The 56988-nt window shown below is 68.9% G+C and carries 53 protein-coding genes, 2 pseudogenes and 1 riboswitch (2 of these 56 running past the window's edge); of the genes and pseudogenes, 25 read left to right on the plus strand and 30 right to left on the minus strand.

Features of this window, described 5'->3' with window-relative positions:
* From ACFXHE_RS04090 to ACFXHE_RS04105, 4 genes and pseudogenes are all read left to right on the plus strand, one after another.
* Positions 1–639, plus strand: the end of a protein-coding gene (locus ACFXHE_RS04090; protein ID WP_379379566.1) for a fatty acid desaturase family protein. Its footprint begins 816 nt before the window's first position; the window shows 639 of its 1455 coding nt (coding positions 817–1455); its start codon lies off the left edge, out of view; the stop codon is at positions 637–639.
* Between the two features lie 95 nt (positions 640–734).
* Positions 735–1985: a fatty acid desaturase family protein gene (locus ACFXHE_RS04095; protein ID WP_379379568.1), complete on the plus strand. Its 1251-nt coding sequence runs from the start codon at positions 735–737 to the stop codon at positions 1983–1985.
* Positions 1986–2092: 107 nt separating this feature from the next.
* Positions 2093–2761 (plus strand): 5,6-dimethylbenzimidazole synthase, encoded by a 669-nt coding sequence (bluB, locus tag ACFXHE_RS04100; protein ID WP_364607495.1) that lies wholly within the window; start codon positions 2093–2095, stop codon positions 2759–2761.
* Between the two features lie 69 nt (positions 2762–2830).
* Positions 2831–3151, plus strand: a pseudogene (locus ACFXHE_RS04105) (YceI family protein); the annotation flags it as partial.
* A 222-nt stretch (positions 3152–3373) separates the two neighbouring features.
* Here ACFXHE_RS04105 and ACFXHE_RS04110 read toward each other — a convergent pair.
* The 11 genes and pseudogenes from ACFXHE_RS04110 to ACFXHE_RS04160 form a co-directional block, all read right to left on the minus strand.
* Complete coding sequence (locus tag ACFXHE_RS04110; RefSeq protein ID WP_379379570.1) at positions 3374–4138, minus strand: type 1 glutamine amidotransferase domain-containing protein; 765 nt, start codon at positions 4136–4138, stop codon at positions 3374–3376.
* 63 nt (positions 4139–4201) lie between these two features.
* A complete protein-coding gene (locus ACFXHE_RS04115) occupies positions 4202–4519 on the minus strand; it encodes a YciI family protein (RefSeq protein WP_379379572.1) in 318 nt (105 codons plus the stop codon).
* On the minus strand, positions 4498–5220 hold the full coding sequence (locus ACFXHE_RS04120) for a hypothetical protein (protein WP_379379574.1): 723 nt from the start codon (positions 5218–5220) through the stop codon (positions 4498–4500). Before ACFXHE_RS04120 ends, ACFXHE_RS04115 begins: the two co-directional genes overlap by 22 nt.
* A gap of 287 nt (positions 5221–5507) precedes the next feature.
* Positions 5508–5960 carry a hypothetical protein gene (locus ACFXHE_RS04125; protein WP_379379576.1) on the minus strand — a complete coding sequence of 151 codons (453 nt, stop codon included), beginning with the start codon at positions 5958–5960 and terminating at the stop codon, positions 5508–5510.
* 380 nt (positions 5961–6340) lie between these two features.
* Complete coding sequence (locus tag ACFXHE_RS04130) at positions 6341–7633, minus strand: acetyl-CoA C-acyltransferase (RefSeq protein ID WP_379379578.1); 1293 nt, start codon at positions 7631–7633, stop codon at positions 6341–6343.
* Between the two features lie 112 nt (positions 7634–7745).
* Complete coding sequence (gene hpf, locus ACFXHE_RS04135) at positions 7746–8462, minus strand: ribosome hibernation-promoting factor, HPF/YfiA family (RefSeq protein WP_379379580.1); 717 nt, start codon at positions 8460–8462, stop codon at positions 7746–7748.
* Between the two features lie 183 nt (positions 8463–8645).
* On the minus strand, positions 8646–9290 hold the full coding sequence (locus tag ACFXHE_RS04140; RefSeq protein ID WP_379379581.1) for a ComF family protein: 645 nt from the start codon (positions 9288–9290) through the stop codon (positions 8646–8648).
* Positions 9291–9306: 16 nt separating this feature from the next.
* Positions 9307–11106, minus strand: coding sequence for an MtrAB system accessory lipoprotein LpqB (lpqB, locus tag ACFXHE_RS04145; protein WP_379379583.1), 1800 nt, complete (start codon positions 11104–11106; stop codon positions 9307–9309).
* A 410-nt stretch (positions 11107–11516) separates the two neighbouring features.
* Positions 11517–13175: pseudogene (gene mtrB, locus ACFXHE_RS04150) on the minus strand (MtrAB system histidine kinase MtrB); the annotation flags it as partial.
* Positions 13172–13849, minus strand: coding sequence for an MtrAB system response regulator MtrA (gene mtrA, locus ACFXHE_RS04155; protein WP_033090495.1), 678 nt, complete (start codon positions 13847–13849; stop codon positions 13172–13174). The gene mtrA and the pseudogene mtrB, both read right to left, overlap by 4 nt.
* Before the next feature lie 78 nt (positions 13850–13927).
* Entirely contained in the window at positions 13928–14575 is a 648-nt protein-coding gene (locus ACFXHE_RS04160) for a dTMP kinase (RefSeq protein WP_379379585.1), read from the minus strand.
* Between the two features lie 99 nt (positions 14576–14674).
* Here ACFXHE_RS04160 and ACFXHE_RS04165 point away from each other — a divergent pair, with 99 nt between their 5' ends.
* Both ACFXHE_RS04165 and ACFXHE_RS04170 read left to right on the plus strand, forming a co-directional pair.
* Positions 14675–15763, plus strand: coding sequence for a glycerophosphodiester phosphodiesterase (locus ACFXHE_RS04165; RefSeq protein WP_379379587.1), 1089 nt, complete (start codon positions 14675–14677; stop codon positions 15761–15763).
* Positions 15764–15843: 80 nt separating this feature from the next.
* Complete coding sequence (locus ACFXHE_RS04170) at positions 15844–16140, plus strand: hypothetical protein (RefSeq protein ID WP_379379589.1); 297 nt, start codon at positions 15844–15846, stop codon at positions 16138–16140.
* Positions 16141–16223: 83 nt separating this feature from the next.
* On the opposite strand, the gene ahcY is transcribed toward ACFXHE_RS04170, so the two are convergent.
* The 4 genes from ahcY to ACFXHE_RS04190 all read right to left on the minus strand — a co-directional run bounded on the left by ahcY (position 16224) and on the right by ACFXHE_RS04190 (position 21253).
* Positions 16224–17699 carry an adenosylhomocysteinase gene (gene ahcY, locus ACFXHE_RS04175; RefSeq protein ID WP_379379591.1) on the minus strand — a complete coding sequence of 492 codons (1476 nt, stop codon included), beginning with the start codon at positions 17697–17699 and terminating at the stop codon, positions 16224–16226.
* Between the two features lie 33 nt (positions 17700–17732).
* Complete coding sequence (locus ACFXHE_RS04180; protein WP_379379593.1) at positions 17733–18890, minus strand: alkane 1-monooxygenase; 1158 nt, start codon at positions 18888–18890, stop codon at positions 17733–17735.
* Between the two features lie 192 nt (positions 18891–19082).
* Positions 19083–19796 (minus strand): response regulator, encoded by a 714-nt coding sequence (locus tag ACFXHE_RS04185; protein ID WP_379379595.1) that lies wholly within the window; start codon positions 19794–19796, stop codon positions 19083–19085.
* Positions 19793–21253, minus strand: coding sequence for an ATP-binding protein (locus ACFXHE_RS04190; RefSeq protein ID WP_379380391.1), 1461 nt, complete (start codon positions 21251–21253; stop codon positions 19793–19795). Before ACFXHE_RS04190 ends, ACFXHE_RS04185 begins: the two co-directional genes overlap by 4 nt.
* A 226-nt stretch (positions 21254–21479) precedes the next feature.
* Between ACFXHE_RS04190 and ACFXHE_RS04195 the strand changes: the two genes are divergently transcribed.
* Entirely contained in the window at positions 21480–22844 is a 1365-nt protein-coding gene (locus ACFXHE_RS04195) for a cation:dicarboxylate symporter family transporter (RefSeq protein WP_379379597.1), read from the plus strand.
* Between the two features lie 143 nt (positions 22845–22987).
* Here ACFXHE_RS04195 and ACFXHE_RS04200 read toward each other — a convergent pair whose 3' ends face one another.
* The 4 genes from ACFXHE_RS04200 to cofD form a co-directional block, all read right to left on the minus strand.
* Positions 22988–23434, minus strand: coding sequence for a 6,7-dimethyl-8-ribityllumazine synthase (locus tag ACFXHE_RS04200; RefSeq protein WP_379379599.1), 447 nt, complete (start codon positions 23432–23434; stop codon positions 22988–22990).
* Between the two features lie 76 nt (positions 23435–23510).
* Positions 23511–23681: riboswitch (FMN riboswitch) on the minus strand.
* Between the two features lie 76 nt (positions 23682–23757).
* Entirely contained in the window at positions 23758–24276 is a 519-nt protein-coding gene (locus ACFXHE_RS04205) for an NUDIX hydrolase (RefSeq protein WP_379379601.1), read from the minus strand.
* The gene (locus ACFXHE_RS04210) at positions 24273–25637 is read right to left on the minus strand and encodes a coenzyme F420-0:L-glutamate ligase (RefSeq protein WP_379379603.1); all 1365 of its coding nucleotides are present in this window, start codon (positions 25635–25637) and stop codon (positions 24273–24275) included. The genes ACFXHE_RS04205 and ACFXHE_RS04210 overlap by 4 nt, the downstream gene beginning before the upstream one ends.
* A complete protein-coding gene (cofD, locus tag ACFXHE_RS04215; RefSeq protein WP_379380393.1) occupies positions 25634–26593 on the minus strand; it encodes a 2-phospho-L-lactate transferase in 960 nt (319 codons plus the stop codon). Before cofD ends, ACFXHE_RS04210 begins: the two co-directional genes overlap by 4 nt.
* A gap of 599 nt (positions 26594–27192) precedes the next feature.
* On the opposite strand from cofD, the gene ACFXHE_RS04220 reads away from it, so the two are divergent.
* Complete coding sequence (locus tag ACFXHE_RS04220) at positions 27193–27453, plus strand: WhiB family transcriptional regulator (protein ID WP_354834123.1); 261 nt, start codon at positions 27193–27195, stop codon at positions 27451–27453.
* Positions 27454–27519: 66 nt separating this feature from the next.
* Here the strand turns inward: ACFXHE_RS04220 and ACFXHE_RS04225 are convergent, their stop codons facing one another.
* On the minus strand, positions 27520–27999 hold the full coding sequence (locus tag ACFXHE_RS04225; protein ID WP_354833925.1) for a metallopeptidase family protein: 480 nt from the start codon (positions 27997–27999) through the stop codon (positions 27520–27522).
* A gap of 251 nt (positions 28000–28250) precedes the next feature.
* Here ACFXHE_RS04225 and ACFXHE_RS04230 point away from each other — a divergent pair, with 251 nt between their 5' ends.
* From ACFXHE_RS04230 to ACFXHE_RS04250, 5 genes are all read left to right on the plus strand, one after another.
* Complete coding sequence (locus ACFXHE_RS04230; RefSeq protein ID WP_379380395.1) at positions 28251–28655, plus strand: DUF3499 domain-containing protein; 405 nt, start codon at positions 28251–28253, stop codon at positions 28653–28655.
* 170 nt (positions 28656–28825) lie between these two features.
* Complete coding sequence (locus ACFXHE_RS04235) at positions 28826–30202, plus strand: phosphomannomutase/phosphoglucomutase (RefSeq protein WP_379379605.1); 1377 nt, start codon at positions 28826–28828, stop codon at positions 30200–30202.
* A 73-nt stretch (positions 30203–30275) separates the two neighbouring features.
* Positions 30276–31451 (plus strand): tobH protein, encoded by a 1176-nt coding sequence (locus ACFXHE_RS04240; protein WP_379379607.1) that lies wholly within the window; start codon positions 30276–30278, stop codon positions 31449–31451.
* Positions 31451–32710, plus strand: coding sequence for a mannose-6-phosphate isomerase, class I (gene manA / locus ACFXHE_RS04245; protein ID WP_379379609.1), 1260 nt, complete (start codon positions 31451–31453; stop codon positions 32708–32710). The genes ACFXHE_RS04240 and manA overlap by 1 nt, the downstream gene beginning before the upstream one ends.
* Positions 32711–32788: 78 nt before the next feature.
* On the plus strand, positions 32789–33724 hold the full coding sequence (locus ACFXHE_RS04250) for a cation diffusion facilitator family transporter (protein ID WP_379379611.1): 936 nt from the start codon (positions 32789–32791) through the stop codon (positions 33722–33724).
* Positions 33725–33836: 112 nt separating this feature from the next.
* Here ACFXHE_RS04250 and ACFXHE_RS04255 read toward each other — a convergent pair whose 3' ends face one another.
* Genes ACFXHE_RS04255 through ACFXHE_RS04265 form a run of 3 tightly spaced genes read right to left on the minus strand, consistent with a single transcriptional unit; the run spans position 33837 to position 36363 of the window.
* The gene (locus ACFXHE_RS04255) at positions 33837–34238 is read right to left on the minus strand and encodes a DUF3052 domain-containing protein (RefSeq protein ID WP_379379613.1); all 402 of its coding nucleotides are present in this window, start codon (positions 34236–34238) and stop codon (positions 33837–33839) included.
* A 17-nt stretch (positions 34239–34255) separates the two neighbouring features.
* On the minus strand, positions 34256–35737 hold the full coding sequence (locus ACFXHE_RS04260) for a phytoene desaturase family protein (RefSeq protein ID WP_379379615.1): 1482 nt from the start codon (positions 35735–35737) through the stop codon (positions 34256–34258).
* 47 nt (positions 35738–35784) lie between these two features.
* The gene (locus ACFXHE_RS04265; RefSeq protein ID WP_379379617.1) at positions 35785–36363 is read right to left on the minus strand and encodes a TetR/AcrR family transcriptional regulator; all 579 of its coding nucleotides are present in this window, start codon (positions 36361–36363) and stop codon (positions 35785–35787) included.
* 89 nt (positions 36364–36452) lie between these two features.
* Here ACFXHE_RS04265 and ACFXHE_RS04270 point away from each other — a divergent pair, with 89 nt between their 5' ends.
* Both ACFXHE_RS04270 and ACFXHE_RS04275 read left to right on the plus strand, forming a co-directional pair.
* Positions 36453–36875 carry a DUF4267 domain-containing protein gene (locus ACFXHE_RS04270; RefSeq protein WP_379379619.1) on the plus strand — a complete coding sequence of 141 codons (423 nt, stop codon included), beginning with the start codon at positions 36453–36455 and terminating at the stop codon, positions 36873–36875.
* Between the two features lie 75 nt (positions 36876–36950).
* A complete protein-coding gene (locus tag ACFXHE_RS04275; RefSeq protein WP_379379621.1) occupies positions 36951–37169 on the plus strand; it encodes a DUF4287 domain-containing protein in 219 nt (72 codons plus the stop codon).
* A gap of 7 nt (positions 37170–37176) precedes the next feature.
* On the opposite strand, the gene ACFXHE_RS04280 is transcribed toward ACFXHE_RS04275, so the two are convergent.
* On the minus strand, positions 37177–38379 hold the full coding sequence (locus tag ACFXHE_RS04280; RefSeq protein ID WP_379379623.1) for an MFS transporter: 1203 nt from the start codon (positions 38377–38379) through the stop codon (positions 37177–37179).
* Positions 38380–38437: 58 nt separating this feature from the next.
* On the opposite strand from ACFXHE_RS04280, the gene ACFXHE_RS04285 reads away from it, so the two are divergent.
* Positions 38438–39418, plus strand: coding sequence for an ArsR/SmtB family transcription factor (locus tag ACFXHE_RS04285; protein ID WP_379379625.1), 981 nt, complete (start codon positions 38438–38440; stop codon positions 39416–39418).
* A gap of 32 nt (positions 39419–39450) precedes the next feature.
* Here ACFXHE_RS04285 and ACFXHE_RS04290 read toward each other — a convergent pair whose 3' ends face one another.
* From ACFXHE_RS04290 to rfbD, 4 genes are all read right to left on the minus strand, one after another.
* A complete protein-coding gene (locus tag ACFXHE_RS04290; protein ID WP_379379627.1) occupies positions 39451–40068 on the minus strand; it encodes a Uma2 family endonuclease in 618 nt (205 codons plus the stop codon).
* A 478-nt stretch (positions 40069–40546) separates the two neighbouring features.
* On the minus strand, positions 40547–41638 hold the full coding sequence (locus tag ACFXHE_RS04295; RefSeq protein ID WP_379379629.1) for a sugar phosphate nucleotidyltransferase: 1092 nt from the start codon (positions 41636–41638) through the stop codon (positions 40547–40549).
* 44 nt (positions 41639–41682) lie between these two features.
* Positions 41683–42603 carry a glycosyltransferase family 2 protein gene (locus ACFXHE_RS04300; protein ID WP_379379631.1) on the minus strand — a complete coding sequence of 307 codons (921 nt, stop codon included), beginning with the start codon at positions 42601–42603 and terminating at the stop codon, positions 41683–41685.
* Entirely contained in the window at positions 42600–43517 is a 918-nt protein-coding gene (gene rfbD, locus ACFXHE_RS04305; protein WP_379380397.1) for a dTDP-4-dehydrorhamnose reductase, read from the minus strand. The genes ACFXHE_RS04300 and rfbD overlap by 4 nt, the downstream gene beginning before the upstream one ends.
* A 234-nt stretch (positions 43518–43751) precedes the next feature.
* Here rfbD and ACFXHE_RS04310 point away from each other — a divergent pair, with 234 nt between their 5' ends.
* The 3 genes from ACFXHE_RS04310 (at position 43752) to ACFXHE_RS04320 (ending at position 47294) form a co-directional block, all read left to right on the plus strand.
* Positions 43752–45170 carry an LCP family protein gene (locus ACFXHE_RS04310; RefSeq protein WP_379380399.1) on the plus strand — a complete coding sequence of 473 codons (1419 nt, stop codon included), beginning with the start codon at positions 43752–43754 and terminating at the stop codon, positions 45168–45170.
* The gene (locus tag ACFXHE_RS04315) at positions 45158–45874 is read left to right on the plus strand and encodes a TIGR03089 family protein (protein WP_354833896.1); all 717 of its coding nucleotides are present in this window, start codon (positions 45158–45160) and stop codon (positions 45872–45874) included. Before ACFXHE_RS04310 ends, ACFXHE_RS04315 begins: the two co-directional genes overlap by 13 nt.
* Positions 45875–45998: 124 nt before the next feature.
* Positions 45999–47294, plus strand: coding sequence for a cytochrome P450 (locus ACFXHE_RS04320; RefSeq protein WP_379380401.1), 1296 nt, complete (start codon positions 45999–46001; stop codon positions 47292–47294).
* Positions 47295–47327: 33 nt separating this feature from the next.
* Here the strand turns inward: ACFXHE_RS04320 and ACFXHE_RS04325 are convergent, their stop codons facing one another.
* Positions 47328–48887 carry a carboxylesterase/lipase family protein gene (locus ACFXHE_RS04325; protein WP_379379633.1) on the minus strand — a complete coding sequence of 520 codons (1560 nt, stop codon included), beginning with the start codon at positions 48885–48887 and terminating at the stop codon, positions 47328–47330.
* Positions 48888–48996: 109 nt separating this feature from the next.
* Here ACFXHE_RS04325 and ACFXHE_RS04330 point away from each other — a divergent pair, with 109 nt between their 5' ends.
* The 3 genes from ACFXHE_RS04330 (at position 48997) to ACFXHE_RS04340 (ending at position 51048) form a co-directional block, all read left to right on the plus strand.
* Positions 48997–49218 (plus strand): zinc ribbon domain-containing protein, encoded by a 222-nt coding sequence (locus tag ACFXHE_RS04330; protein WP_379379635.1) that lies wholly within the window; start codon positions 48997–48999, stop codon positions 49216–49218.
* 153 nt (positions 49219–49371) lie between these two features.
* Complete coding sequence (locus ACFXHE_RS04335) at positions 49372–49728, plus strand: hypothetical protein (protein WP_379379637.1); 357 nt, start codon at positions 49372–49374, stop codon at positions 49726–49728.
* A 30-nt stretch (positions 49729–49758) separates the two neighbouring features.
* Positions 49759–51048 (plus strand): FAD-dependent monooxygenase, encoded by a 1290-nt coding sequence (locus ACFXHE_RS04340; protein WP_379379639.1) that lies wholly within the window; start codon positions 49759–49761, stop codon positions 51046–51048.
* Here ACFXHE_RS04340 and ACFXHE_RS04345 read toward each other — a convergent pair.
* Positions 51045–51335, minus strand: coding sequence for a SelT/SelW/SelH family protein (locus ACFXHE_RS04345; protein WP_354833890.1), 291 nt, complete (start codon positions 51333–51335; stop codon positions 51045–51047). The genes ACFXHE_RS04340 and ACFXHE_RS04345 overlap by 4 nt on opposite strands.
* 185 nt (positions 51336–51520) lie before the next feature.
* Here ACFXHE_RS04345 and ACFXHE_RS04350 point away from each other — a divergent pair, with 185 nt between their 5' ends.
* The 3 genes in view from ACFXHE_RS04350 to ACFXHE_RS04360 are tightly spaced (at most 2 nt apart) and all read left to right on the plus strand, a layout consistent with a single transcriptional unit that may run on beyond the window.
* Positions 51521–54577 carry a DUF5691 domain-containing protein gene (locus ACFXHE_RS04350; protein WP_379379641.1) on the plus strand — a complete coding sequence of 1019 codons (3057 nt, stop codon included), beginning with the start codon at positions 51521–51523 and terminating at the stop codon, positions 54575–54577.
* A 2-nt stretch (positions 54578–54579) separates the two neighbouring features.
* Entirely contained in the window at positions 54580–55674 is a 1095-nt protein-coding gene (locus ACFXHE_RS04355; protein ID WP_379380403.1) for an AAA family ATPase, read from the plus strand.
* Positions 55671–56988 carry the 5' portion of a DUF5682 family protein gene (locus ACFXHE_RS04360; protein WP_379379643.1) on the plus strand. It continues 1025 nt past the right edge of the window, so only the first 1318 of its 2343 coding nucleotides appear in the window; its start codon is at positions 55671–55673; its stop codon lies beyond the right edge, outside the window. Before ACFXHE_RS04355 ends, ACFXHE_RS04360 begins: the two co-directional genes overlap by 4 nt.

The raw sequence follows: 56988 nt of genomic DNA on the forward strand, positions 1-56988 counted from the left end.
GAGAACGAGACGCAGGGCGAGTGGTACCTGCGTCAGATGCTGGGCAGCGCCAATTTCGATGCCGGCCCGGTGATGGCGTTCATGAGCGGCAATCTGAGCTACCAGATCGAGCACCACCTGTTCCCGGATATTCCGAGCAATCGGTATCCCGAGGTCTCGGTGAAGGTGCAGGAGCTGTGCGACAAGTACGACCTGCCGTACACCACCGGCTCGCTGGGCAAGCAATACCTGTTGGCATTCCGCACGATTCACAAGCTGGCGCTGCCGGACCAGTGGCTCAAGCGGACCTCCGACGACGCGCCGGAGACCTCCTCGGAGCGCAAGTTCGCGGGCATCTCGCTGCCGTCCATGCCGACGTGGAACGGCAGTGAATGGCTGGCCGAGCACAGCGCGAGCGAGTGGCTGGCCGAGCACCAGCCGCGCTGGGGCCTGGACCCCGAGACCGGTGAGCGTCGCGGGCTGCGGTCGGCCATGCAGGAGGCCAAGGTGGCGCTCAAGGAGAAGGCCGCGCACGAGAAGCAGGTGTTGCGCGAGGCCAAGGCCGCACTGCAGGAAAAGGCGCGGACGGAAAAGGCCGCGCTGGCCGATAAAGCACAACGCGGAGGCTGGTTCTCGCGTAAACTCCGGCGCAATCGTTAGCAGAGTCGCGTCACGAAAACAATGCGGTATTCGACACGTTAGAGATTCGATCTTCGCCAACCTACGGGACCGTAACCTACGGTAGTGTAACCGCCATGGCGATCTCGGATGTCAAGGAATACGCGCACCTCACCCCGGAGGACGTCGAAGCGATCGGGGCGGAGCTAGACGCCATCCGCCGTGAGGTCGAATCGTCCCTGGGCGAGAAGGATGCCCGTTACATCCGCAATGTGATCCGTCTCCAGCGCGGCCTCGAAATCAGTGGCCGCGCAGTGCTTTTCGCGAGTCTCTTCCCGCCTGCGTGGCTGGCCGGCGTGGCCCTGCTGGGTACCGCCAAGATCATCGAGAACATGGAGATCGGCCACAATGTGATGCACGGGCAGTGGGACTGGATGAACGATCCGGAAATCCACTCCACCAAATGGGAATGGGACAACGCGGGCCCGTCCGAACACTGGAAGATCACCCACAACTTCCTGCACCACAAGTACACCAATGTGCTGGGCATGGATGACGACATCGGCTACGGCCTGCTGCGCGTCACCCGCGATCAGCGCTGGTCGCCGTTCTATCTCGGACAGCCGGTCTACAACCTGCTGCTGCAGATGTTCTTCGAATACGGTGTCGCCATCCAGCATTTGGAGCTGGGCAAGGTCGCCAAGAAGAAGTGGGCCCCGGGTTCGCCCGAGCGCGTCCAGTTCGAGGAGGACCGCAGGACCGTTCTCGAGAAGATCGGCAAGCAGGCCGCCAAGGACTACCTGATCTTCCCGCTGCTCACCGGCCCCGCCTTCCTGGGCACGCTGACCGCCAATCTGGCCGCGAACATCGTCCGCAATGTGTGGACCAATGCGGTCATCTTCTGCGGCCACTTCCCCGACGGCGCCGAGAAGTTCACCAGGTTCGACTGCGACAACGAGACGCAGGGCGAGTGGTACCTGCGCCAGATGCTGGGTTCGGCCAACATCTCCGGTGGCCCGCTCATGCACTTCATGACCGGCAACCTCTCGCACCAGATCGAGCACCACCTGTACCCGGACATTCCGTCCAACCACCTGTCGACCATCGCGGTGCGGGTGCGGGCGCTGTGCGAGAAGTACGACCTGCCCTACACCACCGGTTCGCTGCCGGTGCAGTACGCCAAGTCGTGGCGCACCATCATGAAGCTGTCGCTGCCCAACAAGTACCTGCGCCGCTCCACCGACGACGCTCCGGAAACCAAGTCGGAGAAGATCTTCGGCGGCGAGTCCAGCATCGACCCGATGACCGGACGCCGCCGCGGCCTGCGCACCGCGCTGCGGGAGGGCCGGCGCAAGCTGTCCCGGCGCGAACCGGCCCTGGTCGGCTGAGCCACCCGGCATCCCGAAACGCCCCCCGCCGAGTTTCCGGCGGGGGGCGTTTTCGCGGGAATGGGCCGATGACCCCCGTCCGCCTCCGGCCTGGTTCACTGGACGCCGTGTGTTCCGAAGGTCCTGTCAGCGCCACCGAATGTCTGAGCGTCTACGACGCCATCAAACTGCGTCGCGATGTCCGCGCAGAATTCACCGGCGAGGTGGTCGACGACACCACGCTGCTCCGGATTCTCGAGGCGGCGCATCGGGCGCCCAGCGTCGGCAATTCGATGCCGTGGGATTTCGTGGTACTGCGAGATCCGGCCACACTGACGAAGTTCGCCGACCATGTGGCCGAGAAGCGGCAGCAGTTCCACGACTCGCTGCCGTCCGATCGCGCCGAGACCTTCAATCCGATCAAGATCGAAGGAATTGTGGAGAGCGGCACCGGCATCGTGGTGACCCACAATCAGGCGCGCGGCGGCACACACGTGCTTGGTCGCGCGACCGTGCCGGAGACCGGCATCTACTCCACCATCCTGGCCATCCAGAACCTGTGGCTGGCCGCCACCGCCGAGGGCGTGGGCGTGGGCTGGGTGAGCTTCTACGACGAGCCGTTCCTCACCGATCTGCTCTCGCTGCCGCCGGGCGTGAAACCGGTCGCTTGGCTCTGTGTCGGCCCGGTCGACGAGTTCCAGCAGGTCCCGGACCTCGAGCGCTTCGGCTGGCGCCATCGGCGGCCCCTCGAATCGGCCGTGCACTGGGAACGATTCACGCCACGCACGGACGATTAGCCACGGACCGGCAGTCCCTGGACCAAACCGGTCTGGTTACGCCCCCGCGACCGGACGACAGTCGTGGCCATGACGACTTCGACCGGCATCGCCCTCACCCCCGGCCTCTGGACCCTGTACGCCGCGAACTCCACCGTCGGCTTCTCGCTGCGCAGCTTCGGACTGCTGCGCGTGCGCGGTGAATTCCGGCGCTTCGACACCGGATTCGTGGTGGACGACGCCGGGACGGCGGCCATCGAGGCCACCATCCACCTGGATTCCTTCCACACCGGCAATGCCAAACGCGACGACCACGTCCGCCACGCCGACTTCCTGGATGTGGAGCGCCGGCCGACCATGACCTTCCGGACGCCCCGCCCGATCCGGATCGGCGAATCCTTCGACGTGAACGGCGAGGTCACCTTCGGCGAGCTGACGCGGCCGCTGCCCCTGACCGTGTCCTGGAACGGACTGCGGCCGCATCCCGTGACCCGGCCGCCCGTCCATCGGCTTCACCGCCACCGGCAGCCTGGACCGCGGCGACTTCGGTGTCGGCCCGTCCTTCGGCGGCATGATCGGCCGCATCCTCACCGTCGACCTCGGCATCCAGTTGAACGCACCGGCCTGATCCGTTCAGATCCCCAGCGACTCGATCACCATCTGAGCGACTTTCGCGCCGGAGTACTGCTGTTGGCCGGTGATGAGGTTGCCGTCACGGACGGCGAAGGCGCGAAACAGGCCACCGGTGACGTAGTTGGCGCCCAGCGCAACGGCCTCGTCCTGGATTCGGAACGGCATCACGGTACGACCCAGGGCTTGATCCGAGAAGTCCTCCTCGACATTGGCGAAGCCGGTCATGGTCTTGCCCGTGATGAGCGGCGTGCCGTCGTCGGCGACAACGTCCAGCAGCGCGCAGGTACCGTGACACAGCACCGCAGTAGGTTTCTCGGCGGCGTGGAATGCCCCGATCGTGGTTGCCAGATCCTTGCGGCCCCGGAAGGTGAACATCGGCGACTGACCGCCACAAACCACGATGGCGTCGAAGTCGTCGTGGTCCAGATCAGCCAACATGGCGGTATCGTCCAGCAGGGCAGCCAATTCGGGGGTGTTGACGAAGCCCATGGTGATCAGATCGTCTGCCGACCACTTGCTCTCGTCGCGCGGGTCGGACATGGCGTCCATCTCGACTCGCCCGCCGTCGGGGCTGGCTATGGTGATCTCATAACGGGCTCTGGTGAATTCGTAATAGGGATGTGTGAGCTCGGCGGCCCAGAAGCCCACCGGAATGTTCAGCGTCGTCGAGGTCGCCGGGCTGGCGACCACCATCAGCACTCGTGGGCGCTGGGCGCGGGTGACATCGATGATCTCGTGATGCTCGGTCGTCTGTGCGATGGCCATTGTCGGTCCTCAGGTGGTAGGGAAGGACTTCCGACTGCGCACGCCATCCTGCTGGCGCGACGATCAGGTGACGGGTTCGCTCTCGGTGCGGGGGTTGAGGTAGCCGAGCTGGATCGGCCGCAGATCGCCGCGCATGAAGCCTCCGCTGGTGACAGGCTCATCGGCGATGATGCGGCGCGCGGCGGACTCGTCGTCGGCGGTGAAGATCCCGACGCCCGTATTGACTGTGCCAAGGGTAGGCCCGGCCACCAGCAGCACACCGGCGGTGTCCAGGCGCGCCAGCCATTCCCTATGCGCCGCGAATGCCGATCTTTCGTCTGCGGTCATGGTGGCGATGAAATTGTCGCGGGGCGGATGCATCAAAAAGATCCACTCGGCCATTTGCCGAGTATACGTTCGCGGTGATAGTTGCCAGGTCGTTGCTTGCGCCGCAGATCCGACAACCCCAGACCCGCCCCGGCCAGCAGCACGAGCGTGTCCAACGGCAGCCGCAGCTGCCAGAACGTGTCCGCGAACCCATCCGGGTCGGCGGCCGCCGCACCGCGCAGCCCCGCGAGCCCGATCCAGGCCAGAGCCGAAGCGGCGAACCAGAATTGGCCGCGGGTGACCGGGCGCGCCAGCGCCACCGTGATCAGCGGAGCGACGTTCACCGCGATCAGCAGGACCGACAGCACGATCCCGTAGACCGTTGCGGGACCGCTCAATCGACCGGTGTATCCGCGGCGCGCGCCCGCGTGCTCGGCGATCGCGTGGACGACGACGAGCGCGAGACCCCCGGCGACCGCGATCACCAGCGCCGCCCGGTGCAACCACTCGTTGTCCCACACCCGCGCGACGTGCGCGCACAGCAGGCAGACCGCCACCAGCAGCACCACATCCGAGACGAGGCCCGCCAGACCACGGGTGACGAAGACGGAATCGACGCCGTCACGCCACTGCGGTTCTATGAAGATCGCGCCGATCGCCAGCAGCGACAGCACCACGGTGATGGGGCGGGTCCGCGGCGCGTCACACCACAGGGCGAGCCGGGCCAGCGCCACGGCGGCGGTGATCGCGAGGGCGATCGCGAAGACACTCTCCATCCGCTCCTCCAGCGGCCGCGCGCGATTCGTCCAGCCACGCCCGAGCCGTTCGCATCGTGTTGCCTTGGATTGGTATTCGTATCGCTGCTCGGCGCAGGGACCGGCCGCCGGGCCGCCTTCGGCACGGCGGGCTACACATCCGGCGGGTCGGAAATCGGGCCGCGATCAAACCGTCGATCGGACTCACACCATAGGTGCGGCTGACGGCGATGACCCGTTTCCGCGATCGGCGAGTCGCTGCTCGGATGACGGGATACCCGCGCACACCGCCACGGTCCGTCCAGGTGTCAGCGCAGCGCCTCGGCCGGGCGATGGCCGATGACCGCGACGTCGTCGAGGGTCACCACCGGATCCCCGGAGTCGCGCTTGCCGGTGATCGTGATGGTCCCGGTGAACACATCGCCCTGCACCACAGTGCGGCCCGCCGGTGCGGCGAGGTCCACCCGGGCGCCGTCGATGGTGTAGTAGTCGGTCGGCCCGCCGCTCACGAACGCCAGAGTCCACACCGCCGCATCCGAATACACCAGCCCGTACACGGGATACCGCTCCCCCGCGTGCTGTTCGGCATTGCGCAGCCGCAGATACAGATCGTGGTCCGCCACCGGTTGCCCGCCCTCGGACCCGGTCACCGGAAGTGGCAGCGCCCCAGCGCTTCCTGTGCCGACCGCAGCGCTGCCCACGCCACAGCCGCCCGCGGCGACCACGAGTGCCGCGGCGCCGACCATCGTCCTCGCGACCATGACCTACCTCCGCTCATCTCGGTCACCCCGGGAATACCCAATCGACATCACCTCACCACCGACCATTTCCGCGCAGCACGCGAAAGACCCCGGCCCGCATCCGCGAGCCGGGGTCTCACCTGCACGAAGTCGTGTTCGCGCCGATCGTCACCGCTGCGGCGCATTCGGGTAACCGCCGCCGGCACCGATGGCCCCGCCCACACCCGCGCCGACCAGCGCACTGCCCCGGAAATCTCCACCCGCGCGGTTCAGGGCGTCGATCGGAATGCCGGTCAACCGGTCGCGGGGCCGCGTCCCTGCCGATGCCGATCGAGCCGGTTCGAATCCTCCTGCCCGTCGGGAGCCGGCCTCCGAAAACCGTTGGCACAGAGGCGTGCCGGCTAGACCCGCTCCAGCACCGCCGAGGCCCCGATGCCGCCGGCGGCGCAGATGCCGAGCAGGGCGGTGGACTTGCCGGTCACAGCGAGTTCATTGGCCATGGTGGTGACCATGCGCGCGCCGGTCGCGCCGAAGGGGTGGCCGAGGGAGACCGAGCCGCCGTGCACATTGAGCTTGGCCGGATCGATCGCGCCCACCGCGGCGTCGCGGTCGAGGCGGGTCTTGGCCCATTCGTGGCTGGCCAGCGCCGAGACCACGGACAGGGTCTGGGCGGCGAAGGCCTCGTGGATATCGACGAAATCGATGTCCGCGAGCGACATTCCGGCCCGGTCGAGGGCTCGCGGCATGGAGACGGCCGGGCCGATCAGCACCTGGTCGCGCGGGTCGACGCTGACGAAGCTCCAGGAGCGGAAGGCGGCGAGGGGCTCGTAGCCGAGCGCGCGCGCCTTCTCCTCGCTCATCAGCAGCACCGCCGAGGCACCGTCGGTGAGCGGGCTGGAATTGCCGGCGGTGACGGTGCCGTTCTCGGCGAAAACCGGTGCCAGCTTGGAGAGTTTGGCCAGGCTGGTGTCCGGCCGCACCAGTCCGTCCCGCGACACCGCGGTCCCGTCGGGCGTGTGGACCCGCACCACCTCGCGGTCGAAGCGGCCGGAGGCGATGGCCGCGGCGGCCCGGTGATGCGAGGTGGCGGCGAAGTGGTCCTGTGCGCCGCGCGAAATGCCGTGGATGCGCGCCATTTTCTCGGCCGACTCGCCCATGACCTCACCGGTGGTGCGCTCGGCGATCTGGGGCCGGCGCGGCATCAGGTCGAAGAACGGGGCCAATTGGATTGCGGCGGTGAGATAGTCCTTGGCCTTCGGCTTGCCCAGCGCCAGCGGTGCGGCGGCGTGCACCAGCTTCTGCGGCAGCTTGATCTCGGCATTGCTGGTGGAGTCGCTGCCGCCGGCGACCATGATGTCGTACTCACCGCGTTCGATGGCGGCCGCCGCGGACACCACCGCCTGCAGCCCGGACGCGCAGGCGCGCGTCACGGTGTAGCCCTCGCAGCCCGCGTCCAGTTCCAGATCGAGCGCGATCTCCCGCGCGATGTTCGGTGCGCCGCTGGGCAGGATCACCCCACCCCACACGATGGCCTGGACGTCCTGCTTGGCCAGCCCGGTCCGTTCCAGCAGCCCGCGCACAGCGGTATCGGCGAGGTCGATGGAGTCCATTCGCGTGAATTCGCTGAATGACCGCACGAACGGGGTCCGAGCCCCGGCGACGATGACAGCACGGCGAGCGCCCTTGGTAGCCATGGCACAGTTTTAACTGATACACGCCGTAACAGCAAGAGGCCCCCCGAGACAACAGGCGACCGGGGTCCTGTTCGTGACCCCGGTCGAAAGGTGGATGTTCCTCAGCCGCTGGTTACGCGAGCCTGATGAGCCCGTAGTCGAAGGCGTGGCGGCGGTAGACGACCGACGGTCGGTCGGTCTCCTTGTCCTGGAACAGGAAGAAATCGTGGCCTACCAGCTCCATCTGGTAGAGGGCGTCGTCAACCGTCATGGGGATCGCGGAGTGCTGCTTGGTGCGCACCACATGGCCGGGGCCGGCGGCTTCGTCCATCTCGTCGGCCGCGTGATCGTGCGCGATGGATCCATTGGCGGAGAACAGGGATTCGTCGATGAGATCGGCGGTCGCCTCCGACACCGAGATCGGTGTCTTGTCCCCGTGGTGGACGCGACGGCGGTCCTTGAGCCGGCGCAGTCGGCTCTCCAGCTTCTCGACCGCGAACTCGAGGGCCGCGTAGAAGCTGTCCGCGCGCGCTTCGGCGCGGACGACCGGGCCCTTGCCGCGGGCGGTGATCTCTATTCGCTGGCAGTTCTTGCGTTGACGACGGTTGCGTTCGTGGGTGAGTTCCACGTCGAAGAGGTAGATGGTGGGGTCGAACCGCTCGAGCCGAGAGAGCTTGTCCGCCACGTGAATTCGGAAATGGTCGGGCACTCCGCCCTCACCGAGGGTCCTGCCCTTGACCACGACATCCGCGATGGTGGCCCGAGTGGATGAATCGTCTGAGATGACCTCGTCATCGAGCAGCACCGTGGTGTCTGCGTTCTTCGCTGAGAGTCGTGAAGTAGTCGTCACGCGTACCTCCCGGATCTGGCCGCACAAGCCGCTCGTGCGGCGGGATTGAAACGTGTGCCGATCGATGAACTCGCTCGGCACATATGTCCGAGGCGCCACCTCCAAACTTGCGGTTCGGGTGTCTGATCGCCAACCTAGTGCGCCAGCGACCCGTCCGCCAGTGTTCACGCAAATTTCGGAGAATCAAGCCGCGCAAGTAACCAGCACGGCACGAACCGTCACTCTCGCAGCAGCCAGCGCACGCACCGATTCCCGCACCGTGACGCCCGTGGTCAACACGTCATCGATCACTACTACCTCGGCATTTGCCGGAAACAGCGCACCCGGCGGGCGGGTGGTGGCTACTATGATCCGCCCGTGCAGATTGTGCTGGCGATCGCGGTGTCCCAGGCCCACCGAGTCGCGCACACCTGGCCGCATGCGCAACGGACGGACCAGTCGGCAACCGGGTAGCAAACTCGCCGCGACGTTCGCGGCACGCACCACCGGATCTCCCCCGCGCCGCCGGGCGGCGGACCCGCGACTGGGCGCCGGTATCAGCACCAGCGGGCGGGCGGTGTCCCGCAAATGATCCAGCCCCCTGGCCAATCCGGCGCCGAGCGGCCGCGCCAGGTCCCGGCGGCACTGCTCCTTGATCGCCAGCACGGCTCGCCGCGGCGCGCCCGCGTAGCCGGCCAGCGCCCAGCACGGCACCCCGGGATCGGCGCGCGGGCGGATCCGGATGGGCGGACCCGACAGCGCGGCGACGCAGTCCGCGCACCACCCCGTCCCGGCCCGCCCGCAACCGCCGCAGGCGCGCGGCAGGATCAGATCCAGCAGTTCCCCCATGCCCCTCAGTGTGCGCCTAGCCGGGCAGCACCGGAACCGCGTTGGCCCCCAGACCCGGAACTTCGCGCCAGTAGTCCTCGCGCCCTTCGGGATTGCGGGTCAGCTCCAGCACCGCGCGGGAGTCGGCCACGTACTCCTGGTCCGGCGAGGCGCTCAGCACGCGCACCGGCGGGGTGAGGTTCTGGGAGGTCTGGGCGCGGAACTCGGAGCCGTCCACCAGCACCCCGGCCACCGGGTCCACATTGCCGTCGCGACCCACCACGACCTTCTCGTCGCTGAGCCAGTCGATGGATACCGCGGGCGTGCTCAGTCCGATGGCCAGCGGCAACGGCGAGGACAGCGAGAACTTCCCGTTCGGCTGCGGCACCACCACCGCCACGTAAACCTTGCCGTTGGCGATGAGGGCCGCCCGCGCCCCGGACGGCGAGATGCGCAGCTCGGTGATGGGCGCGCGCGGCGAGGTCGAATTGGCCGCCGCCGCGGTCAGTTCCGCGATGTCGACGTCCTGCACCGAGACATTGCCGGTGGTGCGGTCGTGCACGGCCCGGATCACCCGGTCGCCGTCCACCACCGACCAGGCCGAGCTGCCGTCGGCGGGCCAGGTGGGCCGGGTGAAGGTGCCGCCGGTGGCGACCGGGAAGCCCTGGCCGTCATAGGTTCCGATGATCAGCGTGCGCTCGGGCTCGGGGTCCGGGCGGCCGGACTTGGCGACGGCGGCGACCAGCTGCCCGTCCGGCGACAGTCCCACCGACTGCAGGGTGTGGGTGGCGCCGAAGAAGCCCGGGGCAGCGGTGATTCCGCTGTCGGTGATCGCCACCAGCGACCCATCGCGCACGGCGTGCATGCCGGCCCGGTTGCGGGCGATGGTGTCGGGGCTGCGGGCATCCACGTCGCCGCGTTGCCAGCCGCCGGCGTACCTGTCGTCGAGCGGCTTGCCGTCGGCGTTGAGCAGGTAGGGGCCGAGCACGTCGGCGCCGGAGAGGGTGAGCACGATCTGGGCGGCCATCACGTCGCGGGTGGGCGGGTCGAGGGCGGTGGCGCCGGAGAAGTCGACGCTCAGCCCGCCGCCGCCGACGCCGACATTGTCGACATCGCCATTGGCCCTGGTGATCGGCCCGCGCAGGGTGACCGGCGCGCCCATGGGGTTGCGCACGGCGGGCGCGAGCGCGGACTGGGGTCCCTGGGCGAGCAGGCCGAGCAGCCGCTGCGCCAGCTGGTCCTTGCGGGCGGAGATCCAGCGCAGGTCGGGCACCATGGCCTGCCCGGGCAGGTTCGGGAAGAACAGCGAATACCGGTGGTAGGACTTGGCGAAGGCGGCCTGTTCGACGATCACGCCGGGCGGCAGATCCTTGATCCGCCACTCGCCGTCGATCTTCTCCATGTCGACCTTGGTCTCCAGGGTCCCGTCACCGGGCCGGTAGGAGCCGTCGGACGCCAGCTCGCCGATCTTGCGCGCCCGGATCACGTAGGTGGCGGAGTCGCCGTTGCGGGACTCCCGCAGCGTATTGGGCTGCGAGTCCACGATGCTGGTGGACGCCGCGTCGTCCCACTGCGCATTCGCCGCGGGCGAGAGGAACTGCCGGGCCGCCTGATGCCGGTCGGACGGATCGGCCGTGGCGGCCATGAAGTCCAGCAGCAGCTGTTCGGGTTCCCGCCCGGCGACGGGCGGCAGCGGCGAGGCGCTGGTGGGCTGGTGGTCCAGGCTGCCCAGCGCCTGCGGTGCCGAGGAGTCCGGCAGGCTCGCGCACGCGCTGACACTGAGCAGGCAGCCGAGCACCACCAGGGCCCGGCGCAGGCCCGCGGACGGCCTCCTCATGTTTGGCCGTCCCCCTGGGCGGCCGGCACCGAGCCGCCGGAGTTGTCACGGCCGGAACCGGTTCCGCCGGAACCGGTGGAATCATTGTCGGCGGCATGGTTTTCCCCGTTGGCGGAGGCCTCGTCGGCGGCGCCGTTCTCGGACCCAGCGGCGGTGCCGTTCTCGGACCCAGCGGCGGTGCCGTTCTCGGACCCAGCGGCAGTGCCGTTCTCGGGCCCGGCGGTGGTTCCGTCACCAGTCCCGGTGGTGGAGGGGAATTCCGGGGCGATGGCCTCGAATCCCGGTTCCTCGTCCCCGGTTTCCCCGGTCGGCGCTTCGGGGCCGGGTTCTGCCCCGACGTCGTCCGGGCCCGTGGTGCCCGGTTCCACTGCGCCGGGCGCGGATTCGAGCACCTCCGCGACGGAGGTGATGGCCGCCGGGCCGGCGTCCGAGCCCGCGATGTCCAGGGCCAGCTGCTCGGGCGAGACCGCGCCGCGAATCTTGGGCGGCTCCAACGAGAGTGGGCTGGTGCCGAGCTTGCGGCCGCGGACCAGTGGCAGGGTGAGCCGGAAGCTCGCGCCCACACCGATCTCGCCCCACGCCTCGAGCTTGCCCTCGTGCAGGTTGGCATCCTCGACGCTGATGGAGAGGCCGAGGCCGGTGCCGCCGGAGCGGCGCATGCGTGAGGGGTCCGAGCGCCAGAAGCGATTGAACACCAGCTTCTCCTCGCCCGGCCGCAGGCCCACGCCCTGGTCGCGCACCACGATGGCGACGGCATTGGCGTCCACGTCGCCGCGCATGCGCATGAGCACTGGCTTGCCCTCGCTGTGGTCGATGGCATTGGCGAGCAGGTTGCGCAGCACGCGTTCGACGCGGCGCGGATCCACCTCGGCCACCAGCGGTTCCTCGGGCATGTCCACCACGAGTTCGACGCCGGACTCCTTGGCCAGGTGCCGCACCGTGGAGACCGCGGCCCGCGCGCACATGCGCACGTCCAGCGATTCCACCTGCAGCTCGGCCACACCCGCGTCGTGGCGGCTGATCTCGAGCAGGTCGTTGAGCAGTCCCTCGAAGCGGTCGAGTTCGTTGACGAGCAGTTCGGCCGAGCGCGCCAGCGCCGGGTCCAGGTCGTCGCTGGATCCGTGGATGAGGTCGGCCGCCATGCGCACCGTGGTCAATGGCGTGCGCAGTTCGTGGCTGACGTCGGAGGTGAAGCGGCGCTGCAGATTTCCGAACTCCTCGAGTTGGGTGATCTGGTTGGACAGGCTCTCGGCCATCTCGTTGAACGACATGGCGAGCCGCGCCATGTCGTCCTCACCGCGCACCAGCATGCGCTCCTTGAGCCGTCCGTCGGCGAACCGACTCGCGATCCGCGCCGCGGATCTGATGGGCAGCACCACCTGTCGCGTCACCAGCGCCGTGATGGCGGCCAGCAGCACGATGCCACCGATGAGCATGGTGCCGCGCATGAGCGACAGACTTCGTTGCTCATTGGTGAGCGGGAAGATCAGATAGATCTCCAGCGAGTCGATATCGGCCGAGGGGCTGCCGATGATCAGCGCCGAGCCCTTGTACCCGTCCGGGCTGGAGACCGTGGCGAACTGATAGGAGACCTGCCGCTGCTTGACGAATTGGCGTAGCTCGGCGGGGATCTCCTGGATGGCGCCCGAGGTGATCTCCTGCCCGCTGTCGCCCGTCATGGCCAGGGCCGCCTCGTAACTGCCTGCGGCGCCGCCGGTCTGGGTCCCGCCGGCGCTGCTGAACAGCGCGCGGCGGGCGTCGTCCAGGCGACTCTGCTGAGTACCCGAATCGTGCACACCGGTCAGTTGATTCTGAACGGTGTTGCGGGCGCGACCCATTTCCTCGACGGCCGCGTTGATCTTCGCGTCCAACAACCGGTCGGTGATCTGACTCGTGAGCACGACGCCCAGAATCGTGATGACGATCAGCGACAGGGTGAGCGTGGACACGACAACACGCAACTGCAGCGAACGCCGCCAGACATGGCCCAGTTGCTCGCCCAGATTGCGGAACCAGGCCACCGCTACCGCCAGCCACCGCTGAACGCGGTTTCTGGAGCCAGCGATCACGGCGGTCCGGCCTTGTAGCCCACACCTCGGACGGTCAGCACGATCTCGGGGTTCTCCGGATCCTTCTCCACCTTGGCGCGCAACCGCTGGACGTGCACGTTGACCAGGCGGGTGTCGGCGGCGTGCCGATAGCCCCAGACCTGTTCCAGCAGCACCTCACGGGTGAACACCTGGCGCGGCTTGCGGGCCAGCGCCACCAGCAGATCGAACTCCAGTGGAGTCAGCGAGATCTGCGCCCCGCCGCGAGTCACCTTGTGCGCGGGCACATCGATGACGATGTCGGCGATGGACAGCAGCTCCTGCGGCTCCTCCTCGGTGCGGCGCAGGCGGGCCCGCACCCGGGCCACGAGTTCCTTCGGCTTGAACGGCTTGACGATGTAGTCGTCCGCGCCACTTTCCAAACCCAGGACGACGTCGACCGTGTCGGTCTTCGCCGTCAGCATCACGATGGGCACTCCCGAATCGGCTCGCAGCACCCGGCACACGTCGATGCCGTTCATGCCGGGCAGCATGAGATCCAGCAACACGAGATCCGGACGCAGCTCCCGGACCGCGGTCAGCGCCTGCGTGCCGTCTCCGACGACGTGGGGGTCGAAACCCTCACCCCGCAAGACGATCGTGAGCATCTCCGCGAGAGCCATATCGTCGTCGACGACCAGAATCTTCGGCTTCATAACGTCTAGTTTGTCACCTCTCCGGCTCTGATTCGGCCGCCACGCCAACACTCGTGACCTGTCGGCGCACATCCAACCCTATCCAGCAATAATTTCCGCGAGGCGCGCAGCCAGTGTTGCCGGATCGTCACCGGTCCGATGCACCCACCACGGTCCGTGCCAGTTGATTTCGGCCAGCTCACGGTAGACAGTACCGGTGCGGCGCTGCAGTCCCCCGTCTTTCTCGTAAGCGTCCAAAGCCCGTGCGGCATCGGCTTCGCCGCGCAGGCGCGCGCGTTCCTCGGCCACATCGACCGGAACATCCAGCAGAATCTGGACATCCGGAGCGGGCAATCCGAAGCGCTCGAACTCCAATTGCTCGATCCAGGCCACGATTTCGCCGTGCGCGTCCTGTTCCAGGCGGGCCGCGGAGTACGCGGCATTGGAGGCGACATAGCGGTCCAGTAGCACGATGTCGTTGTCCGCCAGCAGTTTCGAGAGCTCGTCGCGCGCGTCGGCGCGGTCGAGCGCGAACAGCAGCGCCATGGCATTCACAGACCGAGCGGTATCTCCATGACCGCCGCGCAGCGCCTCGGCGGCGAGGTCGGCATGCACGGAGACGCCGTAGCGCGGGAAGGCCAGGGTGGCGACCCGCAGCCCGCGGGCGCGCAGGACGGTGACAACGACGTCGGTGAGCGTGCGTTTGCCCGCGCCGTCGAGCCCTTCCACCGGAACCAGTGCACCCATGCCGCGAGAGTACCGAATCGGCCGCGGTCCGCCCCGGCGGGATCCCGTTTGTTCGAAAGACCCAGATTTTTGTAGCCATTCGATTGCTATAGTCCGGCAATGGCTGCTGGGCACGTGAGGTCAACGCAGTTCAAGAGAGCTTTTGCGATCCTCGTGGTAGCGATTGCTGCTATCGGGCCGACGGCCTGCGGCAGCAACTCCAGCGGCACGAACCCGGCCGCCGTGGCCGATCCACTCCGCCCCTTCGATCTGCAGGCCCACCGCGGCGGCCGCGGCATGACCATCGAGGAGTCGCTGCCCGGCTTCGCCAAGGCCATCGAACTGGGCGTCACCACCCTGGAACTCGACATCGTGCTCACCGCCGACAGGAAGCCGCTCATCTGGCACGACCCGGTCATCCAGGCCGAGAAGTGCGCCGACACCGCCCCGGCCTTCGCCGGCGATCCGCGGTTCCCCTACGTCGGCAAGCTGGTCCACGACCTGACCTACGACCAGGTCCACACCCTCGACTGCGGCAGGAAGCTCGCGGAATTCCCAGCGGCACAGGAGCTTCCGGGCAACAGGATCGCGACGCTGCCGGAACTGTTCGATCTGGTGAAGAGCCACCCGGGCGCGTTCGGCACCGTGCGCTACAACGTGGAGACCAAAATCGAGGCCGCCCACCCCGAACAGTCCGCCACCCCCAGGGAATTCGTCGACGTCATTCTGGGCGCCGTCGAACAGGCCGGGGCCATCGGCAAGGTCGAGATCCAGAGCTTCGACTGGAGCAGTCTGCCGCTGGTGAAGGCCCAGAACGCGAACATCCCCACGGTCGCGCTGTACGACGAGACCACCTTCGCGCCGAACAGCCCGTGGCTGGGCCCGATTCGGTACGAGGAGCACGCCGGGGACCCGCTGGACGCGATCAAGGCCCTGGGCGCGGACATCTCATCCCCCGCCTACGTCGACCCCTGGAACATCGACGCGAAGGTCGGCGACAAGTACTTCAAGCTCACCACGACCGCCGAGTACGTCCGCGAAGCGCACGGTTTCGGCATCCGGGTGATCCCCTGGACCGTGAACGACAAGGCCACCATCGGACTGGCGCTAGACCACGGCGTGGACGGCCTGATCACCGACTATCCGAACCGCGCGCGCGACGTCATGCAGGAGAAGGGCTACCCCCTCCCGAGGTCCTTCCGCAAATAAGCCACGCAAATCCGAAACGCGCGCCCTTCAACTCTTGTAGGGTCCCGGGCAACACTCCCCCTGCAAGGAGCGCAACTCTGATGAAGTCCCATCTCGCACACCACGGTCCGCGTGTCGCCCTGGCCGCCGTAGCGATCACCGCCGCCGCTCTTTCCACGGCCGGTACCGCCACCGCCGCCCCCGTCACCCTCGAACCCGCCACCGCCGACCAGGCCGCCCCCGTGGCCGACTCCGGCTCGGCGTCCTCCCTGTCGAGCAACTCCGGCTCCAGCAATGTCGCCGGCACCGGCTCCAGCGCCAGTGAACTCCTCAGCGCCGCCATCTGCACCATCCAGGGCGGCAAGTGGGTCCCCCTGATCGACGTCTGCCTCAAGTAGCGGACGCACGGCACCAACGAGATCCGGCCGGTCACCCTCTCGGGTGACCGGCCGAATCTTCATGCGCTACAGGCGGTTTCCGCTCAGTAGCGGTAGTGGTCCGGCTTGTACGGGCCCTCCACGTCCACGCCGATGTATTCGGCCTGGTCCTTGGTGAGCTTGGTCAGCGTGCCGCCGAGCGCCTCCACGTGGATGCGGGCGACCTTCTCGTCGAGGTGCTTGGGCAGGCGGTAGACCTCGTTGTCGTACTCGTCGGGCTTGGTCCACAGCTCGATCTGCGCGATGACCTGGTTGGAGAAGCTGTTCGACATCACGAACGACGGGTGCCCGGTGGCGTTGCCCAGGTTCAGCAGGCGGCCCTCGGAGAGCACGATGATCGACTTGCCCGACTCCTTGAACGTCCACAGGTCGACCTGGGGCTTGATGTTGAGCCGGTCCGCGCCCGAGCGTTCCAGGGCGGCCATATCGATCTCGTTGTCGAAGTGGCCGATGTTGCCCAGGATGGCCTGGTCCTTCATCGCCTTCATGTGGTCGAGCAGGATGATGTCCTTGTTGCCCGTGGAGGTGATGACGATGTCGGCCTCACCGATGGCCTGTTCCACGGTGACGACGTCGAAGCCGTCCATCAGCGCCTGCAGCGCGTTGATCGGGTCGATCTCGGTGACCTGCACGCGCGCGCCCTGCCCGGCCATCGACTCCGCACAGCCCTTGCCGACATCGCCGTAGCCGCAGATCAGGACCTTCTTGCCACCGATCAGCACGTCGGTGCCGCGGTTGATGCCGTCGATGAGGGAGTGACGGGTGCCGTACTTGTTGTCGAACTTCGACTTGGTGACCGAGTCGTTCACGTTGATCGCCGGGAACACCAGCTCACCCGCGGCCGCGAACTGGTACAGCCGCAGCACACCGGTGGTGGTCTCCTCGGTGACACCCTGCACGCTCTCGGCGATCCTGCCCCACTTGCCCTTGTCGGTCTCGATGCTGGCGCGCAGCAGGTTCAGGAAGACCTTGTATTCGGAGGAGTGGGTGTCGTCCTCGGGCGGGACCACGCCGGCCTTCTCGAACTGCGCGCCGCGCAGCACGAGCATGGTGGCGTCACCACCGTCGTCGAGGATCATGTTGGCGGGCTCGCCCGGCCAGGTCAGCATCTGATCGGCGGCCCACCAGTACTCCTCCAGAGTCTCGCCCTTCCAGGCGAAGACGGGAGTGCCCTTGGGCTCGTCGACGGTGCCGTGCGGGCCGACCACGACCGCGGCGGCCGCGTGGTCCTGGGTGGAGAAGATGTTGCAGGAGGCCCAGCGGACCTCGGCGCCGAGGGCGACCAGGGTCTCGATCAGCACCGCGGTCTGCACCGTCATGTGCAGCGAGCCGGAGATGCGGGCGCCCTCGAGCGGCTGCACGTCGTGGTATTCGCGACGCAGCGCCATCAGGCCCGGCATCTCGTGCTCGGCCAGGCGAATCTCTTTGCGGCCGAACTCGGCCAGTGACAGGTCCGCCACCTTGTAGTCGATCCCATTGCGGACGTCAGGCGTCATTTTGCTGGACACAGCGGTCGTCATCTGCCTCTCCTGGTCGGCTGGTTCTCCCAAACCCTACGCGGCGGCTTGGTACTCGTACTCGGCGAGGATGCGCTCCCGCTTACGGGGTTGGATATTGGCCCGGCTCACGTCGCCCGAGTAGTGGGCGAGCAGGCGCGGATCCATGACGTGGCGCCACAGCGGCGGGAACAATGCCAGCAGGATCATGGTGGCGTAGCCCGCTGGAAGCTGCGGTGCCTCCTCGGAGGTGCGCAGTGTCTGGTACCGCCGTCCCGGATTGGCATGGTGGTCGCTGTGCCGCTGCAGGTGGAACATGAAGATATTGGTGACCAGGCGGTCACTGTTCCAGCTGTCGCTCGGCGAGCAGCGGGCCCAGTTGCCATTGGGCCGCTTGCGTCGCAGTAGGCCGTAATGCTCGACGTAGTTGACGGTTTCGAGCAGGCCCGCGCCGATCACCGCCTGCAGCAGCAGATACGGCAGCACCCGCCAGCCGTAGACCGCCAGCAACCCGCCGAACAGCACGATGGTCATCGCCCAGGCCTGCAGGATGTGGTTGTGGACACTGAACCAGCGGTGTCCCTTGCGCCGCAGCCGCTCTCCTTCGAGATGGATTGCCGACCGGAAGCCACCGATCACGCTGCGGGGCAGGAACTCCCACAGTGACTCACCCATGCGGGCGCTGGCCGGATCGTCGGGCGTCGCGACGCGGGCATGGTGGCCCTTGTTGTGCTCGACGAAGAAGTGCCCGTAGGCCGACTGTGCCAGCGCCATTTTCGACAGCCAGCGCTCCAATCGCTCGACCCGGTGACCGAGTTCGTGGGCCGCGTTGATGCCGATGCCGCTGACGAACCCGAGAGTGGCCGCCAGCCCGAGCTTGTCGACGACGGACAGATCGTCGCCGGCCCACATGTAGGCGGCGATGATCAGGCCGACCACCTGGATCGGCAGGAACATATAGGTGCACCACCGGTAGTACCGGTCATTGGAGAGTAATTCGTAATCCTCGTCGCGCGGATTGGTGCCGTCTTCCCCGACGACCCAGTCCAGGATCGGAATGGCGATCAGAATGATGATCGGTCCGATCCACCAGAACACCTCCAGCTTGGTGTGCAACACCAGCTGCGAGGGCAGTAACGCACACCCGGGCGCGATCAACCCCAGCACCCACAGGTGTCGTTTCGGATCCGGCGAACCCAACCGTTTGCCGACCATTTGCACGTTTGCCCCGCTAATCAATACCTCGAAGAACTTCGCAGCTACATATCTTGAAACCTAGTTCCTGTTACAGCACCCGGCCGGACCGAAAGGTGGCCACCGTTACATCATGAGCAGTCGGTTCCGCCGCAACCGACCGCGTGGTTCCCGCAACTGGGCCTCGAGCGCAAACCAGGAGCGAAACCGGGCTCAGCGAAACCACACATATCGAACCTGCGGGCGCCCGGTCCGACCGTAGTCGGTTCGCCGTTCCACCAAGCCGTCTTCGGCCATCCGCTCCAGATACCGCCACGCCGTCACCCGGGACACCCCCACCGCGCGCCCCGCCTCACCCGCGGAGAGCCCGTCCGGCGCGGCCCGCACCGCCCGCGACACCTCGTCCATCGTCTGCGGCGCAATGCCTTTCGGCGAGGTGGGTCGCTGATCCGGAGTGCGCAGCACACCGAAGGCGCGATCGATGTCCTGCTGCGACACCGCCGTCTCCCCGGCCGGCAGCGCCGCCCGGTATTCGACGTAGCGGTCCAGCTTCTCGCGAAAGGCCGCAAAGGTGAAGGGCTTCAACAGATACAGCACCACGCCGTGCGAAACGGCCGAGCGCACCATGGCCAGATCGCGCGCCGAGGTGACGGCGATGACGTCCGGCCGCGGCCGCAGTCCCGCCAACGCCGCGGCGACAGCGAGCCCGCTCATATCCGGCAACCCGATATCCATCAACACCAGATCGATGGGAACGCCGGAAGATTGTGACCTTTTCGCGATCGAGATGGCGTCGCGACCGGTGTGCGCCACCGCGACCACCGTGAAACCCGGCACCCGCTCCACGTAAGAGCGATGTGCCGCAGCGATTTTCGGCTCGTCCTCGACGATCAGCACGCGGATCGCCGATGCCGGCGCGGCGTTCATCTCGGAAACCTCACGATCACCGCGGATTCCGGTTCCCGCCGGGCCCGCAACTCGCCGGCGTGCCTGGCGACCAACCGGCGTACCAGCGCCAGGCCCAGTCCGTGGTGGTCGGTCTTGGTGGAATAGCCGCGTTCGGTGGCGCGGGTGAACAACTCCTCCGACATGCCCGGGCCGCTGTCGGCCACCCGCACGTACAGCTCCGGCCCGTCCCGCCGCACCGTCACCTCCACCCACGCGTCCTCGTCGTGCCCGACCGCGTCCAGGGCGTTGTCGATGAGATTGCCCAGCAGTGTGACCATCTCGTGCGGCGTCAGCGGGTCGGTGCTGTCGAGCAGCGTGTCACCGGTGACGGTCAGCTCCACCCCGTTCTCGGCGGCCTGCTCCACCTTGCCCAGCAGCAGCGCCACCACCGCGGGTTCGGCCACCGCACCGGCGAGCCGGTCGATGAGGGCCTGGGACAGTTCGAGTTCCGCGGTCGCGAAGTTCACCGCTTCGCGCGGGCGGCCCAGCTCCACCATGGTGACCACGGTGTGCAGCCGGTTGGCGGCCTCGTGCGCCTGGGCGCGCAGCGATTCGGCGAAGCCGCGCACCGAATCCAATTCGCCCAGTACATCCCGCAATTCGGTGTGGTCGCGCAGGGTGAGCACGGTGCCGATGCGGCGCCCCGCGTGCTCCACCACGTCCTGGTTGACGACCAGCACCCGGTCCGGGGTCACGTGCATCTCGTCACGGACCACGCCGGTTCCCAAGCGCTGCAACGACACCGGCAGATCCGCGCGCGTGATCGGCCCGTCCGGCAGATCGAGCAGCAGCCGCGCCTGATCGTTGACCACCTCGGCGCGCTCATCGGATCTGTCGAACACCAGCAGGCCCTCGTGGATCGAGTGCAGCACCGCGTCGTGATGCTCGTACATGGCCCGCAGCTCGGCGGGCCCGAGGCCGTGCGTCTGCCGTAACAGCCTGCGCCGCAACAACAGCGAACTCATCATGGCCAGCGCCAGGCCCCCCGCCGCGGCGGCCAGGATGAGCGGCAGCTGGGCGCGCACCTGTTCGCCGATGTGGGTGCGGGTGACGCCCGCCGACACCAGCGCGACGATGCGGCCGTCGGCATCGCGCACCGGGGTGACCGCGCGAATCGACGGGCCCAGCGTGCCGGTGAAGGTCTCGGTGAAGGTCTCCCCCGCCAGGGCGCGATCGATGTTGCCGCTGAAGGGTTTTCCGATCCGGTCGGTCTCGGTGTGGGTGTAGCGGGTCCGATCCGGGGCCATCACCACGATGAAGTCCATACCCGTCGCCTTGCGGATGGCCTCGGTCACCGGCTGCAGTGCGGCGGTCGGATTCGGGCTCCGCACCCCGGCCAGCGTCGAGGGCGACTGCGCCACCGCGATCGAGGTATCGACGACCTCCGCACGGGTGGCGTCGTCCTGCACCCGGCGGGTCTGCAGGAACGCCAGCATCGACGCGGCGGTGATCACCACCGCCAGTACCAGCACCTGCACCACGAACACCTGCCCGGCCAGCGTACGGCGGGCCCGGGTTCTTCGACCTCTCACGATTCCTCCGGGTACTTCATGAACATAATTTACGAAACAGTGACCCGCGTCACTCTCCGGATCATGATTCTCTCCGAACACCCGCGTGGAGCAAACGTCATGCGGGCACTGACCCGGAGGCACCAGCGAGATGAGCGACACGACAACCCGGCAGCGCCGAGACCGTACCCACTGGCTCTATCTGGCCGTCATCGTGGCCGTCGTCGCGGGCGTCCTGGTCGGCTGGCTGGCCCCGGGCGTCGGCAAGAGCGTCGGCGAGCTCGGCACGATCTTCGTGAACCTCATCAAGATGATGATCGCCCCGGTCATCTTCTGCACCATCGTGCTCGGCATCGGCTCGGTGCGGGCGGCCGCCAAGGTCGGCAAGGTCGGCGGCCTGGCCATCGGCTACTTCCTGATCATGTCCACGGTGGCGCTGGCCATCGGCCTGCTGGTCGGCAATCTGCTGCACCCGGGTTCGGGGCTGAACGTGGCCGCCCACGCGAAGGAGATCACCAAGTACGCCACCGACGCCAAGGCGGCGGGCGGCACCTGGCAGTTCCTCGAAGACATCGTGCCGACCACCCTGCTGTCGTCGCTCACCTCGGGCAAGGTGCTGCAGGCGCTGTTCGTGGCGCTGCTGGTGGGCTTCGGCATCCAGGCCATGGGCACCGCGGGCGAGCCGATCCTGCGCGGGGTCGCGTCGGTGCAGAAGCTGGTGTTCCGGATTCTCACCATGATCCTGTGGCTGGCCCCGATCGGCGCGTTCGGCGCCATGGCGAATGTGGTGGCGCGCACCGGACTCGACGCGGTCAAGCAGCTGGCGCTGCTGATGGTGGCCTTCTATCTCACGTGCGTCGTGTTCATCTTCGGCGTGCTGGGCCTGCTGCTGCGGCTGGTGGCCGGGAACTCCATCTTCAAGCTGGTGCGCTACCTGGCGCGGGAGTACCTGCTGATCTTCGCCACCTCGTCCTCGGAGTCGGCGCTGCCGCGGCTCATCGCCAAGATGGAGCACGTCGGCGTGGACCGCACCACCGTGGGTGTGGTTGTCCCGACCGGGTATTCGTTCAATCTGGACGGCACCGCCATCTACCTGACCATGGCCACCCTGTTCGTGGCCGACGCCATGGGCAAGCCGCTGTCCTGGCACGAGCAGATCGGCCTGCTGCTGTTCATGATCGTGGCCTCCAAGGGCGCGGCGGGTGTCACCGGCGCGGGCCTGGCCACGCTGGCCGGCGGCCTGCAGAGCCATCGCCCGGAACTACTGGACGGCGTCGGCCTGATCGTCGGCATCGACCGGTTCATGTCGGAAGCCCGTGCGCTGACCAACTTCTCGGGCAATGCGGTCGCCACGCTGCTGATCGGCACCTGGACCAAGACCATCGACCCGGCCCGCGTCCGCGCGGTGCTGGATCGCGAGATCCCCTTCGACGAGCAGGCCATGGTGGAGGACCACCCGGCCCCCGCCGCCCCGGAAGCACCGGGCCCGCAAGAGAAAGACCTGGTTCCGGCCTGAACCCAACCCCCAGGCCGAACCCGGACCGTCGGCGCGTTCTCCCCCCGTACGCGCCGGCGGAACCCGCACCCTGCCCGCACGACCAGCCGCCTCCGGCTCGTGCGGGCAGGGTTTCCCTTGTGTCCAGACGCCGACCGCGTTGTCTAGGCGCCGACCGCGTCCAGGGCCAGGGTGGCGGCGATGGCATTGGCCAGCTCCGCGCCCTTCACCTCGAAATGCCGCGCGAAATAGGCCAGGTGCTCGCCGTGCTCGTGGAAGTGGTGCGGGGTCAGCACGGCCGAGAACACCGGCACATCGGTCTCGAGCTGCACCCGCATGAGCGCGTCGACGACCGTCGAAGCCACGAAGTCGTGCCGGTAGATGCCGCCGTCCACGACGAGCGCGCAGCCCGCGACCGCGGCGTAGGAGCCGCGGGTGGCCAAACGCTTGACCTGCAGCGGGATTTCGAACGCACCGGGCACCTCGATCACGTCGACCTCGGAGTAGCCGCGCTCGAGCAGCCCGGCCCGGCAGGATGCGACGGCCTTGTCGACGATGTCGCTGTGCCAGCGCGCGGCGACGAGGGCGATGCGAGTGGAAGTGGGTGACATGGGGATTCCTCCTGTTCGCGATGTCACCCAGGGCAAGACGCGAACAGGCCCGTCCAGCGGTGCGGACGTGCCGGTGCCGCGTTCTCTTTCATCCGGACTGTGACCGTCGGCTCCGGGATCACACCGGAATCTGCTCGACCCACACTGCCGATGAGAGACACTGTGGCGCTCGCGGGCTCGTGCACTCCGGATCGGCCCGGATGCCATTACCGCCGGTGGGGAATTCCACCCCGCCCTGAGAACGTGTACGTAGCGGACAGTAACACGGGGATTCCGGCATCCGGAACCCCGTGTACCGCACAACACGACAGCACGGCCGGGTGTCAGCGCACCAGCACGTCGGAATCGGCGGGCAGCCCGTCCACCGGCCACCAGCGCAGGTCGGTCGACTCCGAACTGCGCACCGGCACAGCGCCTTCCGGTGCCTTGATCTTGAACAGCAGGTCCAGGTGCCGGGTCGGCACGCCCAGCGAGCAGGTGATGGGGTGCGCCTGCGCGCCGTAGAGGCCGGGCTCGAGCACCAGCCCGTCGATGCCGGACTCCTCGGTCGCCTCACGGAAGGCGGCCGCCGCGACCGAATCGTCGGATTCCTCACAGTGCCCGCCCAATTGGATCCAGCGGCCCACCCGCGGGTGCAGGGTCAGCAGCACCTCGCGCTCGTCATGGGAGAACACGATGGCCGAGGCGGTGATGTGCCCGGGCGCGTGCTCGCGCAGGCAGCCGCGCGGCGCGGAACCCAGGAAGGCCAGCATGGCCTCCCGGATGGAGCACTCCGGACCCGTTGCCGGAGACCAGGTCTCCAGCAACTCGGTCGCCGATTTGTGGAGCGACTCCGCGCTCACAGTTCGACCAGCCCGAGGCCGGGCTCGCGCGCCTCGCGTGGGGCGATCTCGTCGAGCGGGTACCCGATGGCGATGGCGCCCAGCGGATTCCAGTCCGCCCCCAGACCCAGCACGTCGCGGGTGACCTCGGGCGCGAAGATGGTCGACCCGATCCAGCAGCTGCCCACGCCCCGCACCGCCAGCGAGACCAGCAGGCCCTGCACGGCCGCGCCCACCGCGACGGTGAACATGGTCTGCTCGGCGGCGCGGCGGCGCTCGTCCGGATAGTCGTGCGCGCCGTCGGGCACGCAGAACGGGATGATCATCTCGGGGGCGTCGAAGAGGATGCGGCCGCGCGCGACCCGCTTCTCCACGCTCTCCGGGGTGCGGCCGTCACCGGTCAGGTCGGTGCGCCACTGCTCGGCCATGGCCTCGAGCAGCTGCTCGCGCAGGCCACGCTTGCGGACCCAGACGAAGCGGACCGGACGGGTGTGGTGCGGCGCGGGCGCGGTGAGCCCGGCGGCGACGGCCTCGCGAATGAGCTCCGGCGGCACCGGCGTCTCCGCGAACCGGCGCACCGAACGCCGCAGCGGCACCGCCTGTTTGCGGCCGAGCTCGACGGATTCCTCGGTGCCCAGCCAGAACAGATCGTCCTCGCCGCGCCGGAGCAGATCCCCGGCGGTGGATCCGTCGTCGGTGTAGTCGAGCCCGCGCACCACCGCGACCGGGACCCCGCCCAGCTTGCCCTTCACCAGGTCCGCGGCCGCGGCCAGCTCGTCGGCCACCGCGACCAGGGTGACATGCAGTTCGTTGCCCTGCCCGTCGACCGCGCCGTCGTAGTCGTGCAGCACCCGGATGCCCGCCGACCCGATGGCGGCGTCGATCTGGCCGTTGCGCCAGGCCCGGCCCATGGTGTCGGTGATGACCACGGCCACCTGCACGCCCAGGCGGTCGGCCAGCGCGGTGCGCAGCGCCTTGGCGCTGGCGTCCGGATCCTCCGGCAGCAGGACCAGTTCGCCCTGTTCCACATTGGAGCCGTCGACTCCGGAGGCGGCCTGCACGATGCCGAGCCGGTTCTCGGTGATGAGGGTGCGGTTCTTGCGCGCCAGCACCCGCACCGACTCGTCGAGCACCAGTTGCCGGCGCGCGGCGTCGCGTTCCTCGGGGTCGCTGGGCACAGTCACGATGCGGCCCTCGGCCTTGGCGACGATCTTGCTGGTCACCACCAGCACGTCACCGTCCTGGAGCCAGGGCGCCCGTGCCGCGATGGCTTCGGCGACATCGTCGCCCGGGCGGAATTCCGGCAGGCCCGGAATGGGCAGGATGCGCAGTTCGCCGCCGGACGCGTGATCGCCCAGCGCTTGGATGGAATCCGTTGTCACGGTTTGACTCCCGCGATGTCGAGGGCTTCGCGAACCATCTCGGCGGTCGCGGCCGGGTCGGTCATGAGCAGTGGCACGCTCCGGACTTCGACGCCCGGAATGTCGGCGGTGTCGCCGGTGTGCACGAGCCAGCCGTCGAGAATGCCGGTACCCGAGCGCGCGCCGTAATAGTTGCCGACGGCCTCGGCGGAGGTTTCGACGCCGATCACCGACAGGCACTCATCGGCCATGCCGCGCAACGGTTTTCCGCCGATCACCGGGGACAGTCCGATCACCTTGGCATCCGTGGTCCGCAGTGCGCCCCGAATGCCGGGAACCGAGAGGATGGCGCCCACGCTCACAACCGGGTTCGACGGAGCGAGCAGGATCACATCCGCTGAATCTATGATTTCGATCACACCCGGGGCTGGTTTCGCAGCATCTGCCCCAATAGTCACGAATCCATGGGTCTCTACGTTCGCCCGGTACCGAACCCACCACTCCTGGAAATGGATCGCGCGGCGTTCGCCAGGGTTCTCCGGGTCACCGATTACGACATGTGTTTCGCATCGGTCGTCGGTTGCCGGAAGCAGTTTCACACCCGGTTGCCACCGATTGCAGAGCGCCTCGGTGACCGCCGAGAGCGGGTATCCCTGACGCAGCATTTCGGTGCGAATGAGATGCGTGGCGATATCCCGGTCGCCCAGCCCGAACCAATCGGGCTGAGCCTTGTATTTCGCCAGCTCCTCCTTGGCGCTCCAGGTCTCGTTCGCGTGCCCCCAGCCCCGTTCGGGGTCGATGCCGCCACCCAGGGTGTACATGCAGGTGTCCAGGTCAGGACAGATGCGCAGCCCGTGCATCCACACGTCGTCGCCGACATTGACGATAGCCGTGGTGTCGGCGCCGGGCAGCAGTTCGCGCACCCCCGTCAGGAACCGCGCGCCGCCGACTCCGCCGACCAGGACGGCGATCCGCAGGCCGGTGCCGGGCGCGGTGTCCGCTTGTTCTCGAGTCACATCCGCACAGCCTATGCGTTCGAAGCGGAATGTCGTCCCGCAGCTCATTTGCTGTGAATTTGCTATTTGAACTGCGGGAACGCCTCCCGACGGGGTCGCAGATGGTAACGGAATCGCTTCGGCAGCTTGACCATCGCCGCTCCCGGCGTGTCTAATCACAGGCATGTCATTCCGGGTCCGCGTGAGAGTGCAAGGCGCGGACGGGTTTTCGAACAGGCGTTCGCACCGGAGTGATGCCAAGCTCGGGGATGGCCGCGGGACTACGCCGCGGTGTTGGGCCGTCGGTGGGATCGGCTCCGGCGGATTAATCATTCTGCGCTAACACACAGTGAGGAGGCGGAGCGATGGCCGAAGAGCTGGCCCCGTCGGGCATTCCGGGCGGTGTATCGCAAACCGATTCCACGACTGGCGCAGCACCTGACTTCTGCGCCGACGATCGGAACGGATACGAGGGGGGTGAACCGATGACGACTGCGCGACCGGGGGGCGGACAGTGGGCGCGAGCCGCCTACCAGCCCGAACCGCCGCGGCTGAGCCTGATCGTCACCGGTGCCGAGGATATGTACGACACTTTCTCGCGCGGCGGTCGCATGATGACCGAGGCCGAACAGTGGCAGGAACGGGCGCTGTGCGCCCAGACCGACCCGGAGGCGTTCTTCCCGGAGAAGGGCGGCTCCACCCGCGAGGCCAAGCGCATCTGCATGGGCTGCGAGGTCCGCGACGAGTGCCTCGAATACGCCCTGGCCAACGACGAGCGCTTCGGCATCTGGGGCGGACTCTCCGAGCGGGAGCGCCGCCGCCTGAAGCGGGGCATCAGCTGACCGCGGCGCTGCCGCGAAATCTGTTGTAGCCGAGAGCAATTCCGGGCCGATCCGGCCCGGGATCAACTACTCCGGATCGGGATCGATGATGTCCGGTTCGACCCCGAGATAGGTCGCGATCTGTTGCACGAGGACCTCGCGCAGCAGGTCGACCAGGTCGTCGGGGTCCCCGGCACGGAGCTCCAACGGTTTGCGGAACAACACGACGCGGGCGCGGGTGGCCATGCCGTAGCGGTCCACACCGGCCGGGATCAGGCGGGACAGGGGCACCGGGCCGTCGGCCACCACCTCTTCCGGCCAGGTGACCGAATCCGGGTGCAGCGGACGGATTTTCGGCACGTCGTCGACGGCGATGTCGAGCTTGGTGAGCTGCTCGTGCCAGCGGGTCTCCAGCGGCGCGAAGGCCTCCAGCACCAGACGGTCGAACTCCTGGCCCCGGGTGCGCCGGGCGGGCACGGTCGGTGGCAGCATCGGCCCGCGCACACCCCGCCCGCGGCGGATGACCGACCGCGCGGTGGGCGGTCGCCTCTTACGTGAACGGGTCATACCTTGAATCTAACCCTTACCCCGGGCGGGTGTGAGCACCCGCCTCGCCGGGCCGCCCGGCCGGTGCGGCGGCCCGCCGCGACGGCATTCCGGAGACCCGGCGACCGCGTTCCGGGGGCCGTCGCGACGCGCCCGCGGCACGAAAGCGCACAGCTACCCGAGGCCCTCGTGGCGCGAGTGAGACGGGCTTCATTGAGCGTGTCTGTGTCCACGAGGGCGTGAGGGGGGTTACCCTGCTTGGCGTGATCCCCATGCGTCGTTGCTGCCGTCCAGGCTGCAAGAACCCGGCCGTCGCGACGCTGACCTATGTGTACTCCGACTCGATGGCAGTCGTGGGTCCGCTGGTCACGGTGGCGGAGCCACACTCCTGGGACCTGTGTGAAACGCATGCTTCCCGGATCACCGCGCCCAAGGGATGGGAGTTGGTCCGCCACGAGGGCGGGTTTTCCTCCTCGACCCCGGACGACGACGATCTCACCGCGCTCGCCGAAGCCGTCCGCGAGGCCGGATTGCGCCGCCGCACACCGGAACCCGATCCGCGCGGCTACACCGACTACGCTCCCGCCCCGCAGCGCCCGACCCGCACGGGTCGCACCGGCAGACGCGGCCATCTACGCGTCCTGCCGGACCCGCCGGACCGGCTCTCCGAGACCTAAGCGGGCGGCTATGAGCCGTGATCCATTGACATTCCGTGCCAGCGGTCGGGTGGCGCCGGCAATTTTGGACGTACCCGGCGAATTACCCGCGCCTCACGAAATCAGTTGTCCGGTTGGCAAGGGTCGGGGGAAGTCTCTCATTGTCACGGTCAGCTACTAGGGTGGTGCGCATGACAGTCGCCCGGTCCGCCGAGTCCGTTCAAGCAGTCATCAAGGCATACGACGTTCGCGGAGTTGTCGGCGAACAGATCGACGCGGACTTCGTCCGGGACGTTGCCGGTTCCTTCGCCCGGCTGATGCGCGGCGAGGGCGCCCGGCGCATCGTCATCGGTCACGATATGCGCGACTCCTCACCGGAATTGGCCGCCGCCTTCGCCGACGGCGTGCTCGCCCAGGGACTCGATGTGGTGCACATCGGCCTGGCCTCCACCGACGAGCTCTACTTCGCCTCCGGCCACCTGGACTGCCCCGGGGCCATGTTCACCGCCAGCCACAATCCCGCCAAGTACAACGGCATCAAGCTGTGCCGCGCCAAGGCGCTGCCGGTCGGTCAGGACACCGGGCTGGCCACCATCACCGAGGAGGTCGTCGCGGGCGTCCCGGCCTTCGACGGGCCGCGCGGCACCGAGACCCGGGAGGACCTGCTCTCGGCCTACGCCGACTTCCTGCACAAGCTGGTCGACCTGAGCGGTTCGCGTCCGCTGCGCATCGCGGTGGACGCCGGCAACGGCATGGGCGGTTACACGGTGCCCGCCGTGCTGGGCACGCTGCCGCAGTACACGGTCGAGCCGCTGTTCTTCGAACTCGACGGCAGCTTCCCCAATCACGAAGCCAATCCGCTGGATCCGAAGAACCTGGTGGATCTGCAGGACCACGTCCGCAAGACCGGCGCCGACCTCGGCCTGGCCTTCGACGGCGACGCCGACCGCTGCTTCGTGGTGGACGAGAAGGGCGACCCGGTCTCGCCGTCGGCCATCACCGGCCTGGTGGCCGAGCGCGAGCTGACCAAGGAACCGGGCGCGACCGTCATCCACAACCTGATCACCTCCCGGGCGGTGCCGGAGCTGGTGACCGAGCTCGGCGGCACCCCGGTGCGGACCCGGGTCGGCCACTCGTTCATCAAGCAGCAGATGGCGGCCACCGGCGCGATCTTCGGCGGCGAGCACTCGGCGCACTACTACTTCCGCGACTTCTGGGGCGCCGACTCCGGCATGCTCGCGGCCCTGCACGTGCTGGCCGCGCTGGGCGAGAAGGACCGGCCGATGTCGGAACTGGCCTCCGCCTACGCGACGTACGCGGCCTCCGGGGAGATCAATTCGACGGTGGCGGATGCGCAGGAGCGGACCCTGGCCGTACTCGAGGCGTTCGGCAAGCGGGCGAAATCGGTCGATCGGCTGGACGGCGTGACCGTGCAGCTGGCCGACGGCGCGTGGTTCAACCTGCGCGCCTCCAATACCGAACCGCTGCTGCGACTCAACGTCGAGGCGCGTTCGCAGGATGAAGTAGACGCACTCGTAACCGAGATCCTGAGCATCGTCCGCGCCTGACTGGAATAGTGGAATCACAGAGCTTGGATTCACCAGCGTCTGGTGACCCGATGAGGGGAGGTGGCAACACCCGATGATCGCTGGGACACCGGTAATCGACCTCGATGACGTCGCCTCGCTGGAGGCGGCGGACGCCGGGGGTGTACTCCGCTCCGCCGCGTCGGGGGGAGCCCAGGTAAGGGCAACCGCCGCGGCACTTTCCGAAGATGCGCTGACCCGGCTGACCGATCTGCGGCCCCGCAGTCTGGTGCTGGTGTCGGGCAGCGGGCGCGCCGCACGCGCGGCGTCGCTGTTGATCGCGGCCCTCGGTGACCGCACGAGTTTGCCACTGGTACCGGCGACTTCGATCCCGCCGTGGGTCGGGCCGCTGGACGTGGTGCTGGTCGCGGGCGACGACTCGGGTGATCCGCAACTGGCCGAAGCGGTGGACCGAGCACTTCGACGGGGTGCCGAAGTGATTGTGGCCGCGCCGGACGAGGGACCCATCCGGGCGGCCGCGGCTGGGCGCGCCACCGTTCTCGCGCCGCGGGTGCGGGTCCTCGACCACAACCGCATGCTGCGCTATCTGGCCGCGGGCCTGGCCGTGCTGACCACCATCGACCCGCACCGCACCGGGCCGCTGGTGCCCGAATTGAATGCTCTCGCAGACCTGCTCGACGAGGAGGCACTGCGCGACGGACCGCAGCACGAGGCCTTCCACAACCCCGCCAAGACCCTGGCCACCCGCATGCAGCAGCGCAAGCGCCTGGTGCTGGCCGGTGATTCCGGCGCCGCCGCCGTGCTCGCCGAGCACGGCGCCGAGGTGCTGCTGGCCACGGCCGGGCAGACCGCCACCGCGGTCACGCTCTCGGAAGCCGTTGCGGCGCATGGCCGGTTGGTCGCCGCCGCCGGGGTCGCCGCCCCCGGATTCGATCCGCTGTTCCACGACGAGCAGCTGGACGGGCCGGCGCCGGTGGAGCAGGTGCGGGTGTTCGTGGTGAGCGCCGATCCGGACGAGGTGAAGGTGCGCCGGCGACTGGCCGTGTTCGGTTCCGACGCCGGGCTGGTCGACACCGACCTGATCACCGTGGACACCGCAGCCACCGTTGCCGCCGAGGCGGCAGGGCAGACCGCGCCCGCCGTCCAGGGTGGTGAGCTGGAAAAGCTTGCGGTACTCGCACTTCGGCTGGAGATGGCGGCCGCCTATCTCCGACTACTCGGTTCCCGCCCGGCCACCGGACCGGGACGCTACGACGGGGGCAATTACTAGTGCACGAACTCGTTGGTGCGCTGCGTTCCTACGCTTGGGGTTCGCGCACCGCGCTCGCTCAGCTGTGCGGACGACCGGTCCCCTCCGCGCACCCGGAGGCCGAACTCTGGTTCGGCGCGCATCCCGCCGATCCGGCGCGGGTGCAGATCAACGGGCACAGCGAATCCCTGTTGCAGCTGGTCAATGCCGACCCGCAGCACGAACTCGGGCCGGTGGCGAGCGAATTCGGTGGACGGCTGCCGTTCCTGCTGAAGGTCCTGGCCGCCGAGGAGCCGCTCTCGCTGCAGGCGCATCCCAGCGTCGAACAGGCCCGGGCCGGGTTCGCGCGGGAGAACCACAACGGGGTCGCCATCGACTCCCCCATGCGCAACTACCGCGACGAGAACCACAAGCCCGAACTCGTGGTGGCGCTGCACCGTTTCGAGGCGCTGGCCGGATTCCGCGATCCGCGCCAGACCGTGCGGCTGCTCAATGCCCTGGATGTGCCGGAACTGAGCCAGTACGCCGAACTGCTTGCCGCCCAGCCCGACTCGGCGGGGCTGCGCACGCTGTTCACCACCTGGATCGCGCTGCCGCAGGGCAGTCTGAGCATGCTGCTGCCCAAGGTGCTCGACGGCTGCGTGCGGTATCTGTCGGAGGCCCGAAGCGGCGGCGCCGGCAAGGAATTCGTGGCCGAGGTGCGCACGGCGCTCGAGCTCGCCGAGGCGTATCCCGGCGACGCCGGAGTGCTGGCGGCGCTGCTGCTCAACCGCATCACCCTGGAGCCGGGCGAGGGCCTGTTCCTGGACGCCGGGAACCTGCACGCGTACCTGCGCGGGGTCGGTGTGGAGATCATGGCCAACTCCGACAATGTGCTGCGCGGCGGGCTCACGCCCAAGCACGTGGATGTGCCGGAGCTGCTGCGGGTGCTGGACTTCGAGCCGCTGGACCTGCCGGTCGTGACTGCGGAGCGGGTGTCGGACAGCGTGTTCCGCTACCACACGCCCGCGCCCGAATTCGCGCTCAGCCGTTTCGAACTGGCCGCGGGGGCCGAGCCGGTGCCGGTGCTGCAGTCGGGGCCGGGGATCGCGCTGGTCACGCACGGGCGGGTGAAGCTGTCCCAGGGCAATCACGAGCTGATCGTGGAACGCGGGCGCGCGGCGTGGATCTCGGCCGCCGACGGCGGGATTCGCGCGCAGGCGATCGCGGTGGACGAGGACGGCGACGGGGACGCGGACAGCTCGGCGCAGCTGTTCTGCGCGGCCGTCGGCGAGGAGTGACGCCCGGGCTCTAGTAGGCTCTCCCGGTCAAAGGCGTTTTAGGACAAAACGGACATAGATTCGGGAAGGGGCGGTTCATTGTCTGCGGGCGGCGGTAAGAAGGCCATCCTGGCGGCGCTGAGCGCGAACGCCGGTATCGCGGCGGCCAAATTCGTGGGCGCGGCGATCACCGGCTCGGCGTCCATGCTGGCCGAGGCCGTGCACTCGGTGGCCGACACCTCCAACCAGGGGCTGCTGCTGCTCGGCCAGCGCCGCGCAGAACAGGAGGCCGACCAGCTGCACCCGTTCGGCTACGGGCGCAACCGGTACTTCTATTCGTTCGTGGTCGCGCTGGTCATCTTCGCGCTCGGCTCGCTGTACGCGATCTGGGAGGGCATCCACAAGATCCAGCATCCCGAGGAACTGTCCAATCCGATCGTCGCGATCGTCATCCTCGGCCTCGCCATCTGCCTGGAGGGCTTCAGCTTCATCACGGCCATGCGGGAATCCAAGCCGCTCAAGGGCAATTCGAGCTGGTGGCGGTTCATCCGCAACTCGCGCAATCCGGAGCTGCCGGTGGTGCTGCTGGAGGACTCGGGCGCGCTGATCGGCCTGATCTTCGCCTTCGCGGCCATCAGCCTGACCATGATCACCGGCGATCCGGTGTGGGACGGCGTGGGCACCCTGGCCATCGGCCTGCTGCTCGGCGTAATCGCCGTCATCCTCATCATCGAGATGCAGAGCCTGCTCATCGGCGAGGGCGCGACGCCCGAGGAGGACGCCGCGATCCGCACCGCGCTGGTCGACGACCGCCGCATCGACCGGGTCATCCACCTGCGCACCCAGTATCTGGGTCCGGAGGAAATGCTGGTGGCCGCAAAGGTTTCCATCGTGCCCGGCCTGACGATCGCCGATATCGCCGCCGCGATCGACGACGCCGAGGCGCGGGTGCGCGCCGAGGTCCCGGCCGCCCGGGTCATCTACCTGGAGCCGGATCTGTACCGGACGCACTCCCCCGCCTCCCCGAGCCTTTAGCGGACGGCTCAGGTGCCGTTGACAGTTGGGAACCCGTGCCGGCGGTTGGCGGCCCAACCGATTTCAGAGGTACCCGACGAGTTACCCCGACCGGCACGAAATCAGTCGTCACTTATCGGTCGGCCAGGCGGATGACGAATCGCAATCCCGACCAGGTGCCGTCGATGGCGGCGACCTTGTTGTCGACCAGACCCTGAGCCAAACCGTATTCCCGAGCGGCGTTCTCACCGAGATCGGTGGGCACGCCGCTCGCCTTCTTGGGCCAGGCCAGCCACAGGCCGCCGTCGACCGCCAACCGCTGCCGCCACCCGGGGAACCGGCGTGTCAGGGTGGCGCGGTCCGGACAGAACCCGAGGATCACGTCGTAGGGCCCGGCGCCCGCCCGGCGATGTACCTCGACTCCGCCGGGCAGTTCACCCAGCTCGAAACCCGCCGGCGCACCGGCCAGCAGTACCCGGCTCTCGGCCTTGATGCCGAGCTTGCGTGGCAGGGGCGTGCCCGAATATCCGGCCATGCCCGGGAGCGTAGCAATCAGATGCGCCAGTGGTCGGTGAGTAGTTCGAGGGGGTCGATGCGGACGTCGAATTCGGTGCGCAGGGCGTGGCGGGCGGCGTAGTACCCGTTCATGCCGTGCACGCCCGGGCCGGGCGGGGTGGCCGAGGAACACAGGTAGACCCCGGATAGCGGGGTCGAGTACGGATTCCAGCGGGGCGCGGGGCGGAAGACGGTCTGGCGCAAGGTCATCGCGCCCGCCGAGATGTCGCCGCCGATGTAGTTCGGGTTGTGGGCGGGCATGGTGGCGGCCGTGCGGACATGGGTGCCAAGAACGAGGTCGCGGAAGCCGGGGGCGAAGCGTTCGACCTGGGCGGTGACGGCCTCGGTGAGATCCTCGGCGGAACCGTTGGGGACGTGGGCGTAGGTGTAGAGGGTGTGCTTGCCCTCCGGGGCCCGGGTCGGATCGACGACGCCGGGCTGGATGGCCAGCACGTAGGGGCGGGCGGCGTGCCGCCCTGCGGCCACGGCCTTTTCGGCGGCGACGGCCTCGGCGCGGGTGCCGACCAGGTGCAGGGTGCCGGCGCGATCACAGCCGGTGGCCTGCCACGGGACGGGTCCGGCGAGCGCGAAGTCCACCTTGCAGGCCGCGCCGCCGTAGCGGAACCTGTTGAGCGCGAAGTTGTATCGGGCGGGCAGGGTCGCGATGCGCTGGAGTTCGGCGGGCGCGACATCCAGCAGCACGGCCCGGACCTCGTCGAATTCGTCGAGGGAATCCACACGGTGGCCGGTGAAGATGCGGCCGCCATGGGTTTTCAGATCATCGGCGAGCGCGTCCACGATGGCTTGGCTGCCGCCGCGCGGGATCGGCCAGCCACTCACATGGGCGAGGGTGCCGAGCAGCATCGCGACGCCCGCGCCCGGCACGCCTCGCGGGGGCCGGATGGCATGTGCGGCCACGCCGGTCAGCAGGGCGGGCGCGATGTCCTCGCGAAAACGCATGTTCCACAACGGGGTCGACTGTTCGAGCAGCCGGCGGGCGAAGCGGAGTTCGATGCCCGGATCCAGGTGCAGCAGGCCGGCCGGGTCGATCGGCGGATGCCGCAGGTCCGACATGGCCAGCCCGACCAGGTCCTCCCACTTGCCCACCAGCGGGCCGAACAGCCGCCGCCAGGAACCGCCGTCGCGCCCCAGGCCGTCGGCGGTGCGGTCGAGATCGAGCCAGGCCAGACCGGCGTGCCCGCCGTCGAGCGGATGCGCGTAGGAAACCTGCGGGGTGAGCAGTTCGACGCCGTGTGTCTTCAGATCGAAGGCCCGGAAGACCGGGGACGCCACCGCCATGGGATGCGCGCCCGCGCACAGGTCGTGGTGGAAGCCCGGCAGGGTCACCTCGCCGGTGCGGCAGCCGCCGCCGATGTGGTCGGAGGCCTCGTACACCTCCACCTCGAGCCCGGCCCGGGCCAGGATCACCGCTGCCACCAGCCCGTTGGGCCCGGATCCGACCACCACCGCGTCAGCCATGAATTCAGCGTAGGCCGGGCACGGCCCGTGGTGGCGCAACCATGGCGTCAGTCACCGCGAACCCATTGCGCGACCAGGATTTCCAGCCGCTGGTCCCGGAAGCCGGGCCGCAGGCGGCCACTGCGGTCCAGGGTGGCCAGCCCGTGCAGGCTGCTCCAGCCGACCTCGGTGAAGGTCTCGGGGTCGTGCGGCGGGGCGAAGGGGGCGAAGGTCTGCAGCAGCTCGCCGAAGGCGTCCTTCAACGCCTGCGGCGCGTCGGGGCCGAACTTCAGGTCGGTGTGCAGCAGGAACATGGCGTCGTAGAGGGCGGCGCTGTCGCGGGCGAAGTCGAGGAAGCCCTGGGCGACCGCGCGCAACGCCGCTTCCGGGGTGGCGGCGGAGGCGCGCAGTTGCTTGACGACCGCGGCGAATTCGGTGCAGCCCGCCTCGGCGACGGCCGACACGATGGCGTCCTTCCCCGCGAAATGGCTGTACAGCACCGGCTGGCTGTATTCGATGCGCTCGGCGAGCTTGCGCACGGTGACCGCGTCCCAGCCGTCGGTCTCGGCGATCTCGCGGGCGGTGTCGACGATGCGCTGCCGGCGCTCGGCGCGCTCACGTTCCTTACGGGTCTGGATGACACTCATGAGGAAACTCTAGCATCGCTAGACAAACTACCGACGGTGGGTTAGCGTTGCTTCATCAGTTAGCGCAGCTAGAACTTGGAGCACTGGACATGATCACCTCGCGCCTCACCTCCCGCATCGCCACCACCCTCGCCGTCGCCGGAGCCGGGTTCATCGGCTACATCGGCTTCCGCTACCTGGCCGACCCGCAGGCCATGGCGCCCACCTTCGGCATGCGGGTCTCCCCCACCGGCGAAGCCGCCGACTTCCTGAACGTGAAGGGCGTCCGCGATGCGGCCTGCGCGCTGCTCATCGTGGCCCTGCTCGCCGCCCGCCAGCGGTACGCACTCGGCATCGTCATGCTGGTCATGGCCACCATCCCCACCGGCGACATGCTCACCATCCTGCGCCACGACGGCTCGACGGCCATCGCCTTCGGCGTCCACGGCGTGACCGCCGCCCTGGTCGCCGCCACCGGCCTGCTCCTGGTGAACGAGCGCACCGCCACCGCAGGCCGCGCCATCACCGCATGACCCGCGTCACACCGCGATGAATTCGCCCGCGCCGCACCGTCGATCCCTTCGACACCACAGCGCAAGGAGATGATCATGGCGACCACCAACCCGCACGGCCCGGCCTCGTACTTCCCCTCCATCGAGGCCAAATACGGCCGCCCCGTGGACGAATGGTTCACCGCACTGACCGCCTCCGGCCGCACCGGCCACAAGGACCTGGTCAACTGGCTGAAGACCGAACACGAGCTGGGCCACGGCCACGCCACCGCCCTGGTCCAGTTCCACCTCAACCCCGGCAAGTGGGAGCGCTGACCCGCCCCTACCCGGGAAGGTCACGCACCTCGGCCACCAGCAGCGGCCCGAGCGACACCGCGGCGAAGGCGAATCCCCCCACCAGCGCCACCGGCGACGCACCGAAGCGGGCGGCCAGCGGCCCCACCATCAGCTGCCCGACCGGGATCGCCGCATAGGACAGCAGATCGCCGTAGGCGGTGACCCGCGAGAGCATGTCACGCGGAACATGCTGCTGCAGTGAGACTTCCGAAGCGATATCGAGGGCGGTGAAGCCCACCCCCGCCAGGAATGCACACCCCAGCAGCATCGGCAGACCGGCCCCGAAACCCAGTGCCAGCAGCCCGAATCCGCCGAACACCCCGAGCAACTGCCCGGCGCGCAACAGATACCGGAACGTGAGCCGGTACATCAGCGCACTCATGGCGAGCAGTCCCAGCGCCCGCACGCCGAGCACCAGTCCCCAGGCCGCGTCCCCGGCCCGCTGCTGGGTCAGCGCCGGGCCGAGGATCTGCCAGACACCGGTGTACAGCAGGTTGATCAGGCAGAACGACACCGTGATCACCCACACCCAGCGGATGCCCCGGAAGGTCCGCCACCCGGCCCGCAGCTCCCGCCACAGCCCGGCACCCGGCGGGGCGGCCGCCGGGGCGAGCCGCAGCCGGGTCAGCAGCGCGGCGGCGACGAGGAAGCTCGCCGCGTCTACCGCAATCGCCCAGCCCCCGCCGACCGTGGCCACCAGCACCCCCGCCGCCGTCGGCCCGAGGATCTTGGTGGCATTACGAGTCCCCGCCAACAGCGAATTCGCCCGTTGCAGTGCATCATCCGCCACCAGTTCCGGCACGATCCCCCGCAACGCGGGCGCGGCGAACGCACTAGCGGCCCCGTTGAGCAGCTCCAACCCCGCGATCACCGGCAGGCTGTAGTGCCCGCCGATCAGCACCACCGCCACCCCGGCCTGCGTCACCCCCGCACACAGATTGGACCCGATCAGCACGGCCCGCCGCGACCACCGATCGGCGACCACCCCACCGACCAGCAGCAACGCGATCTGCGGAATCACCTGGGCGGCAAGCACGATGCCGAGATCCCCGGCCCGTCCCGACACCCCGAGCACCGCGAGCGCCAGCGCCACCGGCGTCATCGCGCTTCCCGCCAGTGAGATCGCGCGAATCAGCAGGAAGCGGCGGAAGGACGGCGACAGCCGGGGAGGAGCGGAAAGCGAGACCACGCTCCGATATTCATCGGGCGGCGGCTCGCTAGGCTAACGCTTCGGAGAAAGGCGAAACATGACCTTGCTCAGATTGAACGCGGTCGCGCTGACCCGGTGCCGCTTCGCCCTGTCACCCCTGGCCGAAACGCTCGGCACGCTCATCGCCCTGCACCGGCCGAACACCGATCCGGCCTACTCGGACCGGCACGCCCGCCTCCGGCCCACTCTTTCGGAATGCCTGGATCGCGATCCGGTGGCCGCCGGGCTGGTGCCGCTGGTCGCCGCCACCAAATGGTTCCCGTCCTTCGTCGCCATCCCGCCCACCGGTGGGATGAACACCCGCCTGGCCGACGAATTGGCCGTGGTCGCAGCCTATTCCGATGATCTGGTGCGGGCCGAGATCCGCGATTCACTGACGGCGTGCTGGGCAGAACCGGACACCGGCTGGCTGACGCTGGACAATCTGGGACCGCGCATCGCCGCCGTTTTCGAGCACGCGTGGACCGCACTGGTCGCCCCGGACTGGGCGCGCCGGCGCGCGATCCTGGACCGCGACATCACCTTTCGCGCCGGACTGGTCGCCGACCACGGCTGGCACGAGGCCATCGCCTCACTGCGCGCCAAACCCATCTGGTCCGCCGCCGAAACCGCCATCCGCTTCAGCAACCAGGACTACCCCGACCTCGACATCACCGAGGAAGGCCTGATCTTCGTCCCCCGCACCACCCCGGGCGGCTGGTGGACCTGCGACAACCCACCCGCCTACGCCCTGGTCTACCAGGCCCGCGGCACCGCCGCCCCCGCGCCTGCCCCCGATTCCGACCCGCTCGCCACCCTGCTCGGCCCCGGCCGCGCCCGCGTCACCCGCGAACTGACGGCCCCCGCCACCAGCACCCAACTGGCCGCCCTGCTCGACATCTCACTCGGCACTGTCGGCGCCCACCTCGCCGTATTGCGAGACGCGGGCATCATCGCGGGCGCCCGCACCGGCCGAAAGGTCGTCTACCGCCTCACGCCGCGCGGCGAATCCCTGCTGGCCGCACTCGCTTCGGAGTGACCGCCGAGCACCATCACTCGAACGATCGGAGGCTATCTTGGTCGACGACCCTTCGGCCGCGGCGCATCGGCAAGATCCAAGTCGATTGCAAATGGGACACTGAGCTGGAGCCTGTCGTGGAAGATTCCGGCCGGTTCGTAAACCTTTGTGGCCGGATCAAGTTCGTAGACGTATACCACCGCGCGGCCATCACAGTTCTCGACACGCCAGAAATGGGAGATCCCGGCCTCGGCGTAAAGCTGCGGCTTCCGCTTCCGGTCACGCTCAACAGAGTCCGGGGACACGACCTCGACGGTGAGGACAACATCCTTGGACTCGAATGAAGTCTGGTCGGACCCCGTGACCGAGTCGGTGAACACCACCATCACATCGGGCTCGGGGCGTTGCCGAGGACCCAACGTGACCGATATTTCCCGGCACACGAGTAGATGTTCCGGGGCCTGCGCGGTCAGTTCGCGATCGAGGAATCCGACGACCCACATATGGAACATCGCCTGCGGACTCACGAAAACGAGGCCCCCATCGATCAACTCGGTATGCGCGGGCACTTCATGCATGTGGTCGAGATCCTCCGCGAAAAACCCGTCCGGGGGTGGCACCGGCCAACCCACCAGCGAGCGATCGCCCGTAGGTACCGGTTCGGCGGTCATCTGTCCTCACTCCACGCAGGTGATCGGGTGACGGGACCATTATGGCAGCTCAGGTGTGATATCCGATGAGATACCGTGCCTTGGCCCGACCATCGACGGCGTACTCGATACATCTCGGGGCGGCTGGTTGAGCGGCTTGCTGTCTCAGTTGCCGCATCTACCAGGCCATGGGCACCGCGGCCCCGCTCACCGCATCCGATCCCGCTCGCCACGGTCGGCCCACACCTCGCCGTACTGCGCGACGCGGGCATCATCGCGGGCGCCCGCACCGGCCGAAACGTCGTCTACCGCCTCACGCCGCGCGGCGAATCTCTGCTGGCCGCACTCGCTTCGGAGTGATTACCGTCCGCGATCGGACGTTATCGTCGGCCGCGATCGACAGTGTATGGCGACCGCGACGTGGCGAATGTCGAACTGCCGGAACGTGATCGGCCGTCCACCTCGGGAGGTGGACGGCCGGTCGAGGGGGTTCGTGGGGTTAGACGTCGGTGGAGAAGCGGATGCCGCCGTCGGGGATGTCTACGCCGGGCCAGATGCGGGCGCCGCGGAGGAGTTCGCAGCGGGCGCCGACGTTGGCGCCGTCGCCGATGACGGCGTCGCGGACCAGGGCGCGCGGGCCGATGCGGGCGCCGAAGCCGATGATCGAACGCTCCACGGTGGCGCCGGCTTCCACGCGCGCGCCGTCGAAGAGAATCGCGCCGTCGAGGCGGGCGCCCGCGCCGACCTCGGCGCCGCGGCCGACGACGGTGCCGCCGATGAGGAGGGCGCCGGGGGCGATACCCGCACCGGGGTGGACCAGGGATTCGCCGCGCTGGCCCGGCAGGGCCGGGGACGGGGCGATGCCGCGGACCAGGTCGGCCGAGCCGCGGACGAAGTCCTCGGGAGTGCCCATGTCACGCCAGTAGGAGATGTCCACGTGCCCCTGGATGTGCGCGCCCTCGGCGAGCAGGGACGGGAAGGTCTCCCGCTCGACCGAGACCGGACGGCCGGCGGGGATCTTCTCGATGTACTCGCGACGGAAGACGTAGCAGCCCGCGTTGATCTGATCAGTCGGCGGATCCTGGGTCTTCTCCAGGAATGCGGTGACCCGGCCGTTCTCGTCGGTGGGGACGCAGCCGAAGGCGCGGGGGTCGCTCACCCGCACCAGGTGCAGGGTGACGTCCGCCCCGGAGGTGTGGTGGGTCTCGAGGACGCTGCCGAGGTCGGTGCCGCCGAGCACGTCGCCGTTGAACACCAGGACGGTGTCGGCGCGCAGCTTGGGCAGCACGTTGCGGATGCCGCCGCCGGTGCCCAGCGGTTCGGTCTCGGTGACGTATTCGAGGTCGAGGCCGAGGTCGGAGCCGTCACCGAAGTGCTCCTCGAACACCTCCGCCTTGTAGGAGGTGCCGAGCACCACGTGGGTGATGCCGGCATCGGCGATACGGGCCAGCAGATGCTGCAGGAACGGCAGTCCGGCCGTGGGCAGCATCGGCTTGGGGGCGGACAAGGTCAGCGGACGCAGGCGGGTGCCCTGGCCTCCGACCAGGATCACCGCGTCCGTCGACCCGGCGGTACTACCGCTGTTCGCCATCTTCTCCCCTGTTGTCAGGTTGTCAGGAATGCGCGCCCGTGATGTTAAACACTCTCGTTTCGATCACGCTCGCGCAGTGCGGATCGAACCGCAAGCCGGCATCGGATCGCAAGTCCAGCCTTCAGCGCGATGCGCAGCGGAGCCTGCCACCAGTGCGGATGTCGGTCGGCCTGGAAACGATAGGCGCTGGCGTGGTGCGCGGGCAGCATGGTCTCCGGGTGACGACCCGCGGCATGCCCCTTGGCGTGCGTGACCTCCGCGGACGGCACGAAGACATTGTGCCAGCCGGCCTTGCCCATCCGATCACCGAAGTCGACGTCCTCCATGTACATGAAGTAGCGGGAGTCGAAACCGTCGATGGAGTCGAAGGCGGCCCGGCGCACCAGCAGGCACGAGCCCGACAGCCAGCCGACCGAACGCTCGGAGATCTCCTCGTTGTCCTGGCGGTAGCGCAGGGTCCACGGGTTCTTGGGCCAGATGCTGCCCAGGATGGCGTGGCCGGCGCCGTCGGCGATGCCGGGCACCGAGCGCGCGGACGGGTAGGTGCTGCCGTCCGGCTCGAGCACCATCGGGCCCAGGGCCCCGGCTCGCGGCCAGCGACGGGCCGCGGCCAGCAGCTCGTCGATGGAGTCGGTGCCCCAGCGCACGTCCGGGTTGGCGATGACGATGAATTCGATGTCCGGGTCGATCTCGGCGACCGCGCGGTTGATGGCGCCGCCGTAGCCGATATTGCCGCCGGTGCGCAGCAGGCGCACATGGGCGTTGGCCTCGGCGGCCATTTCCGGGGTGCCGTCCACCGAGCCGTTGTCGGCCAGGATGACCTGCGGCTTCTCACCGGTGGCGGTGGCCAGCGTGCTGATGAAGTGTTCAAGGTGCTCGCCGGGCGAGTAGGTCACCGTGACGACGGCCAGCTGCGGTTTTTTCGCCGCGGCGGGGGGTTGTCCGACAGAATCCGAGGGGCTCACGGGGGCCCAGGATAGTCGGAGATGGCGGTCAGTGCGTCGTTCAGTGCCTGCTTCCAGTGACGCAGTGGCGACAGGCCCGCGGCGGCCCACGAATTGCCCGAAAGGACCGAATATGCCGGGCGCGGAGCGGGTCTCGGGAAATCCTCGGTGCCGCAGGGCAGTACGCGTTCCGGGTCCGCGCCGAGGCCGGCGAAGACGGCCCGGGCCAGCTCGAACCAACTGGCCTGTCCGGCATTGGTGGCGTGCAGGATTCGGGGTGTAGTGGGATTGCCGGGCCGGCCCGCCAGTTCCAGCAGGCCCGCCGCGAGATCGCGCGCGTAGGTGGGCGACCCGATCTGGTCGCGCACCACGGTGATGGTGTCGCGCTCGCCTTCCAGCCGCCGCATGGTGGCCACGAAGTCGGCGCCCGCGCCGGTGTAGACCCACGCGGTGCGCACGATGTCCGCGTCGGCCGCGAACTCCAGAACCGCTTGCTCCCCAGCCAGTTTCGACCGCCCGTAGACCGTGGCCGGTCCGGTCGGATCATCCGGTTCGTACGGGTGCGTGCCGGTGCCGGGGAAGACGTAGTCGGTGGAGACGTGGATCAGCCGCGCGCCGTTCTCGGCGCACACCCGGGCCAGCACGCCCGGCCCGGTGGCGTTCACCGCGAAGGCGGCGTCCATGTCGGTCTCGGCCCGGTCGACGGCGGTGTAGGCGGCGCAGTTGATCAGCACATCACCGGGATTCACCAGCTTGCGCACGGCATCGGCGTCGGTGATGTCGAGATCGGTGTGGGCCACGCCACGTGCGCCGGGCGCGAGCGTCATCACTGCGCGCCCGAGCTGACCGCGCGCCCCCGTCACCAGCAGTCGCGCGGAATCCGGGCGCGGTCGGCCGGTGGTCGGGTTCACGTCATGGGCGGTCACGGCTGTCAGTCTGGCACGGACCCCGCACGACTCACGGAGCCGGCGATACGGCAACATCACCGCTACCGCCACTAGCCTGACTGGCGGGGGCCTTCCCATCGACGCGACCCCGCTCATCGGGGTCCGCTCGGCCGAAGACGCGAAAGGGAGATCGGGTTGCCGGACCGCACCTGGGCATCCACGCCGCTATCGCCGCGCTCCGGTACGGGATCGCGCGAGCTATGGGGTGGCGGTCCGGGCCGCGTGCTGGCCGCCGTGATCTCGGTGCTGGTGCTGACGGTGACCGGATTGGGCTGGCACAGCGTGGATCAGCTGGTGGCGGGCATCGAGCGGATCGGTAATCTGGGACTCGGCGGCGACAAGGCCGACGGCGCGACCGACATCCTGATGGTCGGCATCGACTCCCGCACCGACGCCCACGGAAACTCGCTCACCTCCGATGAATTGGCCATGCTGCACGCCGGCGACGACGGCGAGGGCGGGCTCAACACGGACACCATCGTGCTCATCCGGGTGCCCAACGACGGCAGCTCGGCGACCGCTATCTCCATCCCCCGCGACTCCTACGTCGACATCCCCGGGGTGGGCATGGGAAAGATCAACTCCGCCTACGGCATCACCAAGGCGACCATGGCGCAGAAGCTGATCGACAAGGGCACCGATCCGGCCCAGGCCGATCGTCAGTCGACGGAGGCCGGGCGGCAGGCGCTGGTCAAGACGGTGGCCAACCTCACCGGCATCACCGTCGACCACTACGCCGAGGTCGGGTTGCTGGGGTTCGTGCTGCTGACCGATGCCGTCGGCGGCGTCGAGGTGTGCCTGAACAATCCGGTGGACGAACCGCTTTCGGGCGCGGACTTTCCCGCCGGGGAGCAGAAGCTCGATGGCGCACACGCTTTGAGCTTCGTGCGCCAGCGCCACCAGCTGCCACGCGGCGACGTGGACCGGATCGTGCGCCAGCAGGTGTACATGGCGCAGCTCGTGCACCAGGTGCTCAGCGCCAAGACGCTCACCAGTCCCACCCGGCTGAAGGATCTCAGCGATGCCGTCGGCCGCACCGTCGTGCTCGACGACGGCTGGGATGTGATCGGGTTCCTGCACGAGCTGCAGGACCTGTCCGGCGGCCAGGTGAAGTTCGAGACCATCCCGGTCAAGGACCTCAACGGCTGGACCGAGAACGGCGAATCCGTGGTCCGAGTGGATCCGGCCGCGGTGCACAAGTACGTGGCCAAGGCGGTCGGCGACGCCCCGAGCGAGGGCGGGGTGGACCCGTCCACGGTGACCGTCGACGTCTACAACGCCTCGGGCACCGCCGGCCTGGCCGCGCAGGCGGCGCAGGCATTGGCGGCCAAGGGTTTCCGCACCGGCACGGTGGACAACTGGATCGGCGGCCCGATCCAGAGCAGCCGGGTGCTGGCGGCCTCGGGCGGCGACGACAAGGCGCGGGCGGTGGCGCAGGCGCTGGGCGGGCTGCCGGTGATGGCGGAGTCGGGACTGCCCCAGGGGGCGATTCGCGTGGTGCTGGCGACTGACTACGCTGGTCCGGGTTCGGCGACCGGCAGCGCCACCTTCGACTTCTCCGGAAGCAGTACGACCGCGACGCCGGTGCCGCCCGCCCCACCCATCGACGCCGGTACGAACGGACCGAAATGCGTGAACTGAACGAGACCCTCACCGAAGCGGTACTCGACCCCATCCTCGCCCGCGACCCCGCGGGCCCGCGCATCACCTACTACGACGACGCCACCGGCGCGCGGATCGAGCTGTCCGCGTTGACGCTGGCCAACTGGGCGGCCAAGACCGCCAATATGATTCGCGACGAATTCGGGCTGTCCTCCGGCGCCCGGGTCGCGGTGCTGCTCCCGGCGCACTGGCAGACCGCGGCCGTGCTGCTGGGCTGCTGGTGGGCGGGTGTGGAGGTGGTGCTGCACGCCGATCCCGACGCCGAGCTGGCGCTGGTCACCGCCGACCGCATCGACGAGGCCGACGGGATCGCGGAGGTCGCCGCCCTCTCTCTGGATCCGATGGGCATGCCGGTGCGCGATCTGCCGATCGGCGTCACCGACTACGCCACCGCGGTGCGCGTGCACGGCGACCAGTTCCATCCGCGCGGCATCGGCTGCGCGCTCGACGGCACCTCGGTCTCCGCCGTCCTCGACGAGGCCCGCAAATCCGCTGCCCGCCAGGGCTTCACCGCCGAGGACAGGGTGCTGTCGACCGCCTCCTGGGACACCCCGGCCGAACTCGTCGACGGGTTCGTGGCGGTGCTGGCCGCGGGTGCCTCGCTGGTCCAGGTCGCCAATCCCGACCCGGCCGCGCAGGAACGGCGCCTGACGTCGGAGCGGGTGACCGCCCAGCGCCGCTGAGCACGCCTTTCCGAGTACGGCCCTCCTACCGCGGTAGGAGGGTCTTTTCCCTCCTCAGGATGTTTCTCGTCCGCGGCGGTTTCCGTACGGTGGAATCATCCGACGACGAGGGAGTCCCGCGATGATGAGTCCGCGATATTGGACCCGGTGGTTGGTCGAGCACGGCGCCCCGCGGTGGGCGCTGCGACTGCAGGCGCGGCAGGACAACCCGTTCGCGAAACTGATCACCACCTCGGACGCGCTGCACGACCCGTACCCGCAGATCGAGGAGATTCGCCGCCGCGGCCGCCTGGTGCACAACCCGTACACCTGGGCCTCCGCCGACTACGAGCTGACCCGGGCCATCCTGCGTGACAATCGCTTCGGCGCATTCGGGCCCGACGGCGTGGATATGCCGGCGTGGCTGCGCGATCGGCTGAAGCGGGCGCAGACCCCGCCCAATCCGGTCGAACCGCCCTCGATGCTGATGATCGATCCGCCGGATCACACCCGCATCCGCAAGTCGGTGTCGGCGGCCTTCACCCCGCGCGCCGTCGGCCGGCTGCGCGACCGGGTGGAGTCGGTGACCGCCGAGCTGCTGGACGCGCTGCCGCCCAACGGCTCCGCCGATCTCATCGCGGATTTCGCCCAGCAGGTGCCGATCGCCATCATCACCGAGATGCTGGGCTTCCCGCAGGCCTCCCGCGACGAGTTCCTCAGCTGGGGTGACGCGGCCAGCCCGCTGCTGGACATCGGCATCTCCTGGCGGTCCTGGCGCGATGCCTACACGGCCATGGGTGTCATGGACAGCTATCTGAACGAGCACCTGGCCGAGCTGCGGCGCGCGCCCGGCGAGGACATCCTCTCCAGCCTGGTGACGGCCGGGGAACTGAACGAGCGCGAGCTCAAGGCGACCGCGAGCCTGCTGATGGGCGCGGGGTTCGAGACCACCGTCAACCTGATCGGCAACGGCATCGTCCAATTGCTCTCGCATCCCGAGCAATTGGCCATGCTGCGCGCGGACCCGGACCTGTGGCCGCAGGCCGTGGACGAGATCCTGCGCTTCGACCCGCCGGTCACCATGACCGCGCGAATCGCCCTGTGCGACGCCGAGGTCGGTGACTTCCGGCTCGAGGCGGGCACGGTGCTCGTGATGTCGCTGGCGGGCGCGAACCGGGATCCGAAGAAGTTCGAGGACCCCAACCGCTTCGACATCACCCGCGCCGATGCCCGCGAGCACCTGACGTTCTCCAGCGGCATCCACACCTGTCTGGGCGCGAGCCTGGCCCGGATGGAGGGCGCGTACGCGCTCCGCGCGCTGTTCGACAGCTTCCCCGACCTCACCCTGGCGGGCACGCCCGAACGCCGCCGGCTCTACACCCTGCACGGCTACGCGCACATGCCCGCCCGGCTGGGCCGGCGCGCCACCGCCACCGTGTGATCGATTGCGGCCCACCGTGTGATCGATTGTGGCTCAGTAGAACCCGACCACGTCGTCGCCCCACACGGTATTGCGATCGCGGTCGGGGTCGTCGATGACCCGGTCCATATTGTCGATGACCAGGGTGGTGCGGGTCGCGGCGCTGTAGGGCGGCCAGTGCTTGGAGCCGTCGATGGCGGCGGGCACGCCGTATTCGGCGAAGGCCAGCCAACGGCGCATCATGCGGCCCGAAACCTCCTGTGCCGCTTTGCGTCCGCCCAGCCAGAAGGTGGGGTCGTAGTCGAAGGAGCCGAAATTGCCGAAGACATAGGGCAATTCGGTCGCGTGGCCGGCGCCGACCCGGGCGGCCTTGAGCATCGGGGTGGCGTGGTCGAAGCGGTACATCCAGGTCGGCGAGTGCGCCGAATGCGCGTCGGCCACCCAGTGCGAGGGCATGCGGAAGGCGGCGTCGGTGGACATGGTGAGCGCGCCGCGCGGGGTGCTGGACTCGTAGGCGGAGGCGATCTCGGCCAGCCGCTCCGGCGACAGGCCGGGGTGTTCGGCGGCCACCCCGCGCAGCATGGCGTTCACCGCGTCCGGGGTGACCGGCATGATGGGCGAGCGGAACAGCCGGAACAGCGAGGCCTCGTCCTTGTTGGTGCCGATGATCAGCGGCACCCGGTGCGAACGGCCCTGCTGGAAGCGCTCGCTCGGGTACGCGGGCAGCAGGTTGCCGTCCACCACCGGCGCGGCGGCCAGCCGGCCGGGTTCGCGCAACGGCACCTCGTCGAGCAGGGCGCCGGCCGCGGTCACGATGCGTTCGATGGGCATGGTGAGCAGCTCGGCCGAATGGTCGGGGGTCAGCTCCAGCAGTTCCAGATAGCGCTTGGCCACCACGGCGGCGCGTTCGGGCCCGAAAACCGTGGTGGCGGGCGGGGATTGGGCGATGGCTCGGTGGAACAGGCCCGCCGACAGCGGTGAGGTGAGCAGCGCGGTGACACAGCCCGCGCCGGAGGATTCGCCGAAGATGGTGACATTGCCCGGATCACCGCCGAAGGCCGCGGCATTGTCGCGCACCCACTGCAGGGCGGCGATCTGGTCGTGCAGGCCCAGATTCGGGACGAATTCCTCGCCGAGCGAGGACAGGTCGAGGAAGCCCAGTGCGCCGAGCCGGTAGTTGACCGCGACCACGATCACGTCACCGGTCTCGGCCAGCCGCCGCCCGTCGTAGATGGCCTGGGCGGCGGTGCCCAAGCAGAAGGCCCCGCCGTGCAGCCACACCAGGACCGGGCGGAGTTCGTCCGCGTCGGCGACCGGGGCCCAGAGATCGAGCCAGAGGCAGTTCTCGCCCATGCGCAGGTTGGCGTCGACGGGCACGAAGCCCGGGGTCTGCGGAGCGACGTCACCGACGCGCACGCATTCGCGGATGCCGGTCCAGGATTGCGGGGGCTGGGGCAATCGGAAGCGATTGGGCCCGGCCGTGCTGGCGCCGTAGGGAATGCCGCGCCACAGCGCCACCGCACCGTCCAGCACACCGGACACCTCGCCGTTGGCGGTCCGTGCAACCGGCGCGCCATCACGTTCCGACAGCCTGTCGAAGAATCGAGTGCTCACCACACCTCCTCGTACTCCGTAGATCGAGGGTACTGGGTGGTCCCAGGTGCACCGCGGGATCGATGTCAGCGCGCCGCCGCTACGCCCGGGCGTCGTTTACGCTGGGCGGGTGCCGAGCTATGCGTATCGATGCCGCAGCTGCGGCAACACCTTCGAGCTGACCCGTCCCATGGCCGAGGCGTCCGCCCCTGCGACGTGCCCGGAGGGCCACGACGACACCGTCAAACTCCTGACCACCTTCGGGACCGTGACCCGCGGCGGCACCGCCCCCGCACCCGCGCCGGCCCCGTCGAGCGGTGGCGGCTGCTGTGGTGGCGGCTGCTGTAGCTGATCCGGCAGCCGGCGGAAGCAGCGGATTATATATGGTCCAATGCGGCGTCTTCTAGAGTTCGGCGAAACCGCGTAGACTTCCAGCAGGTCGGGACAGCATTTCTGGAGCCCTATCATGACCGAGAGAAAGAGTTCACGCACAAGGTTCGCACGGTTGGCGGCTGCTGTCGGTATCGCCGCACTTGCCGCGATTCCGGTCGCCGCAGCCGCGGCAAAAGCGCCTACGGCGCAAGCAACGACGCCCACGTCTGCAACCCAACTCGTCGACAACCCCGGTGGCGGTGACGGCCACGGCTGGGGTGGCGGTGGCGGCGGCCACGGCTGGGGTGGCGGTGGCGGCCACGGCTGGGGTAACGGCCCTGGTTGGGGTGGCGGCCACGGCTGGGGTTGGGGCGGCAACGGCTGGGGTTGGGGCGGCAACGGCTGGGGTTGGGGCGGCAACGGCTGGGGTTGGGGAAACGGCAATGGCTGGGGATGGAATCCCGGCTGGGGTGGCTGGGGCAGCTTCTAGCGCCGGTGATCGAGCCCGGACACGCACAGCGTGCCGGGCTCGGTCGCATCGAGTACCACCCATGTGAAGCCAGGTTCGACCAACTCGGCTGAAGCCGGTGACGAGATGAAGATCGTGTGTGTCGGTGGCGGGCCGGCTGGGTTGTACTTCGCTATTTCGATGAAGCGACGCGACCCGGCCCATGACATCACGGTGATCGACCGCGATCCTCCCGGATCCACTTACGGCTGGGGCGTCGTGTATTGGGACGATCTGCTCGACATTCTGTATCGGAATGACCCCGACAGCGCCCAGGCGGTGCGTGCCGGGTCGGTCGTATGGCGTGAACAGGCAATCCATGTGTGCGACAACGAGACCGCGCATTTCGCGGGCTACGGGTTCAGCATGGGGCGCGCGGCATTGCTCGACGTACTTTCGCGACGGGCGAGGGACCTGGGCGTCGACGTCCAGCACGGGCGAGACGTCGATGATCTGTCCGGCTTCGGCGATTTCGATCTCATCGTCGCCTCCGACGGCGCGAACAGCCGGATACGACAGCTGGGTGATCATCGTTTCGGCACGTCCGTCACACTCGGCGAGAATCGATATATCTGGCTCGGTACGGACAAGGTCTTCACCCGATTCACCTTCGCCTTCGAACACACCTCGGCCGGTTGGATCTGGTTCCATGCCTACCCATCGATTGCCGGAAGAATCAGCACCTGCATCGTCGAATGCCAACCGCAGACTTGGCATGGACTGGGATTCGATTCCCTGGACAACCTGGAGAACGTGCGGGTTCTGGAGAACATATTCGGCCGCCCTCTCGACGGTCACTCGTTGATCAGCAAGACACGAGGCGAATTCGCAAGGTGGAGCCGCTTTCCCGAGGTGACCAACAAGACCTGGTATCACGACAACGTGGTGCTGCTCGGCGATGCGGCGCACACGACGCACTTCACCATCGGCTCGGGCACCCGGTTGGCAATCGTCGACGCTATCGTGCTCGCACAGAACCTGTACGAGCATGCCGAGGTCGCCGACGCACTGAAGAATTACGATGCGCAGCGGCGCGCTGCGCTGCGCCCGATACAGGCCGCCGCCCGCACCAGCATGGTCTGGTTCGAACACGCCGACCGGTATCTCGACCGCGGCGCCGTGCAGTTCGCCTATGCGATGTCGGTTCGGCACGGGCTGCAAATGCCGTGGCGGTATCAGCTGCACCTGCTCACACAGGTACCCACGGTGCGCAGGATCCGGCGTGCCATCGACTCCGGACAGCGGTGGCGGCGGGCTGCGCGACGAGGGGAACTCGCGATGGCACCCCGCTCGAGCCGCTAGCTCGCCGGTTCGGTGTCCTTCTTGTCCGCGTGGCCGAGCGAGCGACCGGGTGCCACCCGGTCGCGGACGCGCTGCTTGAGGATGGCGATATCGGGAAAACCGCCGTCGGCCTTGCGTTCCCAGATCTGGTCACCGTCGACGGTGATGCGGAAGACGCCGCCCTCGCCGGGGATGAGGGCGACCTCGGACAGGTCGGTGGCGAAGGTGGTGAGCAACTCCTGAGCCATCCAGCTGGCGCGAAGCAGCCAGCGGCACTGCGTGCAGTATTCGATCGCGACGCGAGGCATGTCCGCGACCTTACCGGGCGGGCCCCGCGCGGCCGTTGGAGCGGGCCCGCTCGTGGTTGTTGGAGCGGGCCCGCTCGTGGTTGTTGGAGCGGGCCCGCTCATGGTTGTTGGAGCGGGCCCGCTCATGGCCCGGATCTGTCGGTGCCCTCGGATACAACTTTGCTCAACCGAGGAAGGGGGGATGGATGACCACCGCTTGGACCGCCGATCACGTCGGATCGCTCGCACCGGACGCCGCATCGCTGACCGCCGCGCGCAAGCTGCGTGGCAAGTGGAGCGGCACCGGCATTCACGACACCGCGCTGTGGGGACTGTGCAAGGGCAGCGGCAGCCGACCGTATCAAACCATCGTGGATCTGTCGGGGCCCGCGTACAAATGCACCTGCCCGAGTCGCAAGTTTCCGTGCAAACACGCACTGTCCCTGCTGTTGTCGTGGAGTGCGGGTGATGTGCCCGCCGCGGACACCGTGGCCGATTTCGCCGCCGACTGGCTGGGTGGCCGGGCCGCCCGCGCCGAAAAGCAGGCTGCGCCCGAGGCCAAGCCCGCCCGCGGCGCCGGGGCCGCCGCCGATCAGCGCCGCGCCCGGGTCACCGCGGGTCTGGCCGATCTGGACATCTGGCTCACCGACCAGGTGCGCACCGGCCTGGCGCAGTCGGATCGATCGATCCGGGCCTTCGAGACGGTGGCGGCCCGCATGGTCGACGCGCAGGCTCCCGGCATCGCCGCGACCCTGCGCCAGTTACCGCTCGCCACCACCCATTCCGAATGGCCTCGGCTACTGCTGCGCGAATACGCCCGCCTGCACCTGCTGACCGCCGCGCACGCCCGTCTCGACACCCTCTCCCCCGGCCTGCGCGCCAGCGTGCGCACTCACATCGGGTACCCCACGCCGGCCGACACGGTCCGCGCCGAACCTGCGGTCCGCGACCGCTGGCTGGTCCTGGGCATCCGGATCACCACCGAAGACGGCCTCTACACTCGCCGAGTCTGGTTGCGCGGCCGCACATCCGGCCGCTGGGCCCTGCTTGTCGACCACCACTACGGCAGCCCCGCCTTCCCGAACGACACCCCGGCCCCCGGCTTCCAGGTGGACGCGAACCTCCACTTCTACCCGAGCGCCACACCCCTGCGCGCCCTCTGGGGCGACCGCCACGAAGACATCCCCGAACCCTTCACCACCATCCCGCTGCATACTGCCGGTTCCCCGGACGGCGACGCCGCGGGGGGAGATGAAGCCACCGACCAGAATGTATGTCCCGCTACCGATCTCGCAGCGGATGCCGCCGCGCAGATCGCGCCGGGGCGATCCGCCGAAGCCGGGACCGACGCTTCGGACGCACGGGCTCGCTCGAACGCCAATGCAGCGCCGACGGGAGCGAATCTGGGAACCATTGCCGCTGCTCTCGCCGAGCAGGCGCGGGCGTTGGGGGCCGATCCGTTTCTGCGGTCGTGGCCGGTGCTGCTGGCCGAGGTCGTGCCCGTTCGGGGCGAAAAGGGCTGGTACATCGTGGAATCCGGTAGCGATGCGCTGCCGGTGGCGACCGCCGAAGGTGAGCCGTGGCGACTGCTCGGGCTCTCCGGCGGGCATCCGGTCACGGTGATCGGCGAGTGGACGGTGGACGGGTTGGTGCCGGTTGCGGCACTCGCCGCCGGGGCCATGGTGGATGTCGGTGTGGCACAGGGAAATCCGATGCCGATCCGGGGTGGCGTCGAGGATACCGCGAGTGCCGAGCTGGTTTCGGCGGCGCTCGTCGGCACGGCGCGACGTCAGGCCGACCTGTCGGGATTGGCGTCGCCGGTTGCCGCCGCGACGACCGCGTTGACCGGGGATCGGGCCGCGGTCCTGCTGGAATCGATTGCGCTGCAGGACTGTTTCGCACGCGGCGGTGTCTCGGCCATCTCGGCGGAGCGCAGCGCGGCCGCGGCCGATGACGGACGGCGGTTGCTGCCGGTGGCGGCGGGTGCGCGGCTGACCCACCTGCTGGCCGACAATTCGCCGTTCCTCGACGAGTGGTTCGCGCTGGCCGGGCCGCGGGACTTCCGCGCTCCGGACGGAATGGTCAGCGGCCTGCTGGATCGGGCCAAGGCGCTGGCGTCGCATCGGGAACCGCTGCTGCGGCTGGCGGGTGCGCGGGGTCGCTGGCTGGCCGCGCAGCATCCCGGCTGGAAGTCGCTGGTGCGGGCCGCCGCCGAGGACGAGAGCGTGTGGTCGCACGGCCGGGCCGCGGAGCGGCGCAGCTGGTTGTCGCAGCTGCGGCAGCGGGATGCGGCGGCCGCGCGGGCGGCACTGGCGGCGTCCTGGGGAACCGAGTCCGGGCCGGGCAAGGCCGAACTGCTGGCAGTGCTGGCGGACGGCCTCTCGCTCGACGATGAGGCGCTGCTGGAGACCGCCCTCGACGACCGGCGCGCTGAGGTGCGCCGGCTGGCCGCGGATCTGCTGGGGCGGCTGCCGGATTCGGCCTTCGCGCGGCGGATGGCCGGCCGGGCCGCGGCCTGGCTGAGTTTCGGTTCCCGGCCGGTGCGGCCGCAGCTGGTCACCACCGGCCCGGGCGTCCTCGACGAGGCGGCCCGGCGCGATGGTGTCGGAGATTCCTTCGGCTACACCGCCTATCGCGCCGACGGCGCCCCCGATCTGTCCACCGAATGGCTGCACCGGGTGGTGGCCGCCACGCCGCTGCGGCACTGGGAGCGGCTGCTCGGCCCGGCCGAGGAGGCGGTGCGGGTGCCCATGGCCGAGGGCATGCGCGGCCCCATGATCGCGGGCTGGTCGGATGCCGCGCTGGCACAACGGAATCCGGAGTGGGCCCAAGCGCTGTTCGGGGCCCTCTCCGGCGCGGACGCCCGCGACGCCGACACCGACAAGCTGCGCGAGCTGTTCGCGCTCCAGCCGGAGGCCGATCAGGTGCGCTACCTGCGTGGCCTGGATTCCAGCTGGCTGGCCGAGATCGAATCCATGCTGCGCGCCATGCCGCATCCGTGGCCCGGTCCAATGGCCGAGCACGTGCTGCGGCTGCTCACCGAGCGCGCCCAGCTGTGCGCCGACCGGCCGGGTGCGCCCAGCCTGGTGCCCGGCTCCTACCGGACGCTGTTCCGCGCGGCGTCCGCTCACTTCCCGGTGGCGGTGGCGGGCATGGTGTCCGGTATTGCCCGCCGGTGCGCGGATCCGTACTGGGAGCAGGCCTTCGACCAGCTCGCCCATGACCTCATCGACCGCAAGACAATGCTCGAGGAGCTGCAGTGACCATGATTCAGGAACGGGACGCCCTGCTGCGCCCGCACGCCGAACAGACCTTCGCCGACGAGCTGAAGGCCCTGGCCGCCACCGACGATCGCCCGCGTCCGCCCTCCTGGAAGCTGTCGCCGTGGGCGGTGGTCACCTACCTGCTGGGCGGCACGCTGGCCGACGGCACCGTGATCTCCCCCAAGTACGTGGGCCCGCGCCGGCTCATGGAGGTCGCGGTCGCCACCCTCGCCACCGATCGCGCGCTGCTGTTGATCGGCGTGCCCGGCACCGCGAAAACGTGGGTGTCGGAACACCTTTCGGCCGCCATCGCCGGGCATTCCACGCTGCTGGTGCAGGGCACCTCCGGCACCGCCGAGGAGGCCATCCGCTACGGCTGGAACTACGCCCGGCTGCTGGCCGAGGGTCCGAGCGAGGCCGCGCTGGTGCCCTCGCCCATCATGACCGCCATGCGCGCCGGCTCCATCGCGCGGCTCGAGGAGCTCACCCGCATCCCCTCGGATGTGCAGGACGCGCTGATCACGGTGCTGTCGGAGAAGACGCTGCCGGTGCCGGAACTGGGCATGGAGGTGCAGGCGGCCAAGGGCTTCAATGTGATCGCCACCGCCAATGACCGCGACCGCGGCGTCAACGAGCTCTCCTCGGCGCTGCGCCGCCGGTTCAATACCGTGGTGCTGCCGCTGCCGGCCGGCGAGGACGAGGAGGTCTCCATCGTGACCCGCCGCGTCGAACAGCTCGGCGCCGCACTGGAATTGCCCGCCGTCCCCGCGGCGGCCGAGGAGATCCGGCGCGTGGTGCGGGTCTTCCGCGAACTGCGCTCGGGCATGACCGAGGACGGGCGCACCAAGCTCAAGTCGCCGACGGGCACGCTGTCGACGGCCGAGGCGATCTCGGTGATCACCAATGGCATAGCGCTGGCCGCGCATTTCGGCGACGGCGTGCTGCGGCCCGCCGATATCGCGGGCGCGGTGCTGGGCGCGGTGGTCAAGGATCCCGTCGCCGACCAGGTGGTGTGGACCGAATACCTGGAGGCCGTGGTGCGGCAGCGCCCCGACTGGGCCGACTTCTACCGGGCCTGCCGCGAGGTGCACGAATGACCACTGCCGTCGCGGTGTCGACCGACGCCGGAGTGTCGACCGAGACGCGGGTGTTCGGTATCCGCCACCACGGGCCCGGTTCGGCACGCTCGCTCGCGCTGGCGCTGGCGCGATTCCGGCCGGACGCCATCCTCATCGAGGGGCCGTCCGATGCCGATCCGCTCATCGGCTACCTTGCGGCCGAGGGGATGTCGCCACCGGTGGCGCTGCTCGCCTATCAGCCCGACAGCCCGGCCAAGGCCGCGTTCTGGCCCTTCGCGACCTTCTCGCCGGAGTGGGTGGCGCTGCGGTACGCGGTGGACAACGGTGTGGCCGTGGGCTTCTGCGATCTGCCCGCGAATGTCGCGCTCGCGGTGGCGGACGAGCCGGGCGACCGGACCGATCCGCTGGCCATCCTGGCGGCCGCGGCCGGGTACGACGACGCCGAACGCTGGTGGGATGCCATCGTCGAATCCGCCTCGGACGCCGATATCTTCGCTGCCGTCAACGCGGCCATGGGCGCCTTGCGGGAGCACGCCGAGCACCTGGACGGTGCGACCGCCGGCCGGGAATCCGATTCCGTTGTCCCGGTCGAGGGGTCCGGGACAGCAGAGGAGGACGAACCGCTCTCGGAGGACGGACCGGTCTCCATCGAATCGGTGCGGATCACGGTGGACGCGCAGACGTTGCGGCGTGAGGCGCATATGCGGCAGATCATGCGAAAGGCCTTGAAGGACGGCGCACAGCGGCTGGCCGTGGTGTGCGGCGCGTGGCACGCGCCGGCACTGGAGGGCAAGCTGGGCCCGGCCGCGGCCGATGCCCGGATCCTCAAGGGCATGCCGAAGAGCAAGGCCACGCTGACCTGGGTGCCGTGGACGCATTCGCGGCTGGCGAGCTCGTCCGGCTACGGCGCGGGCATCACCTCGCCGGGCTGGTACCACCACCTGTTCACCGAGACCGAGCAGCCCATCGCGCGGTGGCTGACCAAGGTGGCGGGCACGCTGCGGGCCCACGATCTGCCGGTGTCCAGCGCGCACATCATCGAATCCGTCCGGCTGGCAGATACTCTCGCGACCATGCGGGGGCGGCCGCTGGCCGGGCTGTCGGAGGTCACCGAGGCCACCCGGTCGGTGCTGTGCGATGGCGACGAGACGCTGTTGCGGCTGGTCAGCACCGAACTGGTGGTGGGCGAGGCGCTGGGGACGGTCCCGGACGGGACGCCGACGGTGCCGCTGGAGGCGGATCTGCGGGCCCAGATCAGGACGCTGCGGCTGAAACAGCAGGCCCTGGAACGGACGGTGGATCTGGATCTGCGCACCGATGGCGGGCTGGCGA

The organism is Nocardia sp. NPDC059229 (genome assembly GCF_042754165.1).
Lineage (GTDB): Bacteria > Actinomycetota > Actinomycetes > Mycobacteriales > Mycobacteriaceae > Nocardia.

Coding starts and splice junctions, on each gene's coding strand:
- ACFXHE_RS04230 (WP_379380395.1), top strand. CDS start 28,251: ATGCGTCGTTGCTGCCGTCCAGGCTGCAAGAACCCGGCCGTCGCGACG.
- ACFXHE_RS04120 (WP_379379574.1), bottom strand. CDS start 5,220: ATGGAGAGTGTCTTCGCGATCGCCCTCGCGATCACCGCCGCCGTGGCG.
- lpqB (WP_379379583.1), bottom strand. CDS start 11,106: ATGAGGAGGCCGTCCGCGGGCCTGCGCCGGGCCCTGGTGGTGCTCGGC.
- ACFXHE_RS04270 (WP_379379619.1), top strand. CDS start 36,453: ATGATCACCTCGCGCCTCACCTCCCGCATCGCCACCACCCTCGCCGTC.
- ACFXHE_RS04220 (WP_354834123.1), top strand. CDS start 27,193: ATGTACGACACTTTCTCGCGCGGCGGTCGCATGATGACCGAGGCCGAA.
- ACFXHE_RS04170 (WP_379379589.1), top strand. CDS start 15,844: ATGAAGTCCCATCTCGCACACCACGGTCCGCGTGTCGCCCTGGCCGCC.
- ACFXHE_RS04345 (WP_354833890.1), bottom strand. CDS start 51,335: ATGCCTCGCGTCGCGATCGAATACTGCACGCAGTGCCGCTGGCTGCTT.
- ACFXHE_RS04240 (WP_379379607.1), top strand. CDS start 30,276: ATGATCGCTGGGACACCGGTAATCGACCTCGATGACGTCGCCTCGCTG.
- ACFXHE_RS04140 (WP_379379581.1), bottom strand. CDS start 9,290: ATGGGGGAACTGCTGGATCTGATCCTGCCGCGCGCCTGCGGCGGTTGC.
- ACFXHE_RS04185 (WP_379379595.1), bottom strand. CDS start 19,796: ATGAACGCCGCGCCGGCATCGGCGATCCGCGTGCTGATCGTCGAGGAC.
- ACFXHE_RS04195 (WP_379379597.1), top strand. CDS start 21,480: ATGAGCGACACGACAACCCGGCAGCGCCGAGACCGTACCCACTGGCTC.
- ACFXHE_RS04260 (WP_379379615.1), bottom strand. CDS start 35,737: ATGGCTGACGCGGTGGTGGTCGGATCCGGGCCCAACGGGCTGGTGGCA.
- ACFXHE_RS04160 (WP_379379585.1), bottom strand. CDS start 14,575: ATGGGTGCACTGGTTCCGGTGGAAGGGCTCGACGGCGCGGGCAAACGC.
- ACFXHE_RS04180 (WP_379379593.1), bottom strand. CDS start 18,890: ATGGTCGGCAAACGGTTGGGTTCGCCGGATCCGAAACGACACCTGTGG.
- ACFXHE_RS04235 (WP_379379605.1), top strand. CDS start 28,826: ATGACAGTCGCCCGGTCCGCCGAGTCCGTTCAAGCAGTCATCAAGGCA.
- ahcY (WP_379379591.1), bottom strand. CDS start 17,699: ATGACGACCGCTGTGTCCAGCAAAATGACGCCTGACGTCCGCAATGGG.
- ACFXHE_RS04115 (WP_379379572.1), bottom strand. CDS start 4,519: ATGGCCGAGTGGATCTTTTTGATGCATCCGCCCCGCGACAATTTCATC.
- ACFXHE_RS04315 (WP_354833896.1), top strand. CDS start 45,158: ATGCGTGAACTGAACGAGACCCTCACCGAAGCGGTACTCGACCCCATC.
- ACFXHE_RS04285 (WP_379379625.1), top strand. CDS start 38,438: ATGACCTTGCTCAGATTGAACGCGGTCGCGCTGACCCGGTGCCGCTTC.
- ACFXHE_RS04125 (WP_379379576.1), bottom strand. CDS start 5,960: ATGGTCGCGAGGACGATGGTCGGCGCCGCGGCACTCGTGGTCGCCGCG.
- ACFXHE_RS04255 (WP_379379613.1), bottom strand. CDS start 34,238: ATGGCCGGATATTCGGGCACGCCCCTGCCACGCAAGCTCGGCATCAAG.
- ACFXHE_RS04200 (WP_379379599.1), bottom strand. CDS start 23,434: ATGTCACCCACTTCCACTCGCATCGCCCTCGTCGCCGCGCGCTGGCAC.
- ACFXHE_RS04225 (WP_354833925.1), bottom strand. CDS start 27,999: ATGACCCGTTCACGTAAGAGGCGACCGCCCACCGCGCGGTCGGTCATC.
- ACFXHE_RS04275 (WP_379379621.1), top strand. CDS start 36,951: ATGGCGACCACCAACCCGCACGGCCCGGCCTCGTACTTCCCCTCCATC.
- ACFXHE_RS04165 (WP_379379587.1), top strand. CDS start 14,675: ATGGCTGCTGGGCACGTGAGGTCAACGCAGTTCAAGAGAGCTTTTGCG.
- mtrA (WP_033090495.1), bottom strand. CDS start 13,849: ATGAAGCCGAAGATTCTGGTCGTCGACGACGATATGGCTCTCGCGGAG.
- ACFXHE_RS04130 (WP_379379578.1), bottom strand. CDS start 7,633: ATGGCTACCAAGGGCGCTCGCCGTGCTGTCATCGTCGCCGGGGCTCGG.
- ACFXHE_RS04110 (WP_379379570.1), bottom strand. CDS start 4,138: ATGGCCATCGCACAGACGACCGAGCATCACGAGATCATCGATGTCACC.
- ACFXHE_RS04295 (WP_379379629.1), bottom strand. CDS start 41,638: ATGGCGAACAGCGGTAGTACCGCCGGGTCGACGGACGCGGTGATCCTG.
- ACFXHE_RS04190 (WP_379380391.1), bottom strand. CDS start 21,253: ATGCTGGCGTTCCTGCAGACCCGCCGGGTGCAGGACGACGCCACCCGT.
- ACFXHE_RS04290 (WP_379379627.1), bottom strand. CDS start 40,068: ATGACCGCCGAACCGGTACCTACGGGCGATCGCTCGCTGGTGGGTTGG.
- ACFXHE_RS04350 (WP_379379641.1), top strand. CDS start 51,521: ATGACCACCGCTTGGACCGCCGATCACGTCGGATCGCTCGCACCGGAC.
- ACFXHE_RS04355 (WP_379380403.1), top strand. CDS start 54,580: ATGATTCAGGAACGGGACGCCCTGCTGCGCCCGCACGCCGAACAGACC.
- ACFXHE_RS04320 (WP_379380401.1), top strand. CDS start 45,999: ATGAGTCCGCGATATTGGACCCGGTGGTTGGTCGAGCACGGCGCCCCG.
- ACFXHE_RS04265 (WP_379379617.1), bottom strand. CDS start 36,363: ATGAGTGTCATCCAGACCCGTAAGGAACGTGAGCGCGCCGAGCGCCGG.
- ACFXHE_RS04095 (WP_379379568.1), top strand. CDS start 735: ATGGCGATCTCGGATGTCAAGGAATACGCGCACCTCACCCCGGAGGAC.